The 44,017-nt window shown below is 68.2% G+C and carries 41 protein-coding genes and 1 pseudogene (1 of these 42 cut by a window edge); 21 read left to right on the forward strand and 21 right to left on the reverse strand.

The features are described 5' to 3' along the window. The 3 genes from oxlT to fdhF form a co-directional block, all read left to right on the forward strand. Positions 1-800, forward strand: the 3' portion of a protein-coding gene (gene oxlT, locus AB1I47_RS10295; protein WP_354683649.1) for an oxalate/formate MFS antiporter. It extends 520 nt beyond the left edge of the window; only the last 800 of its 1,320 coding nucleotides appear in the window; its start codon lies beyond the left edge, outside the window; its stop codon occupies positions 798-800. A 181-nt stretch (positions 801-981) separates the two neighbouring features. Continuing rightward, on the forward strand, positions 982-2,691 hold the full coding sequence (locus tag AB1I47_RS10300) for an NADH-ubiquinone oxidoreductase-F iron-sulfur binding region domain-containing protein (RefSeq protein WP_354683650.1): 1,710 nt from the start codon (positions 982-984) through the stop codon (positions 2,689-2,691). Positions 2,692-2,700: 9 nt separating this feature from the next. Then, positions 2,701-5,517 carry a formate dehydrogenase subunit alpha gene (gene fdhF, locus AB1I47_RS10305; RefSeq protein ID WP_354683651.1) on the forward strand — a complete coding sequence of 939 codons (2,817 nt, stop codon included), beginning with the start codon at positions 2,701-2,703 and terminating at the stop codon, positions 5,515-5,517. Between the two features lie 177 nt (positions 5,518-5,694). Here the strand turns inward: fdhF and AB1I47_RS10310 are convergent, their stop codons facing one another. Further along, positions 5,695-5,988, reverse strand: a complete 294-nt coding sequence (locus AB1I47_RS10310; protein ID WP_354683652.1) for a GYD domain-containing protein — start codon at positions 5,986-5,988, stop codon at positions 5,695-5,697. A gap of 259 nt (positions 5,989-6,247) precedes the next feature. Next, entirely contained in the window at positions 6,248-6,769 is a 522-nt protein-coding gene (locus AB1I47_RS10315; RefSeq protein ID WP_354683689.1) for a MarR family winged helix-turn-helix transcriptional regulator, read from the reverse strand. A gap of 138 nt (positions 6,770-6,907) precedes the next feature. Here AB1I47_RS10315 and badH point away from each other — a divergent pair, with 138 nt between their 5' ends. Genes badH through aliA form a run of 4 tightly spaced genes read left to right on the forward strand, consistent with a single transcriptional unit; the run spans position 6,908 to position 11,358 of the window. Next, positions 6,908-7,675 (forward strand): 2-hydroxycyclohexanecarboxyl-CoA dehydrogenase, encoded by a 768-nt coding sequence (gene badH, locus AB1I47_RS10320; RefSeq protein WP_354683653.1) that lies wholly within the window; start codon positions 6,908-6,910, stop codon positions 7,673-7,675. A gap of 33 nt (positions 7,676-7,708) precedes the next feature. After that, positions 7,709-8,491: a 2-ketocyclohexanecarboxyl-CoA hydrolase gene (badI, locus tag AB1I47_RS10325; protein WP_354683654.1), complete on the forward strand. Its 783-nt coding sequence runs from the start codon at positions 7,709-7,711 to the stop codon at positions 8,489-8,491. Between the two features lie 30 nt (positions 8,492-8,521). Continuing rightward, complete coding sequence (gene aliB, locus AB1I47_RS10330; RefSeq protein ID WP_354683655.1) at positions 8,522-9,673, forward strand: cyclohexanecarboxyl-CoA dehydrogenase; 1,152 nt, start codon at positions 8,522-8,524, stop codon at positions 9,671-9,673. Positions 9,674-9,714: 41 nt separating this feature from the next. After that, a complete protein-coding gene (gene aliA / locus AB1I47_RS10335; RefSeq protein WP_354683656.1) occupies positions 9,715-11,358 on the forward strand; it encodes a cyclohexanecarboxylate-CoA ligase in 1,644 nt (547 codons plus the stop codon). Positions 11,359-11,585: 227 nt separating this feature from the next. Here the strand turns inward: aliA and AB1I47_RS10340 are convergent, their stop codons facing one another. The 3 genes and pseudogenes from AB1I47_RS10340 to AB1I47_RS10350 form a co-directional block, all read right to left on the reverse strand. After that, positions 11,586-11,915 (reverse strand): DUF2917 domain-containing protein, encoded by a 330-nt coding sequence (locus tag AB1I47_RS10340; RefSeq protein WP_354683657.1) that lies wholly within the window; start codon positions 11,913-11,915, stop codon positions 11,586-11,588. A 14-nt stretch (positions 11,916-11,929) separates the two neighbouring features. Then, positions 11,930-12,962, reverse strand: a pseudogene (locus tag AB1I47_RS10345) (alpha/beta fold hydrolase). 176 nt (positions 12,963-13,138) lie between these two features. Next, the gene (locus AB1I47_RS10350; protein ID WP_354683658.1) at positions 13,139-13,744 is read right to left on the reverse strand and encodes a TetR/AcrR family transcriptional regulator; all 606 of its coding nucleotides are present in this window, start codon (positions 13,742-13,744) and stop codon (positions 13,139-13,141) included. 338 nt (positions 13,745-14,082) lie between these two features. Here AB1I47_RS10350 and AB1I47_RS10355 point away from each other — a divergent pair, with 338 nt between their 5' ends. The 4 genes from AB1I47_RS10355 to fahA all read left to right on the forward strand — a co-directional run bounded on the left by AB1I47_RS10355 (position 14,083) and on the right by fahA (position 19,330). Next, entirely contained in the window at positions 14,083-14,472 is a 390-nt protein-coding gene (locus tag AB1I47_RS10355; protein WP_354683659.1) for a helix-turn-helix domain-containing protein, read from the forward strand. A gap of 477 nt (positions 14,473-14,949) precedes the next feature. Next, positions 14,950-16,650, forward strand: coding sequence for an FAD-dependent oxidoreductase (locus tag AB1I47_RS10360; RefSeq protein ID WP_354683660.1), 1,701 nt, complete (start codon positions 14,950-14,952; stop codon positions 16,648-16,650). Between the two features lie 48 nt (positions 16,651-16,698). Beyond that, on the forward strand, positions 16,699-18,018 hold the full coding sequence (hmgA, locus tag AB1I47_RS10365; protein ID WP_354683661.1) for a homogentisate 1,2-dioxygenase: 1,320 nt from the start codon (positions 16,699-16,701) through the stop codon (positions 18,016-18,018). Between the two features lie 49 nt (positions 18,019-18,067). Beyond that, on the forward strand, positions 18,068-19,330 hold the full coding sequence (fahA, locus tag AB1I47_RS10370) for a fumarylacetoacetase (protein WP_354683662.1): 1,263 nt from the start codon (positions 18,068-18,070) through the stop codon (positions 19,328-19,330). Between the two features lie 6 nt (positions 19,331-19,336). Here the strand turns inward: fahA and AB1I47_RS10375 are convergent, their stop codons facing one another. The 9 genes from AB1I47_RS10375 to AB1I47_RS10415 form a co-directional block, all read right to left on the reverse strand. Continuing rightward, positions 19,337-19,804, reverse strand: coding sequence for a hotdog family protein (locus AB1I47_RS10375; protein ID WP_354683690.1), 468 nt, complete (start codon positions 19,802-19,804; stop codon positions 19,337-19,339). A 10-nt stretch (positions 19,805-19,814) separates the two neighbouring features. After that, positions 19,815-20,645: a beta-ketoacyl synthase chain length factor gene (locus AB1I47_RS10380; protein ID WP_354683663.1), complete on the reverse strand. Its 831-nt coding sequence runs from the start codon at positions 20,643-20,645 to the stop codon at positions 19,815-19,817. A 9-nt stretch (positions 20,646-20,654) separates the two neighbouring features. Beyond that, positions 20,655-21,857, reverse strand: coding sequence for a beta-ketoacyl-[acyl-carrier-protein] synthase family protein (locus AB1I47_RS10385; protein ID WP_354683664.1), 1,203 nt, complete (start codon positions 21,855-21,857; stop codon positions 20,655-20,657). A gap of 68 nt (positions 21,858-21,925) precedes the next feature. After that, the gene (locus AB1I47_RS10390; protein WP_354683665.1) at positions 21,926-22,774 is read right to left on the reverse strand and encodes a polysaccharide deacetylase family protein; all 849 of its coding nucleotides are present in this window, start codon (positions 22,772-22,774) and stop codon (positions 21,926-21,928) included. Next, on the reverse strand, positions 22,771-25,233 hold the full coding sequence (locus AB1I47_RS10395) for an MMPL family transporter (RefSeq protein WP_354683666.1): 2,463 nt from the start codon (positions 25,231-25,233) through the stop codon (positions 22,771-22,773). The genes AB1I47_RS10390 and AB1I47_RS10395 overlap by 4 nt, the downstream gene beginning before the upstream one ends. Next, positions 25,230-25,886, reverse strand: coding sequence for a LolA-related protein (locus AB1I47_RS10400; protein ID WP_354683667.1), 657 nt, complete (start codon positions 25,884-25,886; stop codon positions 25,230-25,232). Before AB1I47_RS10400 ends, AB1I47_RS10395 begins: the two co-directional genes overlap by 4 nt. 10 nt (positions 25,887-25,896) lie before the next feature. Further along, a complete protein-coding gene (locus tag AB1I47_RS10405; RefSeq protein ID WP_354683668.1) occupies positions 25,897-26,871 on the reverse strand; it encodes an LpxL/LpxP family acyltransferase in 975 nt (324 codons plus the stop codon). Further along, positions 26,865-28,571: an AMP-binding protein gene (locus AB1I47_RS10410; RefSeq protein ID WP_354683669.1), complete on the reverse strand. Its 1,707-nt coding sequence runs from the start codon at positions 28,569-28,571 to the stop codon at positions 26,865-26,867. The genes AB1I47_RS10405 and AB1I47_RS10410 overlap by 7 nt, the downstream gene beginning before the upstream one ends. A gap of 68 nt (positions 28,572-28,639) precedes the next feature. Beyond that, positions 28,640-29,383, reverse strand: coding sequence for a COG4648 family protein (locus tag AB1I47_RS10415; RefSeq protein WP_354683670.1), 744 nt, complete (start codon positions 29,381-29,383; stop codon positions 28,640-28,642). A 303-nt stretch (positions 29,384-29,686) separates the two neighbouring features. Between AB1I47_RS10415 and AB1I47_RS10420 the strand changes: the two genes are divergently transcribed. Together AB1I47_RS10420 and AB1I47_RS10425 are read left to right on the forward strand one after the other, a co-directional pair. Then, the gene (locus AB1I47_RS10420) at positions 29,687-29,947 is read left to right on the forward strand and encodes a phosphopantetheine-binding protein (protein ID WP_354683671.1); all 261 of its coding nucleotides are present in this window, start codon (positions 29,687-29,689) and stop codon (positions 29,945-29,947) included. A gap of 39 nt (positions 29,948-29,986) precedes the next feature. After that, entirely contained in the window at positions 29,987-30,841 is an 855-nt protein-coding gene (locus tag AB1I47_RS10425; protein WP_354683672.1) for a glycosyltransferase family 2 protein, read from the forward strand. 80 nt (positions 30,842-30,921) lie between these two features. On the opposite strand, the gene AB1I47_RS10430 is transcribed toward AB1I47_RS10425, so the two are convergent. Further along, positions 30,922-31,098, reverse strand: a complete 177-nt coding sequence (locus AB1I47_RS10430; RefSeq protein WP_354683673.1) for a glycine zipper 2TM domain-containing protein — start codon at positions 31,096-31,098, stop codon at positions 30,922-30,924. 144 nt (positions 31,099-31,242) lie between these two features. Continuing rightward, on the reverse strand, positions 31,243-32,142 hold the full coding sequence (locus tag AB1I47_RS10435) for an NAD(P)-dependent oxidoreductase (RefSeq protein WP_354683691.1): 900 nt from the start codon (positions 32,140-32,142) through the stop codon (positions 31,243-31,245). Positions 32,143-32,312: 170 nt separating this feature from the next. On the opposite strand from AB1I47_RS10435, the gene AB1I47_RS10440 reads away from it, so the two are divergent. Further along, positions 32,313-33,158: a HipA domain-containing protein gene (locus AB1I47_RS10440; protein ID WP_354683674.1), complete on the forward strand. Its 846-nt coding sequence runs from the start codon at positions 32,313-32,315 to the stop codon at positions 33,156-33,158. 163 nt (positions 33,159-33,321) lie between these two features. Continuing rightward, the gene (locus AB1I47_RS10445; protein WP_354683675.1) at positions 33,322-33,492 is read left to right on the forward strand and encodes a hypothetical protein; all 171 of its coding nucleotides are present in this window, start codon (positions 33,322-33,324) and stop codon (positions 33,490-33,492) included. Between the two features lie 75 nt (positions 33,493-33,567). Here AB1I47_RS10445 and AB1I47_RS10450 read toward each other — a convergent pair whose 3' ends face one another. Further along, positions 33,568-34,494, reverse strand: coding sequence for a LysR family transcriptional regulator (locus AB1I47_RS10450; protein ID WP_354683676.1), 927 nt, complete (start codon positions 34,492-34,494; stop codon positions 33,568-33,570). A 237-nt stretch (positions 34,495-34,731) separates the two neighbouring features. Between AB1I47_RS10450 and AB1I47_RS10455 the strand changes: the two genes are divergently transcribed. Then, positions 34,732-35,628, forward strand: coding sequence for a beta-keto acid cleavage family enzyme (locus AB1I47_RS10455; RefSeq protein WP_354683677.1), 897 nt, complete (start codon positions 34,732-34,734; stop codon positions 35,626-35,628). Positions 35,629-35,675: 47 nt separating this feature from the next. On the opposite strand, the gene AB1I47_RS10460 is transcribed toward AB1I47_RS10455, so the two are convergent. Next, positions 35,676-35,924 carry a hydroxyquinol 1,2-dioxygenase gene (locus AB1I47_RS10460; RefSeq protein ID WP_407935817.1) on the reverse strand — a complete coding sequence of 83 codons (249 nt, stop codon included), beginning with the start codon at positions 35,922-35,924 and terminating at the stop codon, positions 35,676-35,678. 295 nt (positions 35,925-36,219) lie between these two features. On the opposite strand from AB1I47_RS10460, the gene AB1I47_RS10465 reads away from it, so the two are divergent. Next, positions 36,220-36,585, forward strand: coding sequence for an H-NS family nucleoid-associated regulatory protein (locus AB1I47_RS10465; protein WP_354683679.1), 366 nt, complete (start codon positions 36,220-36,222; stop codon positions 36,583-36,585). Positions 36,586-36,649: 64 nt separating this feature from the next. Here the strand turns inward: AB1I47_RS10465 and AB1I47_RS10470 are convergent, their stop codons facing one another. After that, positions 36,650-37,078 (reverse strand): hypothetical protein, encoded by a 429-nt coding sequence (locus AB1I47_RS10470; protein ID WP_354683680.1) that lies wholly within the window; start codon positions 37,076-37,078, stop codon positions 36,650-36,652. Positions 37,079-37,288: 210 nt separating this feature from the next. On the opposite strand from AB1I47_RS10470, the gene AB1I47_RS10475 reads away from it, so the two are divergent. From AB1I47_RS10475 to AB1I47_RS10495, 4 genes are all read left to right on the forward strand, one after another. After that, the gene (locus AB1I47_RS10475; protein WP_354683681.1) at positions 37,289-37,990 is read left to right on the forward strand and encodes a heavy metal response regulator transcription factor; all 702 of its coding nucleotides are present in this window, start codon (positions 37,289-37,291) and stop codon (positions 37,988-37,990) included. After that, a complete protein-coding gene (locus tag AB1I47_RS10480; protein WP_354683682.1) occupies positions 37,987-39,444 on the forward strand; it encodes a heavy metal sensor histidine kinase in 1,458 nt (485 codons plus the stop codon). Before AB1I47_RS10475 ends, AB1I47_RS10480 begins: the two co-directional genes overlap by 4 nt. Before the next feature lie 132 nt (positions 39,445-39,576). Beyond that, positions 39,577-39,987 (forward strand): VOC family protein, encoded by a 411-nt coding sequence (locus tag AB1I47_RS10485; protein ID WP_354683683.1) that lies wholly within the window; start codon positions 39,577-39,579, stop codon positions 39,985-39,987. A 107-nt stretch (positions 39,988-40,094) separates the two neighbouring features. Beyond that, a complete protein-coding gene (locus tag AB1I47_RS10495) occupies positions 40,095-42,530 on the forward strand; it encodes a heavy metal translocating P-type ATPase (protein WP_475572026.1) in 2,436 nt (811 codons plus the stop codon). Between the two features lie 119 nt (positions 42,531-42,649). Here the strand turns inward: AB1I47_RS10495 and AB1I47_RS10500 are convergent, their stop codons facing one another. Both AB1I47_RS10500 and AB1I47_RS10505 read right to left on the reverse strand, forming a co-directional pair. Then, the gene (locus AB1I47_RS10500) at positions 42,650-43,549 is read right to left on the reverse strand and encodes a polysaccharide deacetylase family protein (protein ID WP_354683684.1); all 900 of its coding nucleotides are present in this window, start codon (positions 43,547-43,549) and stop codon (positions 42,650-42,652) included. Positions 43,550-43,562: 13 nt separating this feature from the next. Beyond that, positions 43,563-44,017, reverse strand: a 455-nt coding sequence (locus AB1I47_RS10505) for an NAD-dependent epimerase/dehydratase family protein (protein WP_354683685.1), incomplete at its 5' end; no start/stop codon positions are given.

Consider the following 44,017-nt stretch of genomic DNA (forward strand, 5'->3'; position numbering starts at 1 on the left):
TGTGGTTCGGCCTGGGACAGGGCCTGATCGTGTTCCTGCTGGGGATGGCCCTGTATCCGCCGTCGGCCAAGATCCTGAGCGAGGTCAAGTCGACGCTGAAGGCTGCGGCGACCTACAACGCCACGCCGCGCCAGGTGCTGAAGTCGCCGATCTTCTGGGTCATGTACGGCATGTTCGTGATGATGGCCGCCGGCGGCCTGATGGCTACCGCGCAGCTCGGCCCGATCGCCAAGGACTTCGGCCTGCATGACTCGCCGGTATCGATCCTGGGCCTGACGCTGCCCGCGCTGACCTTCGCGCTGACCATCGACCGCGTGCTCAACGGCCTGACCCGACCGTTCTTCGGCTGGATCTCGGACCATATCGGCCGCGAGCGCACCATGTTCTTTGCCTTCGCGGTAGAGGCCGTGGGTATCCTGTTGCTGTCCAGGTATGGCCACAACCCGGTTGCCTTCGTGGTCCTGACGGGCGTGGTGTTCTTCGCCTGGGGTGAGATCTACAGCCTGTTCCCGGCCACGTGCGGCGACACTTTCGGTCCGAAGTTCGCCGCCACCAACGCCGGCTTGCTGTACACCGCCAAGGGCACGGCCGCGCTGCTGGTGCCGTTCTCCAGCGTGATCACGGCTGCCACCGGCGACTGGCATGCGGTGTTCATGCTCGCCTCCGGCATGGCTGCACTGTCGGCGATCCTGGCGCTGTTCGTGCTCAAGCCGATGCGCGAAGCCCATGTCCGCAAGTATGTGCATGCCAATACCTCGGCGCCGATGGGCTACCGTGCCGTGCCGGAAGAGCTGACCTGATGAAGAAAGCCTTGCGGCGCCCCGGCGCCGGCATCACCCGGGCGCGGCGGTTGCGATGCCTGCACATCCGCCTCGTCCGGTAGCACAATACGACAACAACAAAGCGCGACAGGAGGGCGGCCCGGCAAGGCGCCTTCCTGATCGCACATCCGAACCTCACAACGAGAATCCAGGCACCGCCATGAACCAGGTTGTCATCCCCCTCGAGGCGACGGGACTCGGCCGGCAGCGCAAGCGCCGCCAGCCCAAGGGCCGGCAGGTCGACGCGGCCGCGCTGGCCGAAGTGCGCGTGGCGCTGGGCGACATGCCCCGCCGGCGCGACCTGCTGATCGAACATCTGCACTGCATCAACGACCGCTACGGCCAGCTCGCCCTGCCGCACCTGGTGGCGCTGGCCAGCGAACTGCGGCTGTCGATGACCGAAGTGTATGAGGTAGCGACCTTCTACCACCACTTCGATGTGGTGCGCGAGGACGCCGACGGCGAGATCGCACCGCCGCCCGCGCTGACCGTGCGCGTGTGCGAAGGCATCGCCTGCGAGCTGGCGGGTGCGCAGGCGCTGATCGACAAGCTGCCGGCGCTGCTTGGCACCGAGGTGCGCGTGGTCGCAGCCCCCTGCATCGGACGCTGCGAAAAGGCACCGGCAGCGCTGGTCGGGCAGCACCCGGTCGATGGCGCGACCGCCGAGGCCATCGGTGCAGCGGTGCAGGCCAACGCCGTGCGCCACGAACCCGAGCCCTATATCGATTACGACGCCTACCGCGAAGGCGGCGGCTATGCCCTGCTGAAGTCGCTCGCCGCCGGCGACCTGGACCCCGCCGCCGTGCTCTGCACGATGGAGGCTTCCGGCCTGCGCGGCCTGGGCGGCGCAGGCTTCCCGGCCGGGCGCAAATGGCGCATTGTGCAGAACGAGCCCGCGCCGCGGCTGATGGCCGTCAATATCGACGAGGGCGAGCCCGGCACCTTCAAGGACCGCGTCTACCTGGAGCGCGATCCGCACCGTTTCCTGGAAGGCATGCTGATCGCGGCGACCGTGGTCAACGTGTCGGCGATCTATATCTACCTGCGCGACGAGTACGCCGGCTGCCGCGCGCTGCTGGCCGAAGAACTGCGCCGGCTGCACGAACATCCGCCGATCCCCGGCTTGCCGGTGATCGAACTGCGCCGCGGCGCGGGCGCGTATATCTGCGGCGAAGAATCGGCCATGATCGAGTCGATCGAAGGCAAGCGCGGCATGCCGCGGCTACGCCCGCCCTACGTGGCGCAGGTGGGCCTGTTCGGCCGGCCCACGCTGGAGCACAACTTCGAGACCCTGTACTGGGTGCGCGACATCATCGAGAAGGGCGCCGAGTGGTTTGCCTCGCAGGGGCGCAACGGGCGCAAGGGGCTGCGTTCGTTCTCGGTGTCCGGCCGCGTCAGGAAGCCGGGGGTGCACCTGGCGCCGGCGGGCATCACCGTGCGCGAACTGATCGACGAATACTGCGGCGGCATGCTCGATGGCCACGCGTTCTATGGCTACCTGCCGGGCGGCGCGTCCGGCGGCATCCTGCCGGCGTCGATGGGCAATATCCCGCTGGACTTCGACACGCTGCAGCCCTACGGCTGCTTTATCGGCTCGGCCGCGGTGGTGATCCTGTCCGACCAGGACAGCGCCACGCAGGCAGCGCGCAACCTGATGCACTTCTTCAAGCATGAGTCGTGCGGGCAATGCACGCCCTGCCGTACCGGCACGGCCAAGACGCTCGACCTGATCAGGCAGCCGAAGTGGGACCTGGCCGCGCTGGACGACCTGTCCGCGGTGATGCGCGATGCATCGATCTGCGGGCTGGGGCAGGCCGCGCCCAATCCCGTGGATTGCGTGATCAAATACTTCCCGCACGAACTGGCCTGAGAGAAAGACATGAACGCACTGACCCGCGCCGAACGCGCGCTTGTCGAATCCGCCGAGCCAGCCGTCACCTTCACGCTGAACGGCCGCGAAGTGAGCGCGCAGCCCGGCGAAAGCCTGCTCAAGGTGGCCCAGCGCGAAGGCTTCGACGTCCCGCACCTGTGCTACAAGGACGGCCTCGAGCCCGCCGGCAACTGCCGCGCCTGCATGGTCGAGATCCAGGGCGAGCGCGTGCTGGCCCCGTCCTGCTGCCGCTATCCCGCGGAAGGCATGCAGGTACAGACCGAGTCCGAGCGTGCCCGCCGTGCGCAGCGCACCGTGCTGGAGCTGCTGCAGTCGGACATGCCGGAGACCGACTACACCCGCAACAACGAGCTTGACCAGTGGGCCGCCAGGCTGGACATCGGCAAGCCCCGCTTTGCGCCGCGCGAACGCGTGGCGGCGGACCTGTCGCACCCGGCCATCGCCGTCAACCTGGATGCCTGCATCCAGTGCACCCGCTGCCTGCGCGCCTGCCGCGACGAGCAGGTCAACGACGTGATCGGCCTGGCGCTGCGCGGCGACGACGCCCGCATCGTTTTCGACATGGACGACCCGATGGGCACTTCCACCTGCGTGGCCTGCGGCGAATGCGTGCAGGCCTGCCCCACCGGCGCGCTGATGCCCGCGCGCGACGCTGCGCTGGCCGTGCCCGACAAACAGGTGGACTCGGTCTGCCCGTATTGCGGCGTGGGCTGCCAGCTCACCTACAACGTCAAGGACAATCGCATCCTGTTCGTGGAAGGGCGCGACGGCCCGGCCAACCACCAGCGGCTGTGCGTGAAGGGCCGCTATGGCTTCGACTACGTCCAGCACCCGCAGCGGCTGACGGTGCCGCTGGTGCGCCGCGAAGGCGCGCCCAAGCGCGGCGACTTCGTCATGGACCCGGACCGCGTCATGGACGTGTTCCGCGAAGCCACCTGGGAAGAGGCGCTGGCGCTGGCCGGCGGCAAGCTCGCGCAGATCCGCGACACGCATGGCAAGCGCGCGCTGGCAGGGTTTGGCTCGGCCAAGGGGAGCAATGAAGAGGCCTACCTGTTCCAGAAATTGGTGCGCACCGGGTTTGGCAGCAACAACGTCGATCACTGCACGCGGCTGTGCCATGCCTCGTCGGTGGCGGCGTTGCTGGAGGGCATCGGCTCGGGCGCGGTCTCGAACCCGGTGATGGACGTCGACAAGGCCGAGGTCGTGATCGTGATCGGCGCCAATCCGAGCGTGAACCACCCGGTGGCGGCAAGCTGGATCAAGAACGCGGTGAAGAACGGCACCAAGCTGATCGTGGCCGATCCGCGCCGCTCCGACCTCGCGCGCTTTGCGCATCGCTTCCTGCAGTTCAAGCCCGATGCCGACGTGGCGCTGCTCAATGCGATGATGCATGTGATCGTCGAAGAGGGCCTGGTGGACCAGGACTTTATCGACCAGCGCACCATCGGCTTCGACGAGCTGCAGCGCAATGTGGCGGCATACAGTCCGGAACTGATGGCGCCGGTGTGCGGGATCGACGCCGAGACCATCCGCGAAGTCGCGCGGCTCTATGCGACCTCGAAGGCGTCGATGATCCTGTGGGGCATGGGCGTGTCGCAGCACGTGCACGGCACCGACAACGCGCGCTGCCTGATCGCGCTGGCGCTGATGACCGGCCAGATCGGCCGCCCCGGCACCGGACTGCATCCGCTGCGCGGGCAGAACAACGTGCAGGGCGCGTCCGACGCAGGACTGATCCCGATGATGTATCCCGACTACCGCCGCGTGGACGACCCGTCCGCGATCGAAAGCTTCGAGGCGCTGTGGGGCATGCCGCTGGACCGCCAGCCGGGCCTGACCGTGGTCGAGGTGATGCAGGCGATCGAACGCGGCGAGGTGCGCGGCATGTACATCATGGGCGAAAACCCGGCGATGTCAGACCCCGATGCCGAGCATGCGCGCGAAGCGCTGGCGTCGCTGGACCACCTGGTGGTGCAGGACATCTTCCTGACGGAGACCGCCTATCTTGCCGACGTGGTGCTGCCGGCCTCGGCGTTCCCGGAAAAGACCGGCACCTTCACCAACACCGACCGCACCGTGCAGCTCGGCAGGCAGGCCCTCAACCCGCCGGGCCAGGCGCGCCAGGACCTGTGGATCATCCAGCAGATGGCGGCGCAGCTCGGCCTGGACTGGCACTACGGCAGCGTGGCGGATGTGTTCGACGAAATGCGCCAGGCCATGCCCAGCATCGGCGGCGTGACCTGGGAGCGGCTCGAGCGCGAGCATGCCGTGACCTACCCGTGCAAGGAAGAAGGCGACCCGGGCGAGCCGGTGATCTTTACCGACAGCTTCCCGACCGCCACCGGCCGCGGCCGTTTCGTTCCGGCCGACATCATCCCCGCCGCTGAACGGCCCGATGCCGACTATCCGATGGTGTTGATCACGGGCCGCCAGCTCGAGCACTGGCATACCGGCAGCATGACGCGCCGCGCGGGTGTGCTGGATGCGATCGAGCCGGATCCGGTGGCGCTGGTGCATCCGCTGGACCTGGACGCGCTCGGCGGCAAGCCGGGCGACGTGGTCACACTGGCGTCGCGGCGCGGCGAAGTCACGCTCTATGCGCGGGCCGATGCCGGCACGCCGCGCGGCGCGGTGTTCGTGCCGTTCTGCTACTACGAGGCGGCGATCAACAAGCTGACCAATGCGGCGCTGGATCCGTTCGGGAAGATCCCGGAGTTCAAATACTGCGCGATCAGCATGACGCTGGGTGGCGAGGCGCCGGTGCAGTCGAGCTATGGCGGGGGGCAGATCCTGGAGGCGGTGTAACAGCTGACCTGTCCGATCCCGATTGTGTGCTCCCTCTCCCGCTTGCGGGAGAGGGTTGGGGTGAGGGCCGGGAATTTCAGCGAAGTGACGGCCGTCAGCAAAGCCACCGCCTGTCATCAACCCACGCAAGGGACGGAAGCTGGCGCCAGCGCCGCCAGTTTCCAGGTGCTGTCGGACTCAGCTCATCTTGCTGATGATGTCCTTCATCTCATCGATATTGAAGGCGCGCAGCGTTTCTGTGCGCACGTTGCCGGCTGCGCCGATGGTCAGCCCGAAGCTGGTCATGGTGGCGTCGTCGGGCGCTTCGACGGTCAGCACGATGTCGTATTTGCCGAGCGTCCAGTAAATATCCTTCATCTGCACGCCCATCCGCGCCCCCATCTCGCGCACGGCTTCGGCGCGTTTGGTCGTGTCCTTGACGTTGCGTATGCCCTGGTCGGAAAAGCAGGCTAGCACGATATAGCGAGTCATGGCGGGATCTCCGGTAAGGATGGATCGGACGCCGTCCCGGCTTGTGCGCATGGCGCTGGCGGCCGGAGCAGTGGTTCAGGGCTTCGGCGCGTGGCGTGAATGGCATGGTGTCTTATCGGGCATGCACCGAAGACTCTGAGCAACTTCGTACCCACGCATATTGCGCGCCAGTCGGCGCCGCAGGCCGCATTGCGGGCAGCGGCCGCGCTGCGGGCGGTGGCGGCGCGCCGGTATGTTTCAGGCGCGATACAGCGTGTGCTCAGTCCTGTGTGCCGGCGCCGTCCGCGCTGTCGGGCGTGTCGAGCGCCCGCATGTTGTCCAGCAGCTTGAGCAGGTAATGCAGCGTGTGGGTCAGGTCGTTGGTCGAGAAACCATCCAGCGCGCGCTCGTAGTAGTCGCGGATCTTTGGCTGCGCCTGGTGCAGCCACACTTCGCGTCCTGACTTGCTCATCCGTACCAGCCGTGAGCGGCGGTCGCGGCCGTCCGGCGCCAGCGTCACGTGACCGTCGCGTTCCATCCGGCCGACCAGCCCGGACAGGTTCTGCCGGGTCACCATCAGGTAGCGGGCCAGGTCGCCCACGCTCATACCCTCGGCCGCTTCGGGACGTGACAGCGCCCCCAGCACGGCCCACTGCTGTGTGGTCAGGCCTTCCGCCTCGACCGCTCGCGATCCCGTTTTATGCAACATATTTGCGCATTGGTAGAGCCGGAAGAACAGCCGGTTGGCCAGTTCCATGCGCGCATTTGTCGGGAGTTCTCCTCCCTTGTCGGGGTTAACCATAGTCGTTTCCATAGGTTTGGCGCCTTGCGCGGTCTGCGGCTGCCTTCTATTATAGGTCAACATATTTACCTAAATAGCGGCGCAGGTGTCGGCGGCATCGCCGGCACGATAGCACCGGAACCCTCAAAGGAGAACGCTGTGCAAGGACTCGAAGGCAAGGCGGTCATCGTGACCGGTGGTGGTGGCGGCATCGGCAGCGCAACGTGTTTGCGCTTTGCGCGGGCCGGAGCGGCGGTCGGTGTGCTCGACCTGAACCCGGAAGCGGGCGAACGCGTGGCCGCGCAGATCCGCGAAGCCGGCGGCCGTGCGCTGGCAATGCGTTGCGATATCACCGACCGCGCCAGCGTCGATGCCGCGGTTGCAGCGGTGGAGCGGGAGCTGGGTCCGGTGGACGTGCTGGTCAACAACGCCGGCTGGGATGTGTTCAAGCCGTTCATCAAGACCGAGCCCGCGCAATGGGATCGGCTGATCGCCATCAACCTGACCGGCGCGCTGCACATGCACCACGCGGTGCTGCCCGGCATGGTCGAGCGCAAGGGCGGGCGCATCGTCAATATCGCCTCCGATGCCGCGCGCGTGGGCTCGTCCGGCGAAGCGGTCTACGCCGCGTGCAAGGGCGGGCTGGTGTCGTTCTCCAAGACCATCGCGCGCGAGCATGCGCGCCACGGCATCACTGTCAACGTGGTGTGCCCCGGACCGACCGAGACCGCGCTGTTCGAAGACTACAAGCAGGGCGCGGGCAACCCCGAGAAGCTGGTGGAAGCCTTTACCCGCTCGATCCCGCTGGGCCGCATCGGCCAGCCCGACGACCTGCCAGGCGCGGTGCTGTTCTTTGCCAGCGACGACGCCGCCTTTATCACCGGCCAGGTGCTGAGCGTGTCGGGCGGCCTGACCATGAACGGCTGAACCCGCCACACCACCCCGATCACGGAGACCACCATGCAATACGAAGACATCCTGTACGAAGTGCGCAACGGCGCCGCCTGGATCATCATCAACCGCCCGGAAAAGATGAACGCCTTCCGCGGCCGCACCTGCGACGAACTGATCCACGCGATCAACCGCGCCGGCTATGACCGCGAGATCGGCGCCATCGTACTGGCCGGTGCCGGCGACAAGGCCTTCTGCACCGGCGGCGACCAGTCCGCGCACGAGGGCCAGTACGACGGCCGCGGCACCATCGGCTTGCCGATGGAAGAACTGCACAACGCCATCCGCGACGTGCCCAAGCCGGTGATCGCACGCGTGCAGGGCTATGCCATCGGCGGCGGCAACGTGCTGTGCACGATCTGCGATTTCACCATCGCGTCGGAGAAGGCCGTGTTCGGACAGGTCGGGCCCAAGGTCGGTTCGGTCGACCCGGGCTACGGCACCGCCTTCCTGGCGCGTGTGGTGGGCGAGAAGAAGGCGCGCGAGATCTGGTACCTGTGCCGCCGCTATCCGGCCGCGGAAGCGCTGGCGATGGGGCTGGTCAATGCGGTGGTGCCGCACGAGCAGCTCGATGCCGAGGTGCAGAAGTGGTGCGACGAGATCATGGAAAAGAGTCCCACCGCGATCGCCATCGCCAAGCGCTCCTTCAATATGGATACCGCGCACCAGAGCGGCATCGCCGGCATGGGCATGTACGCGCTCAAACTCTATTACGACACCGAGGAATCGCGCGAGGGCGTGCGCGCCTTCCAGGAAAAGCGCAAGCCCGAGTTCCGCAAGTACGCGAAGTAAGCCGTGCCGTCCGAACGAGCGGAGACCACCATGAATCCCTATCTTGACGAAGACCTGACGGCGCTGGCCGAGCACGCGCGCCGCTTTGCCGATGCGCGCGTGGCGCCCGGCTACCTGGAGCGCGACCGCACTCGCGTGCTGGACCGTGCGCTGATGCGCGAAATGGGCGAGATGGGCTTTATCGCGCCCGAATTGCCGGAACAGCATGGCGGGCAGGGCATGGGCTCGCTGGCGGCTGGCGTGATCCATGAAGCCGTGGCGCGCGCCGACCTGAGCCTGTCATACATCAACCTGCTGGCTTCGCTGAACGGCCAGATCCTGGCGCACCATGCGCAGCCGGAAATCGCCGGGCCGTGGCTGCAGCGCCTGACGCGCGGCGAGGCGCTGCTGGCAATCGCGCTGACCGAGCCGCGCGGCGGCTCCGACGCCGCCAGCCTGCGCCTGCGCATGGAGCGCGATGGTGACGTCTATGTGCTCAACGGCGAGAAGACCTCGATCTCCGCTGCCGACCAGGCCGATGCCGCGGTGGTCTTTGCCCGCAGCGGTACGGTCGAGTCCGGTGCGCGCGGGGTCTCGGCCCTGCTGGTGCCGATGGACCTCCCAGGCATCACGCGCAACCGTTTCGACTGCCACGGCCAGCGCGCCATCGGACGCGGTTCGATCTTCTTCGAGAACGTGCGCGTGCCGGCCAGCCACCTGCTCGGCAAGGAGGGGGAGGGGTTCGTGCAGGTGATGCAAGGCTTCGATTTCTCGCGCGCGCTGATCGGGCTGCAGGTGCTGGCGGTGGCGCAGGCCGCGCTCGACGAGACCTGGGCCTACGTCGCCGAGCGCCAGGCCTTCGGCAAACCACTGTCGGCCTTCCAGGGCGTGTCGCATCCGCTCGCCGATTTCGAGACGCAGGTGCAGGGCGCGCGCCTGCTGTGCCTGCAGACGCTGTGGCTCAAGGACCGTGGCCTGCCGCATACCGCCGAGGCGGCGATGTGCAAGTGGTGGGCGCCCAGGCTGGCGTATGACGTGGTGCACCAGTGCCTGCTGTCGTTCGGCCACGGCGGTTATGACCGCGGCGTGATGGAGCAGCGGCTGCGCGATGTGCTGGGTTTCCAGATCGGTGACGGCACGGCCCAGATCATGAAGACCATCATCGCCCGCACGCGCGCGGGACGCGAAGCGGTACCGGCCTGAAGCAGCGCCACGAGCGCCCAACCATATCGAGGAGACCAGCCATGGATTTCGACGCCGTACTGATCGCGCCGCGCCGTGCCGCCAGCATCGCCGCCGGGCACTGGCATGACCGCACCGTCAACGACTACCTGGCCGCCTGTGTGCGCGACCGGCCCGACGCGCCCGCGCTGACGGCGGTGAGCATCGATAGCGGCAGCGTGACACGCTTCACCTGGCGCGAGCTGGCACGGATGGCGGATCGCGTTGCAGTCGGCCTGGACCGGCTGGGCGTCGGTGCGCAGGATGTGGTTTCCTGCCAGTTGCCAAACGGGTGGCACCTGACGGTGCTCTACCTCGCCTGCGCCCGGCTCGGCGCGGTGCTCAACCCGGTGATGCCGATTTTCCGCGAGCGCGAGCTGTCGTTCATGCTGGCGCATGCGCAAAGCAAGGTAATGGTGGTGCCGCGGGTGTTCCGCGGCTTCGGCCATGCGCAGATGCTGCAGGGACTGCGGGAAGCGTTGCCGGCGTTGCGCCACGTGGTCGTCGCCGGCGGCGATGGCGCGAACAGTTTCGACGCGCTGCTGAGCGGTCCCGCGTGGGAAGACGAGGCCGATGCCGAAACCATCCTGCTGCGCAGCCGCCCCGGCCCGGACGACGTCACGCAACTGATCTACACCTCGGGCACCACTGGCGAGCCCAAGGGCGTGATGCATACCGCCAACACGCTGTTCGCCAATATCGTCGCCTACGCCGAGCGCTTGCGGCTCGCCGGCGACGATGTGGTGCTGATGGCTTCGCCGATGGCGCACCAGACCGGCTTTATGTACGGCCTGCTGATGCCGGTGGTGCTGGGCGCGCATGCGGTGTTGCAGGACCTCTGGGATCCCGCACGCGCCGCCGAGCTGATCCGCGCCGAGGGCGTGACGTTCACCATGGGCTCGACCCCGTTCCTGACCGACCTTGCGCGCGTGGTGGCGGAATCCGGCACCCCGGTGCCGAGCCTGCGCATCTTCTTGTGCGCGGGCGCGCCGATTCCCGGCGCACTGGTCGAGCGCGGGCGCGACGCGCTTAGCGCGAAGATCGTGTCGGCATGGGGCATGACGGAGAACGGTGCGGTCACTACCACGCTGCCGGATGACAGCGACGAGCGCGCCTCGACCAGCGACGGCTGCCCGCTGCCTGGGGTAGAGGTGCGCGTGGTGGATGGCGCCGACGCGGACGTACCGGCGGGAGAAACCGGCCGCCTGCTGGTGCGCGCCTGTTCCAACTTCGGCGGCTACCTGAAGCGCCCGCATCTCAACGACACCGATGCCGAGGGCTGGTTCGACACCGGCGATCTTGCGCGGCTGGATGCCGGGGGGTACGTGCGCATCGCCGGACGCAGCAAGGACGTGATCATCCGTGGCGGCGAGAACATCCCGGTGGTGGAGATCGAAACCTTGCTCTATCGCCATCCCGCGGTGTCGCAGGTGGCCATCGTGGCCTATCCCGACGACCGGCTGGGCGAGCGCGCCTGCGCCTTTGTCGTGCCGAGGGCAGGGCAGGGGCTGGACCTGGCCGGGATGGTGGAATGGCTGAGGGCGCAAAAGGTGGCGCTGCAGTACATCCCCGAGAAGCTGGTAGTCCGGGACGTATTGCCGGCGACGCCGTCAGGCAAGATCCAGAAATTCAGGCTGCGGGAAATGGTGCGGGCGGGCGCGGTGTAAGAAGGTCAGGGCATGAGCCCTGTTTCCCTTCCTCAAATTCTGCAATTAACCGCCTCAACAGAAAACCGTCCACCAAGGCGGCGCTGCCGCCGCCCGGCGACAGCGCCGTAATGGAGCGGTAATGGAGCGGTAATGGAGCGGTAATGGAGCGGTAATGGAGCGGTAATGGAGCGGTAATGGAGCGGTAATGGAGCGATAATGGAGCGGTAATGGAGCGGTCATGGGCGTCACTGGCCCAGGCGCGGATAGCGCCCGGCACCCGGCCACAGCAGGCGCCGCAGCCACTGGCGCCAACCCGCCAAGGCGCTGCCGGCGGCCTTGCATCGCGTTACGCTCAGCGTCGCCGCGGTGATCGCGTACAGCTCGACGTGTCCGGCATCCGACAACGTAAAGCCCTCGCTCGCCGTCAGCGCCGTATCCTTCGGATCGCCATCGCGGATCAGCCACAGCTCGCCTTCGGTACACCGTACCGCGACGTGCTCGCCGGCGTCCGCCACCAGACGCAGCGAGCTGCGTGCGGGCAGGGTGGCGGTCATATCGTTGCTTACCAGGAACATGTTGATCTCCAGGTTCAGTCCACGGCCACGCCGGTAGGCGCGGTCGGGATCGGCGCGCGCACGGGTGCCGCGTCGGGCCGGATGAAACCGGCGATGCGGCGGATCACGCCGGGGTCTTGCAGGATGCGGCGATGGCCGAGGCCAGTCGTCGTCACCAGTTGCGCGCCCGGCCAGGCGCCGGCGATCGCGGCACCGTCTTCCCAGCGCACTTCCTTGTCGTCGCGGTCATGGATGACGAGCGTCGGCGGTACCGGCCGGGTGCGGCCGACGTCGGGCACGTTGAAGGCGGACCACGGCATGCCCAGCCAGCGTTCGCTCTGGCGCTGCATGCGGGCCAGCACGCCGGGGGTGATGCCGAGCTGCCAGGCCAGCGACGCGCACGCCGCCCGCATGTCGGCGGGCGAGCCGACCAGCACCGCGGCGTGCGCCGGCAGCCCTTCGCGCAGCGCCAGCGCGGTGGCCGCACCGCCAAGCGAGTGCGCCACCACGGCGTGGACCGGCCCGGCATGCCAGGCCGCGGCCAGCAGCGAGCGCGACATTTCAAGCACCGAGGTTTGCGCCGCGCCACGTACGCCCGCATCCGAAGCCCCGTGCGACAGTGCATCGAAGGCCACCACCCGCATGCCGGCGTCGACCAGGCCTTCGACCACCGCATGCCATTGCCCGGCATGGCCACCCCAGCCGTGCGCGAGCAGCACCGCCGGGCCGGTCGTGCCCCAGCGGTAGACGCGCACGCGCCGGCTGGGGCCATGACCGGTGACCAGCGCCCAGTCGGCACGTGCGCTGTCCAGCAGCCGCCGTGCCGCCGGCGTGGCCGCGCCGCGCGGGGGGGGCGAACCACAGGCGTTCCAGCGCCCGGGCAGTTGCGGCGGGCGAAATCAGGCTGCCCGCCTGCCAGCGCAGACGCCGCCAGCCGAGCATTGCGCGCTGCATCGGGCTGGCCGGCGTCAGTGCGGTTCCGGCGCGCCTGGCAACGGGCGCGGCAGCGGTCTGGGACGAAGCGGGGGACGAAGAAGCCGGGGAAGGGGAAGATACTGCGTGCGTCACGACCTGCACCTCCAATGGATTCTGGATTGCACGGCATCATCGGATCCGGCCTGGCCGGAGGGCGTCCCGCGCTGTTTTTTAAGACCGACCACTCGTGCTTTTTTCAGTGCAAAAAAAGCAAGCCGGAAGGCTGCTGCCCGCCGGCGGGATAGGAGCCGGCGCCCAATGCATTCGTTTCAGTGCTGCGTCGCGCCCGCGGCGGCTCGTGCCACCAGCGCCGCAAAGGCGCGCCGCGCCATCAGTTCGGCGTCCTGCCGGCCCAGCAACTTGAACGACTGCTGGAAGGCCATGCCGATGCCGGACAGCTCGAAGGCGAACTGCCGGGGATCCGTGTCCGGCGCGAAATGGCCTTCATCGATGGCATCACCGACGACGCGGGCCACGGTGCTGTGCCAGTCCTTGAGCGACTGCACCACCATGTCGCGGATCGAGCCGGGCCGGTCGCGGTACTCCTGGCCCAGCGCCGTGAACAGGCAACGCCCTTTGGTGACCGTGCCGCCGAGCCACTCCAGGTAGCCTTCGAACAGCGCCTGCAGCCGTGGCATGCCGCGCGGCTGGCGCATGGCCGGCCGGATCACGATATCGCCGAAGCGTTCCACCGCCAAGTCCAGCACTGCTTGCTGCAGCACCTCCTTGGACTTGAAGTGCGCATACAGGCCACTCTTCGACATATTGGTGTCCGCGGCCAGTGAGGCCAGAGACAACTGTTCGAAGCCGACCTTGGCTGCGGTATCGAGCGCCTGTTCGATGATGGCGTTGCGGGTGAGCTGTCCTTTTTGCATGGGGTTGAGAATAGCACGACCGGTCGGTTTGTCAAACCGTAAACCGGCTGCATGGTAGTTGCCCCGACTTGCACAGTTGTGTCCGAGCGGCCATAAAGGCATTTGGATATGCATGTGACGTCAACGCAAATTGCGTGGCCCCGTTAGTGGGGCGGAGCGACGATGTTGTGCACAATTCGCTCCTTCGATGCCGGGTTGCCGGCCGGTGTCCGGAGCGGATGGCGGACTTGGAAGAAATCTGCACAAAGTGTTTCGGCGGTTACATACGGAACGCTTTGCGTGCTCTATACTCGAATGCACGTCCGCGCACTTTTTTTCACTGGTGACTGGAGACCGACATGAACAGTACAGCCGTGCCAAGAGGCGCTAGCGAACCGTTCCGGCAACTGCGGGCGTTGCGTCGCGCGCGCAAGCTCAAGCAAGAGGACGTCGCCCGCAAAGCGGGCATTTCCCGGGAGGCCTACCTGCGGGCGGAATCGGGTCAGGCCGATCCCCGCATGTCGACATTCCTTGCCGCCTGCGAGGCGCTGGGCCTGGAAGTCGTACTTGCCCCGCAGCATCTTGCCGCCGACGTGAACGCATTTATTGCCAGCCGCAATGGTGGCGTCACGGCGGCGTCGATGGCCGGCCAGCCGGCTGCCGGCGGCACTGCCCCGGCGCCGGCCGCGGCCCCGGCTTCCGGGGGCGGCTTCGGCCCCGGTACCGGCGAGGGCCACAAGCCGGTCTGAGAGAGACCGCTGCCTGGCCGGCCACGTCCCCACGGGCCGGTACCGGCAGCCGGCGTCCAGACCACCACCTGACAACCGGCGCGGGGCGTTCCGCACCGCGCCGGTTGCTGTCGTCCGGAGAGCCGCTTCCCGGCAACCGACGACAATGGCGCCGCACGCTGGCATGGCTCGTGCGGCGTTTTATGTCTTTGCCGGCGTTTTCTCGTCGGCTTCCTCGTCGCTCCCCTTCCTGATCGGGTGCCTGGATTTTCCCAGTCGATCCGTGCCTCTTTTCGCCTTCGCTCTTTCCCCCGCTTCTCCGTTTCCGACCTACAACAGCAGTGAAAGCGACGCACGGCGCATCCGTGCACGCTGCCGTTTGACACGTCTCATCGGCGAGATTACGATATGGTAAATGCATTACGCATTCCGTAATTCTCGCGGACGGCGCAAGTACAGCACGATCAGGGCGCCAGCGCAGCGCCATATGGAGACGCCGTGACCACCAACTATCAGCACCGCACCTTCGCGTACCAGCCCGGCGCCGAACAACGCGCTTCGCTGGCTGGCGGCGCTGCTGTTGTGCATCCGGTCGCCGTGGTCGGTGCCGGCCCGGTAGGGCTGGCCACGGCCATCGACCTGGCCCAGCGCGGCGTCGGCGTGGTGGTACTGGACGACGACTGCACGCTGGCCACCGGCTCGCGCGCGATCTGCTTTGCCAAGCGCACGCTGGATATCCTGGACCGCCTCGGCTGCGGCGAACGGGTGGCACAGAAGGGCGTCAGCTGGCATGTCGGCAGGGTCTTCTTCGGCGAGGCGCAGGTGTACAGCTTCGACCTGCTGCCCGAAACGGGCCATCGCCGCCCGGCCTTCGTCAACCTGCAGCAGTACTACCTGGAAGGCTTCCTGGTCGATCGCGCGATGGAACTGCCTGGCATCGAGCTGCGCTGGCGGCACCGCGTTACCGCTGTCGCGCCCGGTCCCGAAGCGGTGGCGCTGACCGTATCGACTCCCGATGGCGACTACCAGCTGCATGCACGCTACGTGGTGGCTGCCGACGGCGCGCACAGTGGCGTGCGCCAGTGCCTGGGGCTGGAAAGCAAGGGCCGCGTGTTTCGCGACCGTTTCCTGATTGCCGATGTGAAGATGGCCGCGCCGTTCCCGGCCGAGCGCTGGTTCTGGTTCGATCCGCCGTTCAACCGCAACCAGTCCGCGTTGCTGCACCGCCAGCCGGACGATGTCTGGCGCATCGATTTCCAGCTCGGCTGGGACGCCGATCCGGAGAAAGAAAAGCAACCTGAGCGCGTGGTGCCGCGCATCCGCGCCATGCTCGGCGACGACGTCGATTTCACGCTGGAATGGGTCAGCGTCTACACCTTCTGCTGCCAGCGCATGGATGCGTTCCGCCATGGCCGCGTGCTGTTCGCCGGCGACGCCGCGCACCGCGTTTCGCCGTTCGGCGCGCGCGGCGCCAACAGCGGCGTGCAGGATGCCGAGAACCTAGCGTGGAAGCTTGCGCTGGTGCTGGCCGGCCAGGCGGGCGATGCGCTGCTCGACAGCTATGCCAGCGAACGCGAGGCCGCCGCGGATGAAAACATCCGCCATTCCACGCATTCCACCGATTTCATCACGCCCAAGAGCACGGTCAGCCGCACCTTCCGCGATGCAGTACTGCGCCTGGCGCGGCGCCATGCCTTTGCGCGCCAGCTTGTGAACAGCGGCCGGTTGTCGCTGCCTGCCGTGCGGGCCGATTCACCGCTCAATACGCCTGATGCCGACGAGTTCACCGGCGCGATGGTGCCCGGCGCGGCGTGCGTCGACGCGCCGCTGCTGCACCACGACCCTGCGCAGCCCGCCTGGCTGCTGGGCGAACTGGACGGCGATTTCACGCTGATGGTATTCGGCGATGGCAGCGCCATCCCGTCTGACGTGCAGCGCAAGCTGGCAACGGGTGCCGTTCCCCTGCGCATCGTGCTAGTGCTGGCGCACGGCCAGCAAGCCGCCGCGCCACAGGGCGTGCGCCGCGTCACCGACAGTGAAGGCCTGCTCGCGCGCCGCTATGACGGCCGCGCCGGCACCTGCTACCTGATCCGCCCGGACCAGCATGTCTGCGCCCGCTGGCGTGCTTTTGATGCCGACGCCGTGCATGCCGCGCTGCTGCGCGCGCTGTGCCGGCCGCCGGACAGCCTGGCTCACTAGTGAATCTGCACCTCCGAACCACCCGACACCCGACCCGCTGACGACACCATGAACCTCACGCATACCCAGCTCGCCGAGCACGGCTATATGTCCGGCTTCGCCAATGAATTCGCCACCGAGGCGCTGCCCGGTGCGCTGCCCGTGGGCCAGAACTCGCCGCAGCGCGCGCCGTATGGACTGTACGCCGAGCAACTGTCCGGCACGGCCTTCACCGCGCCGCGCGCGCACAACCGCCGCTCGTGGCTGTACCGCATCCGCCCGGCGGCGATGCACAAGCCGTTCACGCAGATCGAGCAGTCGCGTTTCCTGAGCCGCTTCGACCAGGTGCCGCCGTCGCCCAACCAGATGCGCTGGAGCCCGCCGGCAATGCCGTCGGTGCCGACCGACTTTATCGACGGCATCGTCACCATGGCCGGCAACGGCGGCCCGGAAGCGATGACCGGTTGCGGCATCCACCTGTACCTGGCCAACCAGTCGATGCAGGACCGCTTTTTCTACAACGCCGACGGCGAGATGCTGATCGTGCCCCAGCAGGGCCGCCTGCTGATAGTGACCGAGCTGGGCCGCCTGGAAGTGGAGCCGCAGGAAATCGTGGTGATCCCGCGTGGTGTGCGTTTCCGCGTGGAACTGCCGGATGGCGAGGCGCGCGGCTATATCTGCGAGAACTACGGCGCGCTGTTCAAGCTGCCCGACCTGGGCGTGATCGGCTCCAACGGCCTGGCCAACCCGCGCGACTTCCTGTCGCCGGTGGCGAGCTACGAAGACCGTGAAGGCGATTTCGAGCTGGTGGCCAAGTTCCAGGGCAACCTGTGGCGCGCCGACATCGGCCACTCGCCGCTGGACGTGGTGGCCTGGCACGGCAACTACGCGCCGTACAAGTACGACCTGCGCAACTTCAACACCATCGGCTCGATCAGCTTCGACCACCCCGACCCGTCGATCTTCCTGGTGCTGCAGTCGCCCTCGGACACGCCGGGCGTGGACACCATCGACTTCGTCATCTTCGGGCCGCGCTGGCTGGCGATGCAGGACTCGTTCCGCCCGCCCTGGTTCCACCGCAATATCGCCAGCGAATTCATGGGCCTGATCACCGGCGTCTACGATGCCAAGGCCGAAGGCTTCGCCCCGGGCGGCGCCAGCCTGCACAACTGCATGAGCGGCCACGGCCCGGATGCGGAAACCTTTGAGAAGGCGAGCGCCGCCGATACCTCGACGCCGCACCGCATCGACAACACCATGGCCTTTATGTTCGAGACCCCGGGCGTGATCCGCCCGACGCCGTACGCGGCGCAGTCGGCTTCGCTGCAGCAGGAGTACTACACCTGCTGGCAGGGCCTGAAGAAGCATTTCAACCCGAACGTGCGTTGAACCAGTCACGGCACGCGAGATGTGCCAACCAAAATCACGGAGTTACCCAATGACCGCCCCCCAAACCAGCTGGATCGCCTCCGCCAACGACGGCCAGACCCATTTCCCGCTGCAGAACCTGCCCTACGGCGTGTTCTCCACCAAAGGCCAGTCGCCCCGCGTCGGCGTCGCCATCGGTGACCAGGTGCTGGACCTCGCCGCACTCGATGAAGCCGGCCTGCTGCCGCCCGCCGCCAAGGGCACGTTCGCCGCGGCCAGCCTGAACCGCTTCATCGCTCTCGGCAAGCCGGTGTGGACCGAGACCCGCAAGCGCCTGACCGCATTGCTGTCCGGGGAAGACGCCGCGCTGCGCGACAACGCCGCACTGCGGGACAAGGCACTTGTGCCGATGTCCGCCGCCGCGCTGCACCTGCCGGTGGAGATCCCCGGCTACACCGATTTCTATTCGTCGAAGGAACACGCCACCAACGTCGGCCGCATGTTCCGCGACCCGGACAACGCGCTGCTGCCGAACTGGCTGGAAATCCCCATCGGCTACAACGGCCGCGCCAGCTCGGTGGTGGTGAGCGGCACGCCGCTGCATCGCCCCAACGGCCAGATCAAGCTGCCGAACGAGGCGCGCCCGGTGTTCAGCGCCTGCCGCAAGCTGGATTTCGAACTGGAGATGGGCTTTATCGTCGGCAAGGAATCGTCGCTGGGCGAGCCCATCAGCACGGCCGATGCGCCGGCGCATATGTTCGGCATGGTGCTGCTCAACGACTGGAGCGCGCGCGATATCCAGCAGTGGGAATACGTGCCGCTGGGGCCGTTCAACAGCAAGGGCTTCGGCACCTCCATCTCGCCGTGGGTGGTGACGATGGAAGCGCTCGAGCCGTTCCGCCGCGACAACCCCGAGCAGTCGCCGCAGCCGCTGCCGTACCTGCAGCAGCAGGGCCAGAACGCCTATGACATCGCGCTGGAAGTCGCGCTGCAGCCGCAGGGGGCGCCGGCGCCCAGCACCATCTGCCGCACCAATTTCAAGGCGATGTACTGGACCATGGCGCAGCAGCTGGCGCACCACACGGTGTCGGGCTGCAATGTGCGCGTGGGCGACCTGATGGGCTCGGGCACGATCAGCGGCACCACGCCGGATTCCTACGGCAGCCTGCTGGAGCTGACCCGTAACGGCGCCGAGCCGGTGACGCTGGCCGACGGCAGGCGCCGCGCCTTCCTGGAGGATGGCGACGAAGTGACCATGACCGGCTACTGCCAGGGCGAAGGCTATCGCGTGGGCTTCGGTTCGGTGTCGGGCAAGATCCTGCCGGCGCGCTGAAGCGCTTCAGCCGGCGTGGCTGTCAGGCAGGGCGGCATCGAGGATCACCGCCGCCCGGCCTGACAGCAGCGGCCGGCCCGCGGCGCTGATCGTGAAGGCGTACAGCACGCTGGCGCCTTCGCCGCTGATGCGCTGCGCGTCGATTTCCAGCGGCGCGTCGATATCGTCGAGCCGCGCCACCTGCAGTTCGAGCTTGCGCACCGAGGCGAGGTAGCCTGAGCGTGGGCGCTGCGTCTGCGATCCCTGCGCAAGCAAGGCACCGTGCACGGCCATCGCCTGTGCGGCGTATTCGATCCCGCACAGCGCCGCCAGCCGCCCCTGCGCACGCAGCGGATTATCCGCGCGCGCATGCGTACCGCTGACACAGCGGATTGCGCTTTCATCCCAGCCCAGTACGCCATCGAGCAGGCACATCGCGCCCTGGTGCGGAATGCGTGCGGCAATCCAGTCGCGGTCCAGCACGACAGGCGGCAGCGTCACGGCGTCAGGCCCTGGCGTTGCCGCCGATGCCAGCCACCTCGGCCACCTCGGCCACCTCGGCTTCAATGCGCAGGCCGTCGAGATAGTCGAGCACCACGGATCCCGTCTCGCCCCGCGCGATCGCCGCCAGCAGCGGCAGCACGCGCGCGGCCGGCGCTGACGTGCGCAGCGTTTCCAGCGCCGCCTCCGGCATCACGGTGGCGGGGGCGTGCGTCAGCGCCACGCCGATGCGCGCCACCGAGCGCGACGTCGGCTGCGGCGTGACCACCAGCGCCACGCCGAAGGGATCGGGGATCGGCCGGAAGCTGTGCAGCGGCTCCGGATAGCCGGTGTCGTACGCGATCAGCAGGCAGGACTCGGCATCGGCCGATGCCTGCAGCACGCATTCCAGCAGGCCCGCGCCCAGGCTGCCATCCATCGCGCACAGCACGTTGGAGGTGCGCATGGCGCCGGAGGCAATCGACCAGTAGCCCGCGGTGGCGTTGTGCACGGAGTTGTGGAAGCGCGTGGGCGACATCAACGGATCGGGCTCGGCCAGCGCTTCGCAGATCGCGTGGAAGTTGAAGCCGTCGGCGCTGGACGAGGCGAAGATCGCCGGCAGTTGCGCGGCATCGCAGCCGCTGGCGGCCACCGCCTGCTGGCCCACGCCGAGCGCCAGGCGCACGGTGGGGCCGGTGCGGCGGCGTTCGGCAGCGGGCAGGCCGGCGGGAGGAGGGAGGTCGGTCGGCGCGTGCGCGTACGGCACGCGGCCGGCCAGCACTGCGCGGGCCTGCGCCCAGTCATTGAGGCCCGGGCCCAGCAGGCCGATGCTTTCGATATACACGTGCTGCGGCATGGCGCGGGCTCAGTGAGAAACGGCGTCCGCGCGGGCGAACAGCAGGCTGCAGTTGGATCCGCCGAAGCCGAACGCATTGCTCATCGCATAGCGCAGCGGCACCTCGCGGTTGCCAAGCACGTAGTTGACGTCTAGCGCCGGATCCGGCTGCGTGGTATTGATGCCGCCGGGCAGCAGTCCGTGGCGCAGGGCCAGCGCGCAGATGACCGCTTCGAGCGCGCCGGCCGCGCCCAGCGCATGACCGGTGGCGCCCTTGGTGGAGCTGCACGGCGTGCCGGGCAGCACCGCGGCCATCGCGGGCGCCTCGGCTGCGTCGTTGCTGCGCGTGGCGGTGCCGTGCAGGTTGACGTAGTCCACCTGTGCCGGCGCGAGCGCTGCGCTGGCCAGCGCCTGTTCCATCGCCAGCCGCGCGCCCAACCCTTCCGGATGGGGGGTCGACATGTGATGCGCATCGCTCGATTCGCCGATGCCCACCAGCAGGATGGCATCGCCGCCGGTCTCGCCCGCCGTGCGTTCGAGCAGGCCGAAGGCCGCGCCTTCGCCGATCGATATGCCGTTGCGCGCCACATCGTATGGCCGGCAGGGCTGGTCGGACAGCAGCTCCAGCGAATTGAAGCCGTACAGCGTGGTATGGCACAGCGTATCGACGCCGCCGACCACGGCCGCGTCGATCAGCCCCGCTTCCAGCATGCGGCGCGCCGAGCTGAACACCTTGGCACCGGACGAGCAGGCCGACGACACCGCCGCGGCCGGGCCGGCCAGGCCCAGGTATTCACGCAGGAAGGCGGGCAGCGAATACGGGTTGTGGGTGCCGCCGTAGTGGAAGCCGGGCGGCAGCGCGCCGGTGGCGGGATCGCGCTGGCGGTAGGCCAGTTCAGTCTGCAGCACGCCGGCGGTGCTGGTGCCGAGAAAGACGCCGATCCGGTCTGCACCATAACGCGCCGCGGCCTCGCGCACGCGGGCGGCAAAGCCGTCCTGCTCCAGCGCCAGTTGCGCCAGTCGGTTGTTGCGGCTGTCGAACCTGGACAACGCCGGCGGCAAGGCCACGGTATCGAGGCCTTGCACTTCGCCGACGAAGGTATCGAGCCGGACGTCGCCGAAGCGGCAGGGTGTCAGGCCGCCGCGCTGGGCGCGCAGCGCATCCAGGGTGGCGTCAACGCCGCTGCCCAGGCAGCTGGTGGCCGTGAAATGCGAAAAAAGTAGCGGGGACACGGCTTTGGAGGAAAGGATCGGCAGGAATCTCTGCGGGGATCCGCCAATTGTAACAAGCCGCCGGACACTCAGGCCGGCGGCACCGCCGCACGCAGCGTGACGCAGCGCAGGCCGGCCTGCTCGATGGCGGCGAGCAGGCCTGGCAGCACCGTGGTGCAGTGCGGATGTCCGGCCGGATCGAAGCCGGGATTGCCGTCGTGCAGCAGCAGGATGTCGCGCCCGGCCAGCCGGCGCGTCAGCCGCTGCGCGACGCGCGTCGCGTTGTCGCCGGAGCGGGTATCGAAGCCTCGCCGCGTCCATGCGGCCAGGTGCAGGCCGAGCCGGCACAGCACCGGCTCCAGGAAGGGGTTGCGCAGCCCCGCCGGTGCGCGGAAGAAGCGCGGTGCCTGTCCGGTGAGATCTGCCAGCACCTGCTGCGCAGCGCGGATATCGCGCAGCATGCGCCCCGGTCCGAAGGTGGAGAAATGCAGGCGGTGGTGCATGCTGTGGTTCTCCACCGCATGCCCGCGCCGGATGATCTCGCGCACCAGTTCCGGATGCGCCGCGGCGCGCTCCCCGATGCAGAAGAAGGTCGCGCGCGCGTTGTGCTGGTCGAGCATGTCGAGCACGCGCGGCGTCAGCGCGGGGTTGGGGCCGTCGTCGAAGGTCAGCGCGACGCAATCCTGCGCCGACTCCGGCAGCCGCAGCAGGTTGGGTCCGAGCCAGTTGCTGCGCGGCCACAGCCCGGCGAAGCACATCGCCGCATGCGTGGCGGCAATGCCCGCCAGCGCCACGCCCGTGCCGGGCGGATGCGCCAGCATGGCGCCGATGGCGCCGGCATGGACGGCGGCGGTGCCGCACAACAGCGGGCTGGGCCGCCAGGGGCGGCTGTGGGGGGCGTCGTGCAACACCACGCCAGGTGCGGAAAACGGCTTCATTTCATACTCCCGGCACTGTCCTTGTCGATGGGCGCGGCGGTGCGCGCCAGGATGGCCGAAAAACACAGGGCCAGCACCGCACCCGGGCCAACGGTCAGGCCGAACGCCTTCAGCAGCGGCAGGCTGGACAGTGCGAGCAGGCCGAAGGCGGCAACCGTGGTCAGGTTGGCCAGCAACAGCGACACCAGCGTGTGCGGTGAGGTGGCCGCCACCTGCCGGCCTGAGTCTGCCGCTGCCGGGCCGTTGAAGAATAGCGCGTAATTGGAACCCACGGCGACCAGCAGCAGCAAGCCGACCAGGTGCAGCAGCGTCAGCGGCTGCCCCAGCGCTGCGAGCAGGCCGAGCACCACCAGGGCGGCGGCGGCCAGCGGCAGTACCGTGGCCACCATGCGCTGCAGCGAGCGAAGTGCCAGTGCCAGCAGCGCGATGATCGCCAGCAGCCCCGCCAGCGACAGCAGCAGTGCTTCGCGCATATAGCCAGTGTAGAGCCGGTCGGACTCGCCCTTGAGGTCGACGAAGAGGGTGTCGGACACGCCCGCGCGTGCAATGGCCGCGCGTACCGCGGCGCTGTCGACGCCGTCGTCGGGCTTGCCCTGCGCGCGGGCCGGCGCGCGCAGCGGCAGCGTTGCGCTCCAGCGGCCATCGCGTTGCGTGAGCAGGGCATCGACAGCCAGCGCCATCGACGTGCCGCGCAGGTCCTCGCGCCGCAGCAGGGGGCCGGTGCGGGCCTTTTCGGCTTCTTCCAGGAACGGGGAGAACAGCGACGCGCGCACCGGTTGCGCGGCAATGGCCGCTTGCAGCCGCTGCGACAGTACGTCGGGCGTTGGCAGGCTGGCCTGGCGTGCGCGCTGCGTTGCGGCACTGGGCAGGTAACGGGCGGGGTTCTCGTAGCCGCCGATAAAGTTCTGCGCCACCAGCGGGTCGAGCTCGCGCGCCACGCGCTCGGCGTCTTGCAGCACCGCTTCCTGGTCGCGGCCTGACAGCACCACCAGGTAGCGCACATCCGGCGCGCCCAGGTCGTTGCGCAGCGAGGCATCCAGCGCCTGGTCGCTCGCCGGTACCGGGCTCAGCGCCTGCAGCTCGCGGCCCCACAGCGTGCCCCAGTGCGTCGCCAGCACCGCGCAGGCGGCCACCACCAGCAGCGCCACCAGCCAGCGCAGCCGGTGCGCGCGCACGGCCAGCCACGCCAGGCGGCGTCCGAGCGGGGTCACGTCGCGCAGGTGCAGCGTGGCCGGCATCAGCTGCGGCAGCACGAAGCGCGTTACCAGCGCCGCGGTCGCCAGCCCGGCAATCGAATACAAGCCAAGCTGCGCCAGCCCGGGGAAGCCGGACAGCAGCAGCGAGGCAAAGCCGCAGATCGACGTCAGCACGCCCAGTCGCACTGTGGGCCAGAAGCCGCCGAGCCAGGCACGCTGGTCGCGTCGCCCGTTATGCAAGTACTGCGCAGACTGCACGAACAGGTAGATCGAATAATCGACGGCTTCGCCGATCAGTGTGGTGCCGAAGCCCAGCGTCAGGCCGTGCACGGTGCCACCAAAGCCGAGGCTGACCGCGGCGATGCCCGCCAGCGCGCCGCTGAGCACCGGCACGAGCCCCAGCACCAGCAGCGGCACCGAGCGATAGACCACCAGCAGCAGCGTGACGATGATGGCCAGGCCGATGGTCGACAGCCGCTCGACGTCATGCCGGATGGTGTCGCGCGCCTTGACCGAGAACACGCCGGGGCCCGTCATCACCAGCTTGTACGCGCCGGGCGCGGCGGTCTGGTCGAAGGCAGCCTGGATGGCATCGATGGCCTGCGCCTGGCCGTCGGTGTCGGAGCCCGCTGCCGCGGTCTGCGCCAGCAGCACGGCACGCTGGCCGTCGCGCGACGCCCAGGCGCCCGCGTGCATCGGCACGCGTTGGCCGGCGTCGAGCTGCGCCATCATCGCCGCCACTTCGCCGGTGGGGTCGCGCGGCAGCAGCGCCTTGGTGAAGAGTCCGGCCGATGAGGCCAGCAGCCCGAACGATTCGTTCACCGCGGCCTTCAGGCCGTGCTCGCTGAAGCGCTCCGGCGTGACCGTCGGGCTCAGCAGGTAGCGGTGGGTGAAGACGTATTGCCGGTCTGCCGCCTGGTTGCGCGGCTCGCCGTTCTGGATCGAGGTGAATCGCTTGTCGCCGCGCAGCTTTGCCGCCATCGCGCGCGAGATCGCGGCGCGGCCGTCGGCGTTGCCGCCTTCGATGCCGACCAGCACCAGGCGCGACACCAGCCCGTCGCGCAGCTGGTTCACCAGCAGTTGTTGTTCGGCGCTGGGCAGCCGCGGCAGGAAGGCGGACAGGTCGGCGGTGAAGGCAGTGCGGCTGATCACGGCCGCGCAGGCGATCAGCGCAAGCACCCACAGTGCAAGCGCTACGCGCGCTCCCGGCAAAGTGAAGCGGCGCCGCACGCCTGGCGGCTGTCCGGTTGGTGCGGGGCTCATGGGCGGCCCGCGGGCTTGCCGGCGGGTCGGATCTTCATCACGGAGCGGTCGCCGTCGGCCTGGCGGATCTCGACACGGTCGAGCACTTCCTGGCTGCCGTCGATGCGTACCTGGCTGACCACCGCGGCCATGCGCGCATCGGCCGGTGTCAGCGTCAGCGTCCAGCGGCTGGCGCGGCCTTCGAGGCCGAGCCGGTAATAACGCTCGAGCGCGTAGCGGTTGCCCGCCAGCGTGCCGCGGATGCTCTCGATAAACGCAGCCAGCTCCGGGTAGTTCTGCAGCGGCATGGTGTAGCGCTTGCCGTCGCGCTCGACCGTCAGCATGTCGCCGTCGAGCACCAGGTTCTCGGGCTTGGGTGCGACGGTGCGCTTTTCCAGGCGGTCGGGCGCGGTGAAGAGCAGCTCGCCCGACGACTGCACCGGCTTGCCGAGCATCGCCAGGTACTTGGTTTCGGTGAACTGCACGCGGCCGGATTTGCGCTGCGCCAGCGTGGACATGAGCTGGTCGACGCCGAACGCCGCGGCGCCCTGGCGGGCGGCAGGGGCGGCGGGCGCGGCGGGGGCGGCGGCACGGCACGGGACGGCCAGCGCCAGCGCGGCGCTGGCGAGCAGCAGGGTCAGCAGGGAGCGGAAAGGGCGCCTCGAAGAGAACATCAGTAGTGGGTCACGGCTCGTTGCCCGGCGGCGGCTGCTCGGAGAGCGGCGGCCCCGCGTGCCAGAAGTCGTAGAAGTTGAACCAGTTGTACGGGGCGCTGCGGCAGAACGTTTCGAGCAGGCGCACGTAATCCGCCAGCGCCGACTGCACCGCCGCCTCGCGCTGGCCGCGCGCGGTTTCGGTGAAGTCCGCCAGCGGCACGAAATGGACGTCGTAGCGATTGCCGCCGCGGTACAGGCCGGTGATAAAGAACACCGGCCGGCGCAGCATCGCGGCCATGCGCAGCGGTCCGGTCGGGAAACCGGTCGGCGCGCCGAGGAAGCTGCACTGCTGCACCGGATCGGTGGCGCGCTGCGACAGCGTACGGTCGGCCAGCATGCCGATCATGTAGCCGCGGTCGAGGTAGTCGCGCACCCTCAGCATGGTGTCGAAGCGGCCCAGCGCGATCACGTCCTGGCGCATCGCGGGGTTGATCGACTGCAGCACGTCGTTGAGCTTGTGCGCGTTCTCCTCGTACATGGTGATCGCGACCTTCATGTCCGGATGCTGGCGCCCGAGCGCGCGCACCACCTCGAAGCTGCCCAGGTGCGCGCCCAACAGGATCGCGCCGCGCCCGCGCGCCATCGCCTCTTCCAGCAGCGTCTCGCCGTGCAGGCGGATATCGAACAGGTCGAAGCGGCCGTTGAGCAGGTAGATGCGGTCGAGGATGGTCGACGCGAACGCGAACACATGCCGGTAGCCGTCGATCCAGCTGGCCTCGCGCCCGAGCGCGCGGTCCAGGTAGGCGCGCGACGCATGGCGCGCCGCCGGCGAGAACAGCGTGAAGTAGGCCGCGATCAGCCGCAGCAGCACGCGTCCGAAGGGACGGCCGAGCTTCAGCGAGAGCCACGTCATGATCCGCAGCAGCGGCATGTTGCAGCGCTCTTGCTGGCGGGACCAGTCGGTATCCAGCGGCGGCTGGCGCTTGAGCAGGCGGGTCAGCATGATGCCTCCTCGTTGGCCTGGCGCACTTGCAGCGTGCCGCTGGCCACATCGCGCCCGGCGCTGCGCAGCGTGAAGCGGATGCTGTCGCGGCTGTCGTCATGAGAGAACTGGTGCATAACCTCCACACGCTCGCCGGGCCGCACCGGGCTCAGGAACTTGACGGTGCCGGCCTGCGACGGCACCAGCGCGCGGCCCAGCGCCAAGCCCAGCGCAAGCACCGCATGATCGAGCAACACCACGCCGGGAACGATCGGGTTGCCGGGGAAGTGGCCGGCAATGGCCGGATGGTCGTCGCCGATGACAAAGGTGGGCTGCGCTGCGCGCTCGCCATGGCGCGCTTGCGTCAGCTGCGCCACCAGCGCCGCCAGCGCTTCGCGCGGCAGCTTGCCGGCGGCATTGCGCGGCAGGCTGCCGGCAAACAGCAGCGGCCGCGGCAGGAATGCGGGATCGATGCGCGTGCGCAACGCGCGGAGGATCTGCGCCGGCGCGACGCCGGGCGCTACCACCACCGCGGCGAGCCGCGCCACTTGGCCGCGCAGGTCGCCTTCGTGAGCGTCATCAGGCATGAAGAAGGCAGCGTCCTGCACGCCGTCGATGGCGTTGAGCTGGTGGTTCAGGTAGGCCAGCGAGCTGCGCTTGCCGGCGATATTGAGCAAGTCGGCCTTGCGGCCATGCAGCAGGAAGTGTTCGTCATCCAGCGGTTCGATGGCATCGCCCAGCGGCACCGGCTGCTCGATATGGCCGCCTGTGGCCCACATCTCGGTGTCGCCATCGGCAGCCGCGCGCGCCTGCAGCCTGACGCCCGGCACCAGGGTCCAGGTATCGGTCTGCGCGGTGCGCCGCGTGGCAAGCTGGCCAGTTTCGGTGCTGCCGTAGATCTCGCACAGCGGCGCATCGAACAAAGATTCGGTCTCGGTGGCCAGTTCGCGGCCGAGCGGGGCGGTGGCGCACAGCAGCAGGTCGGCCGGGGGCATCGCCATGCCGGATTGCACCAGCGTGCGCAGATGCACCGGCGAGCTGACCAGCGCGCGCGGGCCCCGCACCGACGCCAGCGTATCGCGCACATCGGCGGGGTAGAACGCGGTGGCCGACGCCAGCGCGGCACCGCCTTGCAGCGCCAGCATCACGGTGGCTTCCAGCCCGAACATATGCTGCGGCGGCACCGTGCCGACCAGCGTCCAGGCCCGGCCATCGAGCAGGCCGAGCCGCTGCGCCGCGGCCCGTGCGCACAGCGCCATCGCGCCCCAGGTCTTGCGGTGCGGCACTGGCGTACCGGTCGAGCCGGAGGTGAAGACGTAGGCCATGACCTGCGCAGCAGCAATCCGCGGCACGTCGACGGGACCAGCGGTTGCATCTGCCGCGTCGCCCTCCGGATAGCGGCACGCAGGCATCGCGAATTCCGCGCCCGGCTGGTCATGCAGGCAGAAAGCGTCCGGCGCGAACGCGGCCAGCTGGCGCACCATTTCCGGGGTCTGCGACGGCGGCAGCAGCGTGGCCTTGCCGGCCAGCAGCGCGGCGCATAGCCCCACGGTGAAGCGGTAGCGGTCGGTGCAGGCGTTAAAGACATGGTCGCCCGCGGGCAACGCGTCCGCCAGGCGTGTGGCGTCGGCCAGGAACTGCCTTACGGTAACGGATCGCCCGTGCGCCCAGGCGAAAACGCCTTCGGGCGAGGCATGCGTGACGATCGGGAGCATGGTCATGGGCCGGAACCTGTGCCTGTTGCCAGTGTAGGAGGCGAAGAGATGGAGATGGCGGGTGCGGCGGCGGGTCAGCGCGGCAACCCTGGCCGGCCGGCGCGGGCCGCCATCAGCGCGCGATAGCCATGCACCGCGTCGAGCAGGCTGGTTTGCATGCCCGGAAAGGCGATGCGGCGGCACAAGGCTTCGCCGGCGAACATCGCTGCGATCAGCAGCGGCGTGCAAAGATTGGCGAAGCTGGACCAGGTAGCCACCGGCGCCAGCGCGAACAGCAGCGTGGACACGCCTGCCATCGCCGCGAAGAACAGCGTCCAGGCCTGGGTCACGCGCCGCGTGTAGCGGGCGTGCGCGGGCGACAGCGGCCCGTGCAGCGCGGTGGCGATCTGCGTGCACAGCGGTGTGCCGCCGGCGCGCAAGGTCAGTCCGAACATCATCCCCAGCGCCGCATTGACGCCGGCATGCTGCAGGAAATAGGTCCAGCCGAAATGCCCGGCCAGCGGCTCGCGAAAGATCCACAGCGCGCCGCAGGCGGCGAGCAAGGCCAGCAACGCCGGCGCACGCCAGCCGGCGCGCCACATGGCGATAAAGCCGATCGCCAGGAACGGCGCCATCCCGAGCAGCAGCGCGGCGACCTCGGCACCCGGCTGATGCGCGGCCTGATGCAGCGCGGCTTCATAGGCAACGAATCCAGCCACCGCGGCAAGCCACCCGTGGCGCCGGAGTGGCGATGCGGCGGCGGTGCCGGCCTCCTGCCGGACTGGCGGGGCGGGGTCGGCCGGAGCGTTGGGGCGGTCGTAAGGCTGGCTCGGGGGCATTTGCTGGGGATCGTCTTACTAAAGGTGCTTCATGCAGCGCTTCATGCGGCGGCGCGGTCTGGCGCGGCGCCACCAGCGCACAGGGAGCGCACAGTCCGCGCACGTTGGGAAGCGAACGCTTTATACCTTAAAAGACCGGGGCGCCGGCACGATGATTCCCCAAAGCCCGGCCTTTGTTGTTACTAAACTTCTCTCAACTGGCTCGGGATTGGGCCCTTTGATAGCATCGGTTGCCCCGCCCGTGCGCTCCGGGACAACCTTGTCCGGACGCGTGCCGCAGCGGCCCTTCTGCCCTATCGCGACATGACCGAACTCGAAACCGAACTTGCCCGCCTGATCATCGACGAACTCGACATCGCCGAGTTGCGGCTGGAGGACGTCGAGACCTCGACGCCGCTCTATGGCGAAGGCTTCGGGCTCGATTCCATCGATATCCTCGAGATCGCCCTGCTGGTGTCGCGCAAGTACGGCGTCGAACTGCGCTCGGACAATCCCGACAACAAGACCATCTTTGCCTCGCTTGGCAGCCTGGCCGCCTACGTGGCGGCCAACCGTACGCGCTAACCAGGCAACCTGAGCGGAAGCCACCACCGGAACCTCACCATGCCGCAGCAAGCCACGCCCACGCCGGCGCTGGTCACCGGCGGCATCTCGCATCCGACGTGCGACGCAGCCATGTCATCGACGCACCTGGTACTGATCCCCAGCTACAACCCGGGCCAACGCCTGCACGACACGCTGCGCGCGGCGCGCGCGGCTTGGTCGCCGGTCTGGGTGGTGGTCGACGGCAGCACCGATGGCAGCGAACAGTGGCTGCAGGCGCAGGCCGCCACCGATCCCGGGCTGCGCGTGCTGGTGCTGCCGACCAACCAGGGCAAGGGCGCCGCAGTGATCCACGGCATCGAGGCCGCCGCCGCGGAGGGCTTCACCCACGTGCTGGTGATGGACTCCGACGGCCAGCATCCCGCGCACCTGATCCCCGAATTCATGGCGGCATCGCAGCGCCAGCCCGACGCGATGGTGCTGGGCCGGCCCATCTTCGATGCCAGCGCTCCGCGCGAGCGGGTCTACTGGCGGCGCATGTCCAATTTCTGGTCCGACCTGGAAACACTGTGGGCCGGCATCGGCGACTCGCTGTTCGGCTTCCGCATCTACCCGATCGCGCCGCTGCGCGCGGTGATGGATGAAAGCCACTGGATGCGCCGTTTCGACTTCGACCCCGAAGTGGCGGTGCGCCTGTGCTGGCAGGGCGTGCGGCCCATCAACCTGGATGCGCCGGTGCGCTACTTCGGCAAGCGCGAGGGCGGGGTGTCCCACTTCCGCTACCTGCGCGACAACCTGTTGCTGACGTGGATGCACCTGCGGCTGGTGGCAGGCTTCCTGTTGCGGTTGCCGATGCTGGTGTGGCGCAGGCTGCATCGGCATGGCGACGATGCCAAGTCCAACCGCACCGCTTGATGCTCCGGTCGCGCTAACGACAAGAAGGCCGCATGATGCGGCCTTCGTGCTTTCTGTACTTCCCGGTAGTCCGGGCCTGCTTACTTGCCCAGTTCGTGCCCGATCACGCCGCCAACCACGGCGCCGCCGATCGTGCCCGCGGTGCTGCCGTCGGTCAGTTCATGGCCGGCGACACCGCCCGCCAAGGCGCCCGCCGCCGTACAGCCGGCCAGCCCCATGCTTGCGCTTACCAGAAGCGCGCTCACCAGTTTCCACATGATGGTCTCCTGCTTCGTTGCCGGGCCGGCCCGGGTGGACGGGCCCCATGTCTCCAGCTTAGGCCCATGCCCGGCTGCGGCCTTTCCGAGACTCGCCGATTGCGCTGTAGGAATCGGACGACGGCAGGTGCTCCGGCAGTGGCGTTACGACGTCTTCGCGTGCTGGCGCAGGCGCTTGATCAGCGATGAAGTGTCGGCGCGGCCGCAGCCCATCTGTTGCAGGTCGGCATAGAACTGGTCCACCAGCGCCGTCACCGGCAGGCCGGCGCCGTTGCGGCGCGCTTCGTCCAGGCACAGGCCCAGGTCCTTGCGCATCCAGTCGACCGCGAAGCCGAAGTCGAACTTGTTGTCGATCATGGTCGGGCCGCGGTTTTCCAGCTGCCACGAACCGGCCGCGCCCTTGCTGATGACGTCCAGCACCAGCTTCATGTCGAGCCCGGCGCGCTCGCCGAAGGCGATGGCCTCGGACAGGCCCTGGATCAGCCCGGCGATGCTGATCTGGTTGACCATCTTGGCAAGCTGCCCGGCACCGGACTCGCCGATGCGCGTGACTGCGCGCGCGTAGGCGGCAATCACGGGTTCGGCGCGCGCATAGACCTCGGCATCGCCGCCGCACATGATCGTCAGGATGCCTTTCTCCGCGCCGACTTCACCGCCCGAAACCGGGCCATCGATAAAGTGCAGGCCGCGCTCGCGCGCCGCGGCATCGAGCTCGCGCGCCACGTTGGCGCTCGCGGTGGTGTGGTCGACAAAGATGCAGCCGCTGGGCGCGCTGAAGAAGGCGCCGTCATGCCCGGTCAGCACCGAGCGCAGGTCATCGTCATTGCCCACGCAGGAACACACCACCTGCGCATCGCGCACGGCCAGCGCCGGCGTGGCCGCCGCCTTGCCGCCGAACTTCCCGACCCAGGCCTGCGCCTTGGCGGCGGTGCGGTTGTAGACCGTTACCTCATGCCCCTTGGCGGCGAGGTGGCCGGCCATATGGAAACCCATGACGCCGAGTCCGAGAAATGCGACACGCATGCTGCTGCTCCGTTGCTTGATTGTGGTGAGATCGGTGAGGCGCGGCCTGGTCTGGTGGGTGGTACGCCAGGCGCTGCCCGGGTGGCGCGGGGGCCGCGCCAAGGCAGAGAGTATACGGCTGCCAGGTGACGGGGACAGATACAGCGACCTGTGCGAATGGCCGCTACAGGAACACCCTGCCCGAAATACGCATGACATCGCTAAAACAGAAATACCTATGTTATTGCTATTTGCAGGATACCTACCGCATCCATATCTTCAAGCTGCCGTTAGGACTAGTAGGCAACCGGAAGGCGGACCTGAGCACGTCGGTGGAAAATGAATGGCTTTGCCTGAAGCTGCTGGCCGCATACGGCTTGCCCGTGGCGGAGTGCGAAATGCTCACCTTCGGGCGCCGCAAGGTCTTGAGCGTAACCCGCTTCGACCGCAAGCCGCATCCCTCCGGCAAATGGCTGCTGCGGCTGCCGCAGGAGGATTTCTGCCAGGTGTTCGGTCTTAGCTCTTTGCAGAAATACGAAGCCGACGGGGGGCCCGGCTTGGTCGAGATCGCCGGGGTGCTGCGCTATTCCGTGGCGCAGGCTGAAGACTTGCACACCTTGATGGCAGCGCAATTGCTGTTTTGGCTGCTGGCAGCACCCGACGGGCACGCCAAGAACTTCAGCATCCGCCTGCTGGCTGGCGGGCGCTACCGCATGACGCCGCTGTACGACGTGATGTCGATCGTGGTGGGCCATGGTGCCAGCCAGTTCTCCTGGCACAAGGCCAAGCTGGCGATGGCGGTGGTGGGCAAAAACCGGCACTACGGTTTTCGCGAGATCCAGCGCCGCCACTTTAACGCGATGGCGCCGCGATGCTTTCTAGGCGCGGATGCTGAGCCGGTGATCCGACACATCCTCGACCAAACCCCCGTAGTGATCGACCGGGTCAGCGCGGCCATCCCCCCGGGCTTTCCGCAGAAGGTCGCGGACACCATCCTGGACGGGCTGCGTATGTCGGTACAGCGACTGGCGGCGATGCCGGCGAAAGCTCGGGAATAAATGGGCGGACGCGGGGACGGAAATGGCGCGGTGGCGCGAGAGCCGCCTCCCACAACGCAGCTAAGTCAGAACCCGCCTACGCCAGCATCCGTCCTTGTCCTATCCCTTGCGTGCCCGCCACTGCCTACATTGAAGCCAGGTCACCACCGCAAGGAGCCGACTCATGTCATTCGCGCTATACATCATCGGTCTGCTGGTCCTGGTGGGCGGCATTGCCTGGGGCCTGTCCATTGCTGGCCTCGCGCCCGTCTATATCGGTATTGCCTGCCTGATCGTGCTTGGCATCGGGATCATGGCGGCCGTCTCCCGTACCCGCACCAAAGACCCTTCCTGAAGACAGCGGGCCCGGCTCCTTGCCGGGCTTGTTTGTTTTACACCGCGCAGCGGCGGCCATTCCACGGTGGCTCGCTCATGCGCCGGCCTCCGTGGCGCCGGCGGGGTGGGCCAGTTGCATGCGCACCGCTGCCGCCAGTTCCGCGGCGGCGGGCGACAGCGTGCGGTTGCGCGAGGTCACCAGCCCGATCGAGCGCTCGGTAACCGGCGCGGTCAGCAGCCGTTCGACGATCCCTTGCTGCCGCACCGTGCCCGCGGCGATCTCAGGCAGTGCTGCCACGCCGAAGCCGCATTCGACCATCGCGGCAATGGTGGCGAGATGCTCGGCCTCGAATACCGGCTGGAAGCGGATGCGGTTCTGCAGGAAGGCCCATTCCGCATACTGGCGCACGCTGCTGGGGTGCGTCATCGAAACGTGCGGCGCGGTGACGCTATCGGCCCATCGCAACGGGCCGGTGGCGCGGGCTATCGGATGCGCGGAAGGGATCAGCAGCACGAAGCGGTCGGACAGCAAGGGCTCGTAGTGCAGGTCAGCCTGCTGCGGGTCCGCGGCCGTGAGGGCAAAGTCGACTTCGCCGGCGCGTACCAGGTCGAAGGCGGGGCCGGACAGCGTGTCGAATACCTTTAGCGCTACTTCCGGACGCGCGCGGTGATAGGCCATCAGCACACGCGGCAGCATGCGCGCCGCCAGCGACGGCAGCGCCGCCACGGCCACCTGGCCGCGCTCGGCGCTGGCAATGCCCGCGACCGCGTCGATGGCGCCGCGAAAGGTTGCCTGCAGCAGCGCGGCCTGCTGCATGAAGACCTCGCCAGCAGCGGTCAGGCGCACGGTGCGGGTGGTGCGGTCGAACAGGCGCACGCCGAGGGATTCTTCGATGCGCAGGATCTGGGTGGACAGGGCGGACTGCGACAGGTGGAGCTGGGTGGCCGCCTGGCGGAAATTCAGCGTGCGGCCGAGCACCAGCGTGGTCTCGATGTCGCGCATCGACAGATTGATTTTCATGGGCGGCGGGCTGGGCGGAATAGGGCGGGGATGATCCGATCGGGCGATTGATCTGATTTGTTGATCATTTTATCCACAGAATCGGCTTCATCAATCAAAGCGAGTTCTCTACACTTCCGGGATTCGACGATCCGGCGTGCCGCTGATGCGCGCACCTGCCGCCGAACGCGCCCGCTACGACCGCCTGCTGCGCGCCGGCCTCGAACTGATCGCTCCTGAATTGCCCGAGATCCAGCCATGACCCGGCACTCCGCCCAGACCACTGCCCAGACCAATGCCAATGCCGCCACGCGCGTGCCGCTGGCCGATGCGCCGCTGATCGTCACGGTGGCGCCGAATGGCGCCTATAAGCAAGCCGCCGACCATCCCGCGGTGCCGCTGACCGCGGCGGCGCTGGCCGATGAGGCGCGCGCCTGCCGCGACGCGGGCGCGGCCATGATGCATATGCATGTGCGTGACGCAGACGGCCGCCACGCACTCGATGTGCAGGCCTACCGCGACGCGCTGGCCGCGGTGAAGCAGGCTGTCGGCGATTCGCTGCTGGTGCAGGTAACGAGCGAGGCCGCCGGCGTCTACAAGGCCGCCCAGCAGATGGCGATGGTGCGCGAACTGCGGCCCGAGGCGGTGTCGGTGGGTCTGCGCGAAGTGGCGGTGCCGGAGATCGCGGAAACCGAGCTTGCGGCCTTCTTCACCTGGCTGGCGCGCGAACGCGTGATGACACAGGTGATTCTCTATGACGTGGCCGACGTGCGCCGCTGGCATGCGATGCGCGAACGCGGCATGGTGCCGCCGGGCGCGTGGTCGTTGCTGTACGTGCTGGGACGTTATTCGGCGGGACAGGTGTCGTCGCCGCATGACTTGCTGCCGTTCCTGCAGGTCGCCGCCGAGATTGGCCAGCCGCTGCCGTGGGCGATCTGCGCTTTCGGCCGCGAAGAGAACGCCTGTGTGACCGCGGCCGCCGCGTTCGGCGGCCACGTAAGGGTGGGCTTTGAAAACAACCTGCTGCTGCGCGACGGCAGCCGCGCGCCCGGCAACCACGCGCTGGTGGCGCAAGCGGTGCAGGGCGGAGTGACGCTGGGCCGGCCAATCGCTGACGCAGCCGATGCGCGCAGGATCTACGGCGGGGTGCGCTGAAGTTTTGCTGGCGGTGTGCGGCCCGCGCACGCTGCCGTCACGTTCGGTCAGGCGCCGTCGCTGAAGCTGTCGCGCTGGCCGTTCGGATTATGCGCGCCGTCGGTGAACGTGTCGCGCGTGCCGGCGCGGTTCGCGCCATCGGAGAACGAGTCGCGCGTACCGGTGGCGCTGTGCGCACCGTCGGTAAACGAGCTGCGGGTGCCGGTGGCGCGATTGGCGCCGTCGCTGAACGGATCGACGCCGCGCGGTGCTGCCTGCGCAGTGCCGACGGCGGCGGCAACGAGGGCGGTGGCCATAAGAATTTGCCTGAGTGCTTGCATGGATCGCTTCTCCGTAAGAGTGCTGGCCCGGGATGGCCGGCGGTAACGAAAGTCTAGGCAGCGAGCCCTCACGCCAGCATGACTGGCACATGACAATGCCGTCATTTTTGTCATTTCTTGCATGTGCTGCACACATACTGGCCTTGCCAGCACAATGGAGAAGCGGCAGCACCGGCAAACGCTGTAGAATCATGGCTGTCTGACCGGCCAGCGGTTCCATCGCCGGTCTCTCCATTGCCCGCGGGAATGCAGCGGGTTTCTCACGAAAGTCATGTCCGAGTCTGATTCAGCCAAACTCGCTGCGGTGGCCTGGATCCGCGAGCAAATGGATCGTCATGCCCTGACGCTCGACGACCTGGTCGTTGCCGGATGCTTCGACAAGGTCCCCGCGCCCGCGCCGACAGCACCAGCGGCGAAAGCTCCGCGCAAGGCCGCTGCCACCCCGGAGGCGGGTGCCGCCAGTGCGTTGCCGACAATGCCAAAAGCCGCGGCTAACGGTACACCGCAGGCATCGGCCGCGCGCCCGCTGTACCGCAATGCCATGGGCCAGACCTGGGACGGGCAGGGGGAATATCCCGACTGGCTGCAGCGGGCGGTCAACGCCGGGCAGTCAATCGAGTTTTTTCGCGTGGAATAGGGTGCTCCCCTAAGGCACACCCCTAAGGCGCACCCCTAAGGCGCACATACGCTCGGTGCCGCGCTCAGCAGCGCGGGGCGAAAGGCAGCACGCCGGTGAAGACCGCCGGCGTCGCCATCGGTGCCGCATGCGCCCAGTGCACCAGCACCTCGGCGGGCAGTTCCGGCAACTCGCCCAGCGACGCGGACGGCTGTGCAGGCTGCGGCATGGCGCTGTCGGCGCCCCCCTGCGGCGCATCGGCATCATGCAGGCTCAGCGGCTCGCCAGGGCCGGCAGGCTCGGCCATCACCTGTACCGCGCTGCCGCGGCAGATCCTCTCGCTGGCACCATCCAGTGCTGCTTCCGCCTCCAGCTTGGCGGCGACATGCCGGTCCTGCAGCAACAGCCCGGCGGCCTGCACCGCGCTGCATACCGTTACCGCCGCTGCTGGACCGGAGACGGGCAGCCACAGCATGGCAAGGGACAACAGCAGGCAGTTCGGGAGACGTTTCATCTGAGGGTACGGCGGGGGAATTCGCGACAGGTGGATTCAGGAAGGCGAGAACCAAAGGCAGTGCCCGTGGTCACCGCGCATTTTACCGGGCTTTGCCCGTGCATTGGCCTTGCGTAGCGATGACATTTCTGCAATCTTCGCCCATTTCCCGCCATCCTCGGATAGCGTTACGCCATGGCGGCGCTGGTGCCGCCGGAAAGTGACTGAAACATGCGTATCCTGATTGTCGAGGATGAGCCCAAGGCGGGCGACTACCTGCACAAGGGCCTGACCGAATCCGGCTTCGTGGTGGACCTGGCGCGCGACGGCGTCGACGGCCTGGCCCACGCGCGCGAGCACCCGTATGACCTGATCGTGCTGGACGTGATGTTGCCGGGGCTGGACGGCTGGCAGGTGCTGCGCGAGCTGCGCCGCGAACGCGACACCCCGGTGCTGTTCCTGACCGCGCGCGACGAACTGTCCGACCGCCTCAAGGGCCTGGAGCTGGGCGCCGACGACTATATGGTCAAGCCCTTCGCCTTCGCCGAGCTGGTGCTGCGCATCCGCACCATCCTGCGCCGCGGCCCGCTGCGCGAGAGCGAATTCATCGAAGTGGCCGACCTGCAGATCGACGCGATCCGCCGCCGCGTGGTGCGCGCCGGCCAGAAGATCGACCTGACCTCCAAGGAGTTCGCGCTGCTGTACCTGCTGGCGCGCCGGCGCGGCGAAGTGCTGTCGCGCTCGCTGATCGCGTCGCAGGTGTGGGATGTCAATTTCGACAGCAATACCAATGTGGTCGACGTGTCGATCCGGCGCCTGCGCGCCAAGGTCGACGACCCCTTCGCGCGCAAGCTGATCCACACGCGGCGCGGCATGGGCTATGTGCTGGACGATGGCGAAGACGGGGATGAGCGCAGGCTGGGCGACGCATGAAGCGGCTGACGTCTTCCCTGACCACGCGGCTGGCGCTGGCGTACGGGCTGGCCACCGCGGTGATCCTCGCCAGCGTGGCGGCCTACCTGTCCAGCGCGTTGTCGACGCAGCTTGAGGGGCGCGATGAAAGCGAGCTGGTCGGCGAGGTGCTGCTGGTGCGCCACCTGCTGCGCGAGGTGCGCAGCGAGGCCGAGATCCGCGCCGATACCCACCGTTTTGCCGATATCGCAATGGGCCATGAAGGGCTGATCCTGGTGGTGCGCACGCGCCAGGGCGAGCCGCTGGTCACGCTCAATCCACGCAATGAGGTCGTGCCGCCGCTGCGTGTGCTGCCCGCCACCACGCAGCCCGACAAGGGCATGCTGCAGACCTGGTACCCGCGCAACCGCGTGGCGTCGCGCGGCATTGCGGCGCTGGGCCAGCTCGGCGATAGCAGCGATCCGGACCAGGCCGTTGAGATCGTGGTGCTGCGCGACGCCGGCTATCGCGTGGCGCTGATCCGCGAATACCGCCACCAGGTGCTGTGGGCCACGCTGTGCGGCGCCGCGGTGGCGGCGGGACTGGGCTTCGTGCTGGCGCGGCGCGGGCTGCGCCCGCTGCGGCGCATGGCCGCCGATGCGGCTGCCGTGACCACCAGCCGGCTGGCCACGCGGCTCGATGTCGGCAGCGCGCCGGCGGAGCTGCGTGAACTGGCGGCGGCGCTCAACGACATGCTGGCGCGGCTGCAGGATAGTTTCTCGCGGCTCTCCGAGTTCTCGGCGGACCTGGCGCATGACTTCCGCACGCCGATCAGCAACCTGATCGGCCAGACCCAGGTCACGCTGGCGCAAAGCCGCGGCGTGGCCGAGTACGAGGCGCTGCTCGAATCCAACCTGGAGGAGTACGAGCGTCTGGCGCGCATGATCGAGAACATGCTGTTCCTGGCGCGCGCCGACCATGCGCAGGTGGCGCTGGGCGTGCGCACGCTGGATGCGCGCGAAGAGCTCGACAAGATGGCCGAATATTTCGAGGCCGTTGCCGCCGACCGTGACGTGACGCTGGCAGTGAGCGGGCGCGCGCCGGTGCAGGCCGACCAGACGCTGCTGCGCCGCGCCGTCACCAACCTGCTCGACAACGCGCTGCGCCATGCGCCGGCGGGCAGCACGGTGCAGCTCGATGTCGGCCGCATCCCGGCGCCGGGCGGCGCTACTACCTGCATCCGCGTCAGCAACGGCGGGCCGGCGATCCCGCCTGAAACGCTGCCGCATATCTTCGGGCGCTTCTACCGCGCTGATCCGTCGCGCCGCAATTCGGCGGCGTCGACCGGGCTGGGGCTCGCCATCGTCGATACCATCATGCGGCTGCATGGCGGCAACGTGACGGTGCGCAGCTTCGATGGCGAAACAGTGTTTTCGCTGCAGTTTCCGGCCGAAGCCGCGGCGGTTGCCGTGCCGGTCGCAGCTCCCGTTTCCTGAGCCCCGCTATCCACTTGCATGCAGCCGGCACGCGCGCATAATGGCGCGCGTGCCGCGTTGGCCGTACCCGGGCATGCGGCGCGTAGCCCCAAGTGCGATGCAACCCGAATGGCAACCCAAAAGGAGAACGACATGCAGGTGCAACCCTATCTGGACTTTGGCGGCCGCTTCGACGAGGCCATGGCTTTCTACGGGAAGGTGCTGGGCGCGCAGGTGACCTTCGCCATGCGCTACAAGGACGCGCCGCCGGGCGAAGGCATGGAGATTCCCGAGGACTGGAAAGACAAGGTGATGCACGCCAACATCCAGTTCGGCGACAGCCAGATCATGGCGTCCGACGGCCAGCGCGGCGCGAGCCCGGCGTTCTCCGGCTTCAGCCTGTCGGTGGGCGCGGTCAGCAAGGAAGAGGGCGAGCGCATCTTCAACGGCCTGAGCGAAGGCGGCCAGGTGGTGGTGCCTTACCAGAAGACGTTCTGGGCCGAAGGCTTCGGCATGCTGGTGGACCGCTTCGGCATGTCGTGGATGGTCAACTGCGAGCACTGACCCGCGCTGGCGGCATGGCGGCAGTCTTCGCCGCCATGCCGGCTTGACTCTGTAGTCGCTACAGGGTCTTCAATGTCATCAGGTCAAACCAGCGGGAACAACAAGAGATGGCTCGCACGTCACCTGAAGACGCACTTCCTCAAGATCGCACCGCACGGGCGCAGGATCCACACGGGCACCGGCCTGATCGGCACGGGCATGCCCACGATCACGGCCACGGCCACGATCACGATCACGATCACGATCACGATCACGATCACGATCACGGCCACGGCCACGGCCACGGCCACGGCCACGGCGAATCCCATACCGCGCCGGCTGAGGCAGCCCACGCCTGCTGCGGCGGCGGTTGTTCGTCGACGATCGCGCTGACGCCCGCCACACCGCCCGAGGTACCCGCCGGCGCGCGCACCGCCGCGTGGCGCATCGATGCGATGGACTGCCCGACCGAGGAAACGCTGATCCGCAACAAGCTGGGCGGCATGCCCGGCGTCGCGGCACTTGAATTCAACCTGATCCAGCGCGTGTTGACGGTGCACCACACGTTGCCGTCGCCCGAGCCGGTGGCGAAGGCCATCCAGAGCCTGGGCATGCAGCCGGTGCCGCTGACTACCGCGGCCGCGCAGGACGTCCTGCCGGAAACCACCGCGCGCAAGCCGTGGTGGCCGCTGGCGCTGGCCGGTGTGGCCGCAGTTGGCGCCGAGGTGGCGGAATGGCTGGCGCTGGGCCTGGCGTGGCTGCCGGCCGTGCTGGCGCTGGCGGCAGTGGCGCTTGGCGGCCTGACCACCTACCGCAAGGGCTGGATCGCGCTGCGCAACGGCAACCTGAATATCAATGCGTTGATGAGCATCGCGGTGACCGGCGCGCTGCTGCTGCGCCAGTGGCCCGAAGCGGCGATGGTGATGGTGCTGTTCGCGCTGGCCGAGCGTATCGAAGCCGCTTCGCTCGACCGCGCGCGCAATGCGATCCGCGGCCTGATGGCGATGGCACCGGTGCAGGCCACGGTGCGGCGCGCCGACGGCAACTGGGAGACCGTGCCCGCTGCCGGCGTTGCCGTAGGCGCGCTAGTGCGCCTGCGTCCCGGCGAGCGCGTGGCGCTGGACGGCAGGGTGGTGCGTGGCCAATCCGCGCTGGACCAGGCGCCCATCACCGGCGAAAGCGTGCCGGTGGACAAGGCCGAGGGCGATGCGCTCTACGCCGGCTCGATCAACCAGTCCGGCGAACTTGAATACACCGTGACCGCGCCCGCCAACGACTCCACGCTGGCGCGCATCATCCACGCGGTGGAAGCCGCGCAGGGCAGCCGCGCGCCGACGCAGCGCTTTGTCGACCAGTTCGCGCGCATCTATACGCCTACGGTATTCGCCATCGCGCTGGTCGTGGCGGTGGTGCCGCCGCTGCTGATGGGCGGCGCCTGGGTCGACTGGATCTACAAGGCGCTGGTGCTGCTGGTGATCGCCTGCCCGTGCGCGCTGGTGATCTCAACGCCGGTGACCATCGTCAGCGGCCTGGCCGCGGCCGCGCGCCGCGGCATCCTGATCAAGGGCGGCGTCTACCTGGAGCAGGGCCGGCACCTGGCCTGGGTGGCGCTGGACAAGACCGGCACCATCACGCATGGCAAGCCCGCGCAGACTGACCATGCACTGCTGGCCAACGACGTGCCGCACGCACGCGCCATCGCCGCCAGCCTGGCGGCGCGCTCCGACCACCCGGTCTCGCGCGCGGTGGCGACGGCGGCCGTCGCAGACGGCATCGCCATGCTGCCGGTGCAAGATTTCGAGGCGCTTGCGGGCCGCGGTACGCGCGGCACGGTGCAGGGCGTGGAGTACTGGCTCGGCAACCACCGGCTGGTGCATGACCTTGGCGCCTGCTCGCCCGCGTTGGAAGCGCGGCTCGAAGCGATCGAGCGCGAAGGCAAGACTGTGGTGCTGCTGGCGCATGTCGACGGCAATGGCGCCGCGACAGCGCTGGCGTTGTTCGCGGTGGCCGATACCGTGCGCGATACCAGCCGGCAGGCGATCGCGGAACTGCATGCGCTGGGCGTGAAGACGCTGATGCTGTCGGGCGACAACCCGCACACGGCACAGGCCATCGCCGCGCAGGTCGGCATCGACGAAGCGCGCGGCAACCAGTTGCCGCAGGACAAGGCCGATGGCATCGCCACACTGGCCGATGCGGCGCATGCGCGTGGCGGACGGATCGGCATGGTCGGCGACGGCATCAACGACGCGCCGGCGCTGGCGCGGGCCGATATCGGCTTTGCCATGGGGGCTGCGGGGACCGATACCGCGATCGAGACTGCTGATGTGGCGCTGATGGATGACGACTTGCGCAAGATTCCGGCTTTTGTGCGGTTGTCGCGGCGGACTTCGAGCATCCTCGTTCAGAACATCACGCTCGCGCTTGGGATCAAGGCGGTATTCCTGGTGCTGACGGTGATGGGGATGGGAACGATGTGGATGGCGGTGTTCGCCGATATGGGGGCTAGCTTGCTGGTGGTGTTTAATGGGCTGCGGGTGGGGGTGGTGGAGCGGAGGGTTTGAAGGGCGGGGCCTAAAGCGCGAGGCTTAACGCCCGCTGCCGGTTTGCTCCCCTCTCCCGCGCGCGGGAGAGGGGAGCCTTGCTCGTGCGATGTCAGCTACGGCCGATCGGGATGACCGAGTCAGCCCACCCGCGGCTGCACAATCAACTCCCCACTGCGCCCCGGAATCTCCCCCCAGGTCACCGGCAACTCCGGCAGCCCCTGACGATCCAGTCCGCGATACCACGTGGCCATCGACACCAACTGGTGCCCCTGCGCCCGCCATCCGGCAAGCAGCCGTTCGAACACCGGTGCCAGCTTTCCGCCTTCCAGCTCGGCATGCAGCGTGAACACATGGTCGCGCGGACCTTCCGTGAGCTTCAGCAGCGCGGTATGGACGTTGTCCTCGGTCAGCCCGTCCATGCCGATCAGTTCATCCAGCGTCGGCAACGTCGTCGGCATCTGCACATGCCGGCAGGCCACGCCGTCGATCGTCGGGATATAAGGCGCGGTGCCGCGACCGTCTGACGCATACGCCATGCCCCAGTCATCGATCTGCCGGAACGCATCTTCGTTCATCTGCCAGCCGGCCGCGCCATGCGTGGCCGGTGCTTCGCCGAAGATCTCGGTGTAGCGCGCGAACGCCTGCTGCATCTGCCGCCGCGTCCAGGCAGCATCGCGCTCGCGCACGTTGTCCTGCCAGTAGACGTGGTCCCAGGTGTGGATGCCGCATTCATGCCCGGCCGCGCGCGCCGCGCGCATCTCGGGCGCGCCCTTGCGGCCGATGTCCGGCCCCGGCAGCAGCACGCCATACATCAGCGTGCGCAGCCCGTAGTTGGACACCACCGAGGTGCGCGACACCTTCTTCAGGAAGCCGGGCCGGAATACGCGCCGCAGCGCCCAGCCGGTATGGTCGGGGCCGAGGCTGAACAGGAAGGTGGCCTGTGCCTGCGCAGCCGCCAGCATGGACAGCAGCTTCGGGACCCCTTCGCGCGTGCCGCGCAGCGTGTCGACGTCGACCTTCAGGGCAATACGTGCCATCTGCGGTGCGCGCTCAGTTGCCCGAATCGACCAGCGTACGGGCCTCGATCACCTTGCCGCGGTACGCCTCGAAGATGCGGCGCAGCGCCGCTTCCATCGTGATCCCGGGCTTCCAGCCCAGTTCTTCGATGGTGTTGTCGATCTTCGGCACGCGGTGCTGCACGTCCTGGTAGCCCTTGCCGTAGAAGTCGCCCGACGAGGTCTCGATGATCTGCGTCTTGCGTGCTTCCTCCGCGTATTCCGGATAGTCGGCCGCCATCCTGAGCATCATCTCCGCCAGCTCGCGCACCGAGTGGATATTGCCGGGATTGCCGATGTTGTAGATCTTGCCGGTGGCCACGCCGTTGGGGTTTTCGATGATGCGCATCAGTGCGCTGATGCCGTCGGCGATATCGGCAAAGGCCCGCTGCTGCGCGCCGCCGTCGACCAGCTTGATCGGCTCGCCGCGCACGATATGGCCGAGGAACT

The sequence above is a fragment of the Cupriavidus necator genome, from assembly GCF_040578825.1.
In the GTDB taxonomy this organism is placed as follows: domain Bacteria; phylum Pseudomonadota; class Gammaproteobacteria; order Burkholderiales; family Burkholderiaceae; genus Cupriavidus; species Cupriavidus necator_E.

Excerpts from the sequence above, each read along its gene's own strand:
- AB1I47_RS10300 (WP_354683650.1), top strand. The coding sequence starts at position 982 with ATGAACCAGGTTGTCATCCCCCTCGAGGCGACGGGACTCGGCCGGCAG.
- fdhF (WP_354683651.1), top strand. The coding sequence starts at position 2,701 with ATGAACGCACTGACCCGCGCCGAACGCGCGCTTGTCGAATCCGCCGAG.
- AB1I47_RS10310 (WP_354683652.1), bottom strand. The coding sequence starts at position 5,988 with ATGACTCGCTATATCGTGCTAGCCTGCTTTTCCGACCAGGGCATACGC.
- AB1I47_RS10315 (WP_354683689.1), bottom strand. The coding sequence starts at position 6,769 with ATGGTTAACCCCGACAAGGGAGGAGAACTCCCGACAAATGCGCGCATG.
- badI (WP_354683654.1), top strand. The coding sequence starts at position 7,709 with ATGCAATACGAAGACATCCTGTACGAAGTGCGCAACGGCGCCGCCTGG.
- aliB (WP_354683655.1), top strand. The coding sequence starts at position 8,522 with ATGAATCCCTATCTTGACGAAGACCTGACGGCGCTGGCCGAGCACGCG.
- aliA (WP_354683656.1), top strand. The coding sequence starts at position 9,715 with ATGGATTTCGACGCCGTACTGATCGCGCCGCGCCGTGCCGCCAGCATC.
- AB1I47_RS10340 (WP_354683657.1), bottom strand. The coding sequence starts at position 11,915 with ATGTTCCTGGTAAGCAACGATATGACCGCCACCCTGCCCGCACGCAGC.
- AB1I47_RS10350 (WP_354683658.1), bottom strand. The coding sequence starts at position 13,744 with ATGCAAAAAGGACAGCTCACCCGCAACGCCATCATCGAACAGGCGCTC.
- AB1I47_RS10355 (WP_354683659.1), top strand. The coding sequence starts at position 14,083 with ATGAACAGTACAGCCGTGCCAAGAGGCGCTAGCGAACCGTTCCGGCAA.
- hmgA (WP_354683661.1), top strand. The coding sequence starts at position 16,699 with ATGAACCTCACGCATACCCAGCTCGCCGAGCACGGCTATATGTCCGGC.
- fahA (WP_354683662.1), top strand. The coding sequence starts at position 18,068 with ATGACCGCCCCCCAAACCAGCTGGATCGCCTCCGCCAACGACGGCCAG.
- AB1I47_RS10380 (WP_354683663.1), bottom strand. The coding sequence starts at position 20,645 with ATGCCGCAGCACGTGTATATCGAAAGCATCGGCCTGCTGGGCCCGGGC.
- AB1I47_RS10390 (WP_354683665.1), bottom strand. The coding sequence starts at position 22,774 with ATGAAGCCGTTTTCCGCACCTGGCGTGGTGTTGCACGACGCCCCCCAC.
- AB1I47_RS10395 (WP_354683666.1), bottom strand. The coding sequence starts at position 25,233 with ATGAGCCCCGCACCAACCGGACAGCCGCCAGGCGTGCGGCGCCGCTTC.
- AB1I47_RS10400 (WP_354683667.1), bottom strand. The coding sequence starts at position 25,886 with ATGTTCTCTTCGAGGCGCCCTTTCCGCTCCCTGCTGACCCTGCTGCTC.
- AB1I47_RS10405 (WP_354683668.1), bottom strand. The coding sequence starts at position 26,871 with ATGCTGACCCGCCTGCTCAAGCGCCAGCCGCCGCTGGATACCGACTGG.
- AB1I47_RS10410 (WP_354683669.1), bottom strand. The coding sequence starts at position 28,571 with ATGACCATGCTCCCGATCGTCACGCATGCCTCGCCCGAAGGCGTTTTC.
- AB1I47_RS10415 (WP_354683670.1), bottom strand. The coding sequence starts at position 29,383 with ATGCCCCCGAGCCAGCCTTACGACCGCCCCAACGCTCCGGCCGACCCC.
- AB1I47_RS10420 (WP_354683671.1), top strand. The coding sequence starts at position 29,687 with ATGACCGAACTCGAAACCGAACTTGCCCGCCTGATCATCGACGAACTC.
- AB1I47_RS10425 (WP_354683672.1), top strand. The coding sequence starts at position 29,987 with ATGCCGCAGCAAGCCACGCCCACGCCGGCGCTGGTCACCGGCGGCATC.
- AB1I47_RS10430 (WP_354683673.1), bottom strand. The coding sequence starts at position 31,098 with ATGTGGAAACTGGTGAGCGCGCTTCTGGTAAGCGCAAGCATGGGGCTG.
- AB1I47_RS10440 (WP_354683674.1), top strand. The coding sequence starts at position 32,313 with ATGACATCGCTAAAACAGAAATACCTATGTTATTGCTATTTGCAGGAT.
- AB1I47_RS10445 (WP_354683675.1), top strand. The coding sequence starts at position 33,322 with ATGTCATTCGCGCTATACATCATCGGTCTGCTGGTCCTGGTGGGCGGC.
- AB1I47_RS10450 (WP_354683676.1), bottom strand. The coding sequence starts at position 34,494 with ATGAAAATCAATCTGTCGATGCGCGACATCGAGACCACGCTGGTGCTC.
- AB1I47_RS10455 (WP_354683677.1), top strand. The coding sequence starts at position 34,732 with ATGACCCGGCACTCCGCCCAGACCACTGCCCAGACCAATGCCAATGCC.
- AB1I47_RS10460 (WP_407935817.1), bottom strand. The coding sequence starts at position 35,924 with ATGGCCACCGCCCTCGTTGCCGCCGCCGTCGGCACTGCGCAGGCAGCA.
- AB1I47_RS10465 (WP_354683679.1), top strand. The coding sequence starts at position 36,220 with ATGTCCGAGTCTGATTCAGCCAAACTCGCTGCGGTGGCCTGGATCCGC.
- AB1I47_RS10470 (WP_354683680.1), bottom strand. The coding sequence starts at position 37,078 with ATGAAACGTCTCCCGAACTGCCTGCTGTTGTCCCTTGCCATGCTGTGG.
- AB1I47_RS10475 (WP_354683681.1), top strand. The coding sequence starts at position 37,289 with ATGCGTATCCTGATTGTCGAGGATGAGCCCAAGGCGGGCGACTACCTG.
- AB1I47_RS10480 (WP_354683682.1), top strand. The coding sequence starts at position 37,987 with ATGAAGCGGCTGACGTCTTCCCTGACCACGCGGCTGGCGCTGGCGTAC.
- AB1I47_RS10485 (WP_354683683.1), top strand. The coding sequence starts at position 39,577 with ATGCAGGTGCAACCCTATCTGGACTTTGGCGGCCGCTTCGACGAGGCC.
- AB1I47_RS10495 (WP_475572026.1), top strand. The coding sequence starts at position 40,095 with ATGGCTCGCACGTCACCTGAAGACGCACTTCCTCAAGATCGCACCGCA.
- AB1I47_RS10500 (WP_354683684.1), bottom strand. The coding sequence starts at position 43,549 with ATGGCACGTATTGCCCTGAAGGTCGACGTCGACACGCTGCGCGGCACG.